Source organism: Thermosporothrix hazakensis, assembly GCF_003253565.1.
GTDB lineage: Bacteria > Chloroflexota > Ktedonobacteria > Ktedonobacterales > Ktedonobacteraceae > Thermosporothrix > Thermosporothrix hazakensis.
This window is the reverse complement of sequence record NZ_QKUF01000015.1, coordinates 115,344-156,928: the sequence shown is the minus strand read 5'-3', so window position 1 is coordinate 156,928 and position 41,585 is coordinate 115,344. Positions and strand designations below refer to the sequence as shown.

35 protein-coding genes and 1 rRNA gene (1 of these 36 only partly in view) are annotated in these 41,585 nt (G+C 53.2%); 28 read left to right on the top strand and 8 right to left on the bottom strand.

The genetic code is table 11. The features are described from left to right. Window positions 1-253: ribosomal RNA gene (locus EI42_RS19645) — 23S ribosomal RNA — on the top strand; the annotation flags it as partial. 242 nt (window positions 254-495) lie between these two features. Here the strand turns inward: EI42_RS19645 and queG are convergent. The 4 genes from queG to hutU all read right to left on the bottom strand — a co-directional run bounded on the left by queG (window position 496) and on the right by hutU (window position 5,849). Further along, the gene (gene queG, locus EI42_RS33370; RefSeq protein WP_111324336.1) at window positions 496-1,728 is read right to left on the bottom strand and encodes a tRNA epoxyqueuosine(34) reductase QueG; all 1,233 of its coding nucleotides are present in this window, start codon (window positions 1,726-1,728) and stop codon (window positions 496-498) included. A gap of 4 nt (window positions 1,729-1,732) precedes the next feature. Further along, the gene (locus EI42_RS19635; protein ID WP_111324335.1) at window positions 1,733-2,785 is read right to left on the bottom strand and encodes an ABC transporter permease; all 1,053 of its coding nucleotides are present in this window, start codon (window positions 2,783-2,785) and stop codon (window positions 1,733-1,735) included. Further along, complete coding sequence (locus EI42_RS19630) at window positions 2,782-3,822, bottom strand: ABC transporter ATP-binding protein (protein ID WP_249033469.1); 1,041 nt, start codon at window positions 3,820-3,822, stop codon at window positions 2,782-2,784. The genes EI42_RS19635 and EI42_RS19630 overlap by 4 nt, the downstream gene beginning before the upstream one ends. A 329-nt stretch (window positions 3,823-4,151) precedes the next feature. After that, window positions 4,152-5,849, bottom strand: a complete 1,698-nt coding sequence (gene hutU / locus EI42_RS19625; protein ID WP_111324333.1) for a urocanate hydratase — start codon at window positions 5,847-5,849, stop codon at window positions 4,152-4,154. A gap of 420 nt (window positions 5,850-6,269) precedes the next feature. Between hutU and EI42_RS19620 the strand changes: the two genes are divergently transcribed. Then, window positions 6,270-8,075, top strand: coding sequence for an FAD-dependent oxidoreductase (locus EI42_RS19620; protein ID WP_111324332.1), 1,806 nt, complete (start codon window positions 6,270-6,272; stop codon window positions 8,073-8,075). Window positions 8,076-8,147: 72 nt separating this feature from the next. After that, window positions 8,148-8,714 carry an RNA 2'-phosphotransferase gene (locus EI42_RS19615; RefSeq protein WP_111324331.1) on the top strand — a complete coding sequence of 189 codons (567 nt, stop codon included), beginning with the start codon at window positions 8,148-8,150 and terminating at the stop codon, window positions 8,712-8,714. Between the two features lie 6 nt (window positions 8,715-8,720). Here EI42_RS19615 and EI42_RS19610 read toward each other — a convergent pair whose 3' ends face one another. Next, window positions 8,721-9,584, bottom strand: a complete 864-nt coding sequence (locus EI42_RS19610) for a DUF1028 domain-containing protein (RefSeq protein WP_111324330.1) — start codon at window positions 9,582-9,584, stop codon at window positions 8,721-8,723. Window positions 9,585-10,045: 461 nt separating this feature from the next. On the opposite strand from EI42_RS19610, the gene EI42_RS19605 reads away from it, so the two are divergent. The 6 genes from EI42_RS19605 to EI42_RS19580 all read left to right on the top strand — a co-directional run bounded on the left by EI42_RS19605 (window position 10,046) and on the right by EI42_RS19580 (window position 16,683). Continuing rightward, window positions 10,046-10,708, top strand: a complete 663-nt coding sequence (locus tag EI42_RS19605; RefSeq protein WP_170142760.1) for a sigma-70 family RNA polymerase sigma factor — start codon at window positions 10,046-10,048, stop codon at window positions 10,706-10,708. Next, window positions 10,689-11,867 (top strand): hypothetical protein, encoded by a 1,179-nt coding sequence (locus EI42_RS19600; RefSeq protein WP_137686185.1) that lies wholly within the window; start codon window positions 10,689-10,691, stop codon window positions 11,865-11,867. The genes EI42_RS19605 and EI42_RS19600 overlap by 20 nt, the downstream gene beginning before the upstream one ends. A gap of 116 nt (window positions 11,868-11,983) precedes the next feature. After that, window positions 11,984-13,675 carry a peptide ABC transporter substrate-binding protein gene (locus EI42_RS19595; RefSeq protein ID WP_170142759.1) on the top strand — a complete coding sequence of 564 codons (1,692 nt, stop codon included), beginning with the start codon at window positions 11,984-11,986 and terminating at the stop codon, window positions 13,673-13,675. 488 nt (window positions 13,676-14,163) lie between these two features. Continuing rightward, window positions 14,164-14,400, top strand: coding sequence for a helix-turn-helix domain-containing protein (locus EI42_RS19590; RefSeq protein ID WP_111324326.1), 237 nt, complete (start codon window positions 14,164-14,166; stop codon window positions 14,398-14,400). Between the two features lie 357 nt (window positions 14,401-14,757). Next, window positions 14,758-15,366: a TetR/AcrR family transcriptional regulator gene (locus EI42_RS19585; protein ID WP_111324325.1), complete on the top strand. Its 609-nt coding sequence runs from the start codon at window positions 14,758-14,760 to the stop codon at window positions 15,364-15,366. Between the two features lie 69 nt (window positions 15,367-15,435). Next, window positions 15,436-16,683, top strand: coding sequence for an FAD-dependent oxidoreductase (locus EI42_RS19580; RefSeq protein WP_111324324.1), 1,248 nt, complete (start codon window positions 15,436-15,438; stop codon window positions 16,681-16,683). 40 nt (window positions 16,684-16,723) lie between these two features. On the opposite strand, the gene EI42_RS19575 is transcribed toward EI42_RS19580, so the two are convergent. Both EI42_RS19575 and EI42_RS19570 read right to left on the bottom strand, forming a co-directional pair. Beyond that, on the bottom strand, window positions 16,724-17,167 hold the full coding sequence (locus EI42_RS19575) for an SRPBCC family protein (RefSeq protein ID WP_111324323.1): 444 nt from the start codon (window positions 17,165-17,167) through the stop codon (window positions 16,724-16,726). Between the two features lie 223 nt (window positions 17,168-17,390). Continuing rightward, window positions 17,391-18,158, bottom strand: coding sequence for a Yip1 family protein (locus tag EI42_RS19570; RefSeq protein ID WP_111324322.1), 768 nt, complete (start codon window positions 18,156-18,158; stop codon window positions 17,391-17,393). A 533-nt stretch (window positions 18,159-18,691) separates the two neighbouring features. Between EI42_RS19570 and hppD the strand changes: the two genes are divergently transcribed. The 17 genes from hppD to EI42_RS19485 all read left to right on the top strand — a co-directional run bounded on the left by hppD (window position 18,692) and on the right by EI42_RS19485 (window position 37,616). Further along, window positions 18,692-19,795, top strand: a complete 1,104-nt coding sequence (gene hppD / locus EI42_RS19565) for a 4-hydroxyphenylpyruvate dioxygenase (RefSeq protein WP_111324321.1) — start codon at window positions 18,692-18,694, stop codon at window positions 19,793-19,795. Beyond that, window positions 19,795-20,691 carry a fumarylacetoacetate hydrolase family protein gene (locus EI42_RS19560; protein WP_111324320.1) on the top strand — a complete coding sequence of 299 codons (897 nt, stop codon included), beginning with the start codon at window positions 19,795-19,797 and terminating at the stop codon, window positions 20,689-20,691. The genes hppD and EI42_RS19560 overlap by 1 nt, the downstream gene beginning before the upstream one ends. Window positions 20,692-20,772: 81 nt before the next feature. Further along, window positions 20,773-21,936 carry a homogentisate 1,2-dioxygenase gene (locus tag EI42_RS19555; protein WP_111324319.1) on the top strand — a complete coding sequence of 388 codons (1,164 nt, stop codon included), beginning with the start codon at window positions 20,773-20,775 and terminating at the stop codon, window positions 21,934-21,936. A 307-nt stretch (window positions 21,937-22,243) separates the two neighbouring features. Beyond that, window positions 22,244-23,458 (top strand): 2-isopropylmalate synthase, encoded by a 1,215-nt coding sequence (locus EI42_RS19550; protein WP_111324318.1) that lies wholly within the window; start codon window positions 22,244-22,246, stop codon window positions 23,456-23,458. Between the two features lie 222 nt (window positions 23,459-23,680). Continuing rightward, complete coding sequence (leuC, locus tag EI42_RS19545; RefSeq protein WP_111324317.1) at window positions 23,681-25,120, top strand: 3-isopropylmalate dehydratase large subunit; 1,440 nt, start codon at window positions 23,681-23,683, stop codon at window positions 25,118-25,120. Window positions 25,121-25,138: 18 nt separating this feature from the next. Then, complete coding sequence (gene leuD, locus EI42_RS19540) at window positions 25,139-25,768, top strand: 3-isopropylmalate dehydratase small subunit (RefSeq protein ID WP_111324316.1); 630 nt, start codon at window positions 25,139-25,141, stop codon at window positions 25,766-25,768. A gap of 114 nt (window positions 25,769-25,882) precedes the next feature. Continuing rightward, window positions 25,883-26,953, top strand: a complete 1,071-nt coding sequence (gene pdhA, locus EI42_RS19535) for a pyruvate dehydrogenase (acetyl-transferring) E1 component subunit alpha (protein ID WP_170142758.1) — start codon at window positions 25,883-25,885, stop codon at window positions 26,951-26,953. A 6-nt stretch (window positions 26,954-26,959) separates the two neighbouring features. Then, window positions 26,960-27,937, top strand: a complete 978-nt coding sequence (locus tag EI42_RS19530) for an alpha-ketoacid dehydrogenase subunit beta (RefSeq protein WP_174843913.1) — start codon at window positions 26,960-26,962, stop codon at window positions 27,935-27,937. Window positions 27,938-27,990: 53 nt separating this feature from the next. After that, window positions 27,991-29,190 carry a dihydrolipoamide acetyltransferase family protein gene (locus EI42_RS19525; protein ID WP_111324314.1) on the top strand — a complete coding sequence of 400 codons (1,200 nt, stop codon included), beginning with the start codon at window positions 27,991-27,993 and terminating at the stop codon, window positions 29,188-29,190. A 17-nt stretch (window positions 29,191-29,207) separates the two neighbouring features. Further along, on the top strand, window positions 29,208-30,554 hold the full coding sequence (locus EI42_RS19520; protein ID WP_111324313.1) for a dihydrolipoyl dehydrogenase family protein: 1,347 nt from the start codon (window positions 29,208-29,210) through the stop codon (window positions 30,552-30,554). Between the two features lie 213 nt (window positions 30,555-30,767). Further along, entirely contained in the window at window positions 30,768-31,586 is an 819-nt protein-coding gene (locus EI42_RS19515) for a hypothetical protein (protein WP_111324312.1), read from the top strand. Window positions 31,587-31,653: 67 nt separating this feature from the next. Further along, complete coding sequence (locus EI42_RS19510) at window positions 31,654-33,111, top strand: HAMP domain-containing sensor histidine kinase (protein ID WP_111324311.1); 1,458 nt, start codon at window positions 31,654-31,656, stop codon at window positions 33,109-33,111. Window positions 33,112-33,261: 150 nt separating this feature from the next. Further along, window positions 33,262-33,981, top strand: coding sequence for an ABC transporter ATP-binding protein (locus tag EI42_RS19505; protein ID WP_111324310.1), 720 nt, complete (start codon window positions 33,262-33,264; stop codon window positions 33,979-33,981). Window positions 33,982-33,992: 11 nt separating this feature from the next. After that, complete coding sequence (locus tag EI42_RS19500) at window positions 33,993-34,904, top strand: DUF2705 family protein (protein WP_111324309.1); 912 nt, start codon at window positions 33,993-33,995, stop codon at window positions 34,902-34,904. Window positions 34,905-34,950: 46 nt separating this feature from the next. Next, complete coding sequence (locus EI42_RS19495; protein WP_111324308.1) at window positions 34,951-35,610, top strand: response regulator; 660 nt, start codon at window positions 34,951-34,953, stop codon at window positions 35,608-35,610. 129 nt (window positions 35,611-35,739) lie between these two features. Continuing rightward, entirely contained in the window at window positions 35,740-36,855 is a 1,116-nt protein-coding gene (locus EI42_RS19490) for a Gfo/Idh/MocA family protein (protein WP_111324307.1), read from the top strand. Continuing rightward, window positions 36,855-37,616 carry an SDR family oxidoreductase gene (locus EI42_RS19485; RefSeq protein ID WP_111324306.1) on the top strand — a complete coding sequence of 254 codons (762 nt, stop codon included), beginning with the start codon at window positions 36,855-36,857 and terminating at the stop codon, window positions 37,614-37,616. The genes EI42_RS19490 and EI42_RS19485 overlap by 1 nt, the downstream gene beginning before the upstream one ends. A gap of 50 nt (window positions 37,617-37,666) precedes the next feature. Here the strand turns inward: EI42_RS19485 and EI42_RS19480 are convergent, their stop codons facing one another. Beyond that, window positions 37,667-38,791 (bottom strand): MFS transporter, encoded by a 1,125-nt coding sequence (locus EI42_RS19480; protein ID WP_111324305.1) that lies wholly within the window; start codon window positions 38,789-38,791, stop codon window positions 37,667-37,669. 275 nt (window positions 38,792-39,066) lie between these two features. On the opposite strand from EI42_RS19480, the gene EI42_RS19475 reads away from it, so the two are divergent. Both EI42_RS19475 and EI42_RS19470 read left to right on the top strand, forming a co-directional pair. After that, window positions 39,067-40,455: a metalloregulator ArsR/SmtB family transcription factor gene (locus EI42_RS19475; RefSeq protein ID WP_111324304.1), complete on the top strand. Its 1,389-nt coding sequence runs from the start codon at window positions 39,067-39,069 to the stop codon at window positions 40,453-40,455. Window positions 40,456-40,724: 269 nt separating this feature from the next. Beyond that, window positions 40,725-41,585: the 5' portion of an amino acid permease gene (locus tag EI42_RS19470; protein ID WP_111324303.1), read on the top strand. 651 nt of this gene lie beyond the right edge of the window; 861 of the gene's 1,512 nt are visible here — the first part of the coding sequence; the start codon lies at window positions 40,725-40,727; its stop codon lies beyond the right edge, outside the window.

Here is a 41,585-nt window from a genome sequence, read left to right as displayed (position 1 = left end):
GTACGAGAGGACCGAGATGGCTTGACCGCTGGTGCGTCAGTTGGCCTGCCTGGGCCAGAGCTGAGTAGCTACGTCAAGAAAGGAGAAGCGCTGAAAGCATCTAAGCGCGAAGCCGACCCCAAGAAGAGTCTTCCCGCTCTCTCCGAGAGGAGGGAGCCAAGACCCCAGAAAGAAGATCTGGTAGATAGACCGTGCGTGGACGTCTGGTAACAGGCGAAGCGGAACGGGACTAATGGTCGAACGGCTTGTTGAATCGGAGCCTCGCAGGTGAGGGGAAGTGGTGCAGAGGAAGGTGTCCGAGCGGGTGCAGCATCGATGACAGTTCGGCAAAATTGAGGTAACTACTTTTTCAGGTGTAGTAAACATATCTAAAAACGATGAACCATATGTCATCGCCTTTAGATACTGCGCATGTGATAACTGACAATTGCCACCCTACAAAAACGTAGCGGTGGTTTTTTGTTGTGTACAAAGAACAAAGGCGCTTCCTCCTTATTAAGAGGAAGCTACCAGTTCCGTGAGAGCACAACGGATCTCTTTTTGCACCTCACTATCTTCCTCTGTCTGCATGCGTTCCTGCAAGGCATTGGTTGCCTGCTCGCCTCCGATTTGGCCAAGTGCCCAGGCGGCGTGACCTCTGATTAACGGATCATCATCATGCAACGCCTTGATCAGCGCCGGGACTGCCTGTGGATCTCTGATATTGCCTAGCGCTACACAAACGTTGCGCAATAAGCCGCGGCGCTTGGTTCGTCTAATAGGGCTTCGACGAAAACGCTCACGAAACTCTTCCTCACTCAGCTCAAGCAGTGGGAGGAGTTCAGGCGTACTGCCGACTGCCGGACGTACGCGATACTCCTGATGTGGCTGGAATGGACCGCTCTTTCTGCGCGTGATGCTATCAACTGCGATCATCTGTTTCTGCCCTTCCTGACGAACACCTAGTCGTCGCTCTGCTACTTTATTAACCGGGCAGACTTCCTGGCAGATATCACAGCCAAAGATCCATGTCCCCATAAGCGGACGCAGTTCTAAGGGAATGCTGCCCCGTAGCTCAATTGTCAGAAACGAGATACAGCGGGTGTTATCCAGTTCATAGGGATTGGGAAGCGCCCCGGTCGGGCAGGCATGCAAACAGATCTCACAGTTTCCGCAGTTCGCCTTGAGCGGCTCGTCTGGGGTCAGAGGCAAATTCGTGACGATCTCAGCGAGAAAGAGCCATGAGCCCCAACCGTGGGTAAGGATGTTGGTGTTTTTGCCATACCAGCCAAGCCCGGCCCGTTGGGCCACCGCACGATCAACCATGCGTCCAGTATCGACAAAGAGGCGCGTTTCAAAATCCTCCTGCGAGACCTCTGAACGAGCGTATTCGCGCAGCCATTCGGCAAACTGCTTGAGTTTGGGCTTTATGATATCGTGATAGTCATCTCCCCAGGCATAGCGAGCGATTCGTCCTCGGGGTGTGCCTTCATGTGCATTTTCGGGCATCTCCGTCAGGTAGACCATGCCCAGAGAGATAATAGATTGCGCTGTAGGCAAAAGCGCTTCGGGATGACAGGAGACATCTGCCCTCTCGGCTGTGAACCAGGAGAGACCATCCATCAGGCCGCGTCCGATACGCTCTTTGATGACCTTTTTAGCCTCTGGAAAGGGCTGTGCAGTTGTCACCCTTGCTATATCGAAACCAAGCGCGTATGCTTGTTCTTTGATAGTCTGTGTATCTAACATAGTGTTAATTCGTAATATCTCGTCGCCTGATGGCCCACCACGCTGGAAGAAGGAAGAGTGCCAGATAGAAGGCAACCACCAGGAGCGCGTGCAGGTCCGGAAGCGGCGACGGCTGATTCCCGAAAAGGTACGATGAGCGATTCTGGATCAGTGCTGAGAGATTATTTGCCATAAAATAGCCCGGGAGCACTTCTAGAACTGCTCCTATGATACCATGAAAATTCGGGAGATTCAGGATGATACTCTGTATGGCGCTTTCCACGACCCACCAGACGAGCGCGCCTGCGACGCCTGCTGTGGTGGCTCTTCCCAGGGTTCCCAGACAGAGCGCAAGCATGCAGTAGGTAAAGGTATAGAGGATCGTGGCAAGAATATAGAGGAAGCAATTGAACAACCACGGCCCGGAGAGAAATGCAAGGCTCTGGGGAATGTTTGCCAGCACCGAAAGCACCACGCTTGAGAGAATACCAACCACAAAGAGAATGCCGACTCCCACTATGGCATAGATCAGGATTGCGCCAACTTTCGCGAGGAAGAATTGTGTGCGTGTTGGCCCTCTGGTGAGCATCAGGCGCACAGTGCCGACGCTGTATTCGCCCCCGACAATTGTTCCAGCCAGAATAATAAAAAGGATAAGTTCAACAAGCTGGATGGTTTGAGTGACTCCTTCGATTGAGCCTGGCAGGCTGAGCAGGCTGGCATATTCCTGCAATCGGCGCTGTCTCTCCGCCTCTGCCAGATTCAGTTCTTCTCGGGTGGGTTCATGGTTCAAACAATCAATGGTTGTTTCGACGCTTGAACAGTCGGGCGGCAGCAGGTTTCGAGTTGGCGTATGAGCCAGAAAAATCGCCGGTCCCCCTTTAAAGGCAAAGCTGATGATCATAGAGAGAATACCGATAAGCAGCAGCACCTTTGACATGGGACGCCGTCGAAATTTATACAGTTCAACTCCGATTAAACGCAGCACCGTACTGAGATAATCTGCGCGTCCCATCACAACAGTATCCCGGCGAATGAGGGCTGGAGGATTGGTGCGAGCTGGTGGTTGTGTTGTCATACTTCTTCTTTCTTCCCTTCCCCTGATTTCTTTGAAGGAACGACGCGCTTGATAGGACCGCTCGCCAGGGCCTCCATGCCAGTATGGCCTGTGCCAGCTGTAGGGGTTGTCAGTTCCAGATAGAGATCTTCCAGACTGCCGATTCGCGGTTGTAGTTCGGCTGCGAAAAGCTGATGCCTTGCCAGATACGCATTGATTGAGGATGAATGACTTGCTGGCGCTTTCAGTATGAGCATGGTATCCTTTTCGGGCACTTGCTGGACGGAAGAAATCCAGTTCAAATCTTCTTGCCGGGCCTTTTCAAGGAGCTGAAGCGCTTGCTGGCACTCTTCTGCTGTATCCAGGCGAAGCTCTATCTCTTCATTGCCCTGAAGCAGTTCATTGACATTTCCCTGCATAATCAGGTTTCCTTTTCGTAAAATGGCAACCCGATTACAGACCTGCTGCACCTCGTTCAGGATGTGGCTCGAAAGGAAGATGGTCTTTCCCAATGCCGCAAGGCGCTGAATCAGCCGCCGGATCTCAACCATACCCGCCGGGTCGAGTCCGTTTGTTGGCTCATCCAGTAGCACCAGTTCTGGGTCATGTAACAGAGCCGCAGCAATGCCGAGACGCTGTTTCATGCCTAACGAGTATTTGCGCAGCGGGAGCTTCTGATAAGCGCTCAGGTCAACGATGTCGAGCACTTCGGCAAGGCGGCGATCGTTTGACTTTCCCGACATCATCCCGGAGGCAGCCGCGGTCACACGCAGATTGTCGAGCGCGGAAAGGTAGGGATAAAAGACGGGCGTTTCAATAATCGCGCCGACCCGCTGCAAAATATCCGAGAGCTGAAGGGCGGTATCCATGCCAAAGAGGATGGCCCGGCCCGCTGTCGGGCGAATCAGGCCAAGTAGCATACGGATCGTCGTTGTTTTGCCGGAGCCATTTGGCCCGAGGAAACCGAAGACATCGCCTCGCATAACCTGCAAATGCAGATCGTTCACGGCAACGAGCTTCCCGAATGCTTTGGTTAATCTATCTGTCCGAATAATCACATCTCTATCGTAAAGGGATGACATAAGCTCTCTTTATAGCTCCTTGTCCCTGGAAAGCAGTACACACAATGTGTTGTGTGCTGACACTTTCTGACTAGCGGTTCGTTACGGTGTATGTGCCTAGTATGCATGGTTTCTTTGTTCCTGGCAAGTCATTCTTATGTCAAAAGGGCACAGAATGTAGAAGAATAAAAAGGAAAAGAAGGCGTGTGGTGTTATATGGTTCTTGTATATATCATCAGGAAAGAGATAGAATGCAGTTCACCGAGAAATAAGTATAAAAGGAGGGAGAACAAGAACTGTCCTCCCTGCTGCTATAAAGTGGGTTTTTAGTCGAGCATAGGAATCTGTACACCAAGCTCCCTGGCGCAGTCAATTGCTTCATCATAACCGGCATCGACATGACGCATCACGCCGGTTCCGGGATCGTTGGTCAGCACACGTTTCAGGCGTGCGGCGGCCTCCGGTGTTCCATCAGCGACAATGACCTGTCCAGCATGAATGGAGTAGCCAATACCGACACCTCCGCCATGATGGAGGGAGACCCAGGTTGCGCCTGAAGCGGTGTTCAGCATCGCGTTGAGCAACGGCCAGTCCGCAATGGCATCGCTGCCGTCTTTCATCGCCTCCGTCTCACGATAGGGCGAAGCAACCGAACCACTATCAAGATGATCACGTCCGATAACAATAGGAGCCTTGACGATCCCTTTTGCGACCAGCTCATTGAATTTGAGCCCCGCCTTATCGCGTTCGCCATAACCAAGCCAGCAAATACGGGCGGGAAGGCCCTGGAAGTGAATCTTTTTCTGGGCCATCTTGAGCCAGCGATGCAGAGACTCATTTTCCGGGAAGAGCTCCATCAGCGCCTCATCGGTGCGGTAGATGTCCTCAGGATCGCCAGAGAGGGCGACCCAGCGGAATGGTCCCTTGCCGCGGCAGAAGAGAGGGCGAATATACGCAGGAACGAAGCCCGGAAAGTCCATTGCATGGTTCTCTCCGGCCTCCAATGCCTGACCACGCAGATTGTTGCCATAGTCAAAGACAACAGCGCCGCGCTTTTGCATTTCCAGCATGGCCTGTACGTGAGTGACCATAGAGGCGCGAGACAGCTTGATATACTCCTGTGGATCGCGTTCGCGCAGCTTATTTGCCTCTTCGAGCGTGTAGCCAGCGGGAATATAGCCATTGAGTGCGTCGTGAGCCGACGTTTGGTCAGTTACCATATCCGGGATGATCCCCCGACGAACCAGTTCAGGATAAATTTCAGCGGCATTCCCAATCAGGCCGATAGAGAGTGGCTGCCCCTGGCCGCAGGCTTCGCGAACCTGGTTCAGCGCCTCATCGAGTGTGCTTGCAATCTCGTCACAATAGCCTGTTTCGAGACGACGGCGGATACGGCTTTCGTCGACCTCTACGGCCAGACAGACGCCCCCATTCATTGTGCAGGCAAGTGGCTGAGCGCCACCCATACCGCCGAGGCCTGCGGTGAGGACAAACTTCCCTTTAAGCGATCCTCCAAAATGGCGGCGTGCGGCTTCAGCAAAGGTCTCATAGGTACCCTGCACAATGCCCTGAGAGCCAATATAGATCCATGATCCCGCAGTCATCTGACCGTACATTGTCAGGCCAAGCGCCTCAAGACGGCGGAACTCATCCCAGTTGGCCCAATGGGGGACGAGGTTTGAGTTAGCAATCAGCACACGGGGCGCATCGGGGTGAGTGCGAAAAATACCAACCGGTTTCCCGGATTGAACGAGGAGAGTTTCATCATTCTCAAGTTGCTGGAGGGAACGTACTATAGCATCGAAGGCCGCCCAGGAACGAGCGGCGCGTCCCGCTCCTCCGTAGACCACGAGATCATCAGGGCGCTCCGCGACCTCCGGGTCCAGGTTATTCATGAGCATGCGCATGGCAGCTTCCTGCTGCCAGCCTTTACAGCTCAGAGTGGTGCCGCGAGGCGCGTGTACCGTACGTGGTCCTGACGTCTTCGGCGTCTTTGCTGAAGATGCCTGTCCATTATTGGGCATAGCTTTCTGTTCCTTTCTTCTGGATGGATTGTAAAATGCGAAGTCTGTAATGAGTATACCGTATCCGGGCGCGATGGGCCATGCCGAAGAAGGAATCTCCGTCAGAGGTAAGCCAGGGCTATTGTTGTTCTCGCATTGGTCTCTCGGAATACCTTTTTGCTGCCTGCTTCTACCTTGTTTGGTCTTAACGCCGTATGCTATAATCTGACGAGGAAAAGTAGCTCTGCATGTGCTTATAACGTACCGAAAATAGAAGCAATTATTGATTCTGTGCAGTGCCTGTTACACTGCGAAATCTATTTAGCAATAAACAAAGGGGCCGCCCGCGAGGGGTAGGCCTTCATGTCTCCCCTGTTGCACGTGCTCAGACCGTAGCTAAGAGGGTAGAAGCGCAGGTTGCTCAGGAAAGGACTTAGCTCTATGATTGATCCCGATAGCGAATTGGAACCCAGGTATCAATCTGTAATTACAACGCCAGATTGGTATCAAACAAATATACCGTGTCAGGTTGGCTGTCCGGCACATACGGACGTCGCCACCTATATCGGCCTGATCTCTCAGGCCCGCTTTGACGAAGCCTATCTTTTGAACCGCAGAGCGAACGTCGTACCCGGTGTCCTCGGTCGTACCTGTGCGCGTCCCTGTGAGCCGGTGTGTCGTCGTAACAAGGTTGATGGAAAACCGATCGCGATCTGCTGGCTGAAGCGTGCAGCAGCCGACCATCGCGAATATCGCCATCATGCCGATCCTCCTCCTATTACGAAAGATAAAAAGGTTGCGATTGTTGGCGCCGGCTCGGCTGGTCTGGCCTGTGCCCGTGATCTGCGTGAAATGGGCTATCCAGTCACCATTTATGAGCAGTATCCGGTCGCTGGCGGCGTGATGATCAACGGTATTCCTGTATGGCGCTTGCCGCGTGAGATCACTCGCGAAGAGTGTGACGAGTACATGGAGGATCTGGGTGTTGAGGTGAAATACAATACCCGGGTTGGCCGTGACGTTCAGTTGACTGATCTGCTGAAAGAATATGATGCGGTCTTTATCGGCGCTGGCTGTTACATCCCGAACCCGATGACCGGCCCTGATGGGAAAGTGGTGAAGGGCGCAGACCTCTTCGGCGTCGAAGACGGCATTAAGCTGCTGGATAAGACGAACTTCGGTGAGCCTGCCTTTATCGGCAAGCGAGTGGCCATTATCGGCGCTGGCTTTACGGCTATGGACTGCTGCCGTACCGCGATTCGCTTTGGTGCGGAGAAGGTCTACGTTATGTATCGCCGCTCCGAAGAAGAGCAGCCCGCCGATGAGTACGAGGTTGATGAGGCGAAGCTGGAAGGCGTTGAGTTCCAGTACCTCGTTTCGCAGACCGAAGTCACCTCAAAGGATGGTGTCCATGTCAGTGGCATTCGCTTTATCCGTAACAAGCTTGGTGACCCCGATGCCAGCGGTCGCCGCCGCCCGGTTCCAATCCCTGGAACCGAGTTTGAGATTGAGGTTGATACGGTGGTGCCCTGCTTCGGTCAGTATAGCGACACCTCCTGGCTTCAGGCCGAGGAACTCGGGCTTGAGGTGAACAAATGGGGCGTGCCGTTGATCGATTATGAGACCTGGATGACAAGCTACCCTGGCCTCTTCGCCGGCGGTGACTACACTCAGGGCGCTCGTAACCTGATTTCCGCGATCGGTGACGGACGCGATGCTGCTGGTGCGATTAACCGCTATCTTGGTGGTGAGGATATCCCGGCTGAACCTCCAGTCGAGATTGAACTACCCGACTATCGCCGTGGTATGGTCGACAACTATGAGTCCATTCCACATCAGTTAATTCCTTCGCTGCCGTTGAAGGATCGCTACAGCCATACACGCGAAACCGAAATCGGTTACTCCCCAGAGGAGGCTGTGGTACAGGCGAGACGCTGTTTGCAGTGTCAGTTGAATATTATGATCGACCCCTCGATCTGTATTCTCTGTTCTGGCTGTGTCGATATCTGCCCCTATGACTGTATCAGCATGGAAGGCCTCTCACGCGTGGTGAAGGGTGACCCGATGCATCAGGGAACCGAGACCTGGCGCGGTGGTGCCGATATGATCATCGATGAAGAGAAGTGTATCCGGTGTGGCCTCTGTGTTGTGCGCTGCCCGACAGATGCAATCTCTATGATCCAGTTCGAGGTCTCCAGCCCGAACAAGCGTTGGAGTGTCTCCAAGATCCCGGTACTCAATGTCTAAAAGAAGAATGCGCGGGAAAGGGTGCTTCTCTCTTGAGAAGTGCCCTTTCTTTGTCTGAAATGAGGGGGCGTAATGGATCTGAAACGTCTGAGTAAAACAATCTCATACGCTTTGCGACACCATCCCGATGAGTTTGGCTTACAGCTTGATGTGCAAGGGTGGGTCTCGCTGGATGCTTTGCTTGCGGCGCTGCGAAAGAGACGTGCGGAATGGCGCCATATCGGAGAAGATACCATACATATGGTGATGGAGAACGCGGATAAGCAGCGCTTCGAGCTTCGAGATGGCAGGATCAGAGCGTATTATGGCCATTCCCTCCCCACGAAAATACAGCGTGAAGCGGCCCTTCCGCCCACACTGCTCTATCACGGGACAACTCCCGAAGCGGCTCGTATCATTCAGGTACAGGGCTTGCGTCCAATGAGAAGGCAGTATGTTCACCTCTCCGAGGAGCGTGAGACTGCTCGCATGGTGGCGCTCCGCCGTACCTCTACCCCGGTGCTGCTTGTGGTGCGCTCACGAGCGGCCTATGAAGATGGAATCTTCTTTGCACCTGGCAATGACGCTATCTGGCTCTCCGATCCGATCCCGGCACGTTATCTTGAATTTCCTCCTCAAGCCCGGAAACAGAGAGCCTGATGGCGCTTATTTGACGATCTGGATGTGCTCTTTCATATAGTTAAGCACGACTCGATCAATGCGCTGATCTTTGAACCAGCGTTCCTCAAGATTCTCACGTCCAATATAATGCTCGAATGCTTCCTGTGTCGCCTGATCATAGACGCCAGTAAGCTCACCGTGATAATCGCCAGTGGCCTGTAACATGATTTGAAGCTGATGGGCAATCGTCTGGTCAATGGGAAGGATATCGGCAGGATCAGGAGGGAAAAGATACAGTTTATGCAACTGAAGCAGGCGCTTGAGCTCTTCAATTGGAGTGGGGTGATCGTCAACGCGGAGATCGATAAAGCGATCGTTAAAACCGCCATAGCCGCCTTTTTCTCGCACGACCAGCAAGGCGGCTGATTGTTGGCCGCGGCTGTCTCCTCCGGCAGCCTGACCCGCGGCCAGGGCCGCAAGCAGTCGATCGCAGAGCAGACCTTCAGTTGTTTCAAAGGTATGAGCCATCGCAAGCACGGTCTCTTCGCTGACAAGAATATTACCCTGACAGGCGTAGTGCTCGCCTGTTTTGCCGCCTGCCCAGGAAAAACAATGATCACCGGTGAAGGTCACTGGTGTGCCGGTTGCTCCCACAATGCCAACCTGTCGTTCAGCGGCGTCCGCATCGCGCTGGAGAAGCTGTTCCAGCGTTTCCTGAGGAGAAAGACCGCTTTCCAGCAAGGCCAGTCCCTCCGGTCCATAGCTGGTGTTCGCAAAAGCCTGGGTGGCAATGGCTCCTACTCCTGCTTTTGCCCAGGGAACAACGGAACCAACGGCGAGAAAGCGTGATTGAACAGCTATCCCTAGCTCGCCAGTTTGAGAATCACGGGCAACAATTGAGTATGTCATTTACGAAAACCCCCCATGTACGAAATAAGAATATGGTGCTATTATAGCATGCAAATATAGAAAGAGATACAGGAAGAAGGGAGATCATAGCAGGACGTTTGTTCTTAATACACAGCACCGCCTATATATTCGGGTTCTCTCCGTGTGTCTGGCCCAATTGGGGGGAGTGATGCAGGCGGAAAAAACAGGAAAGTACTCGATTTTTAGAACCGGATGCTCAATTTCGTGGATAGAAACTCTTGACTTTTGTCTATCTTTTACGCAAAATTGAAAAAAGCCTTTTTCCATGAGAGATATACATCTTGATCGACGTATATACATGGAAAGGCGAGTGTACCATTGGATCAGGTATATCTTCGACTTTTCCTCCTCCTCGGCAGGTCTTAAGTAGTCTGGGTGGTTCTTTTCAGGGGCGGACTTGCCCGAAAGTCAAGATGTACACAGGTCTTCGAGGAGCGAAGATGGTGCGACATGATTGGTCAGATGATGACCTTGCCCGACGGTTGTATGAACGTGACCCGGACGCTTTGGAAACTCTCATCTCCCGGTATTCGCGTGAAGTGTTTTATTTTATCCGTATCGTCTTAGACGGTATCGGCGTCGCTCAGGACGCAGAGGAATGTGTCAATGACCTCTTTGTCGCCGTCTGGCAGGAGATTGATACCTTCGATGCCAGCCGCGGCACACTGCGTACCTGGTTGACCATGCGGGCGAAGTATATCGCCCTGGATCGTCGACGTCAACTCTGTCGACGACAGGCCCATAATTTGCAATCGGCTGATGAGAATCGTCAATGGAACTCGTCAGATGGCGGTGGCCGTAAGTCTTCTGGTTGGGGCTATGAACACGAGAGCAGAGTGGCTCTTCCCCCACATCCTGAAGCCAGTATGGAACATCTGCTAGAGCAAAGTGAAAGGCGCGAAGAACTGCGCCTTGCCTTGGCGACGTTGCCTGAGCTGGACCGCTACTTGATCTATCAGCGGTATTTCAGATTCGCCAGTACCGAGGAACTGGCTGCCAAGACCGGACTGACCCGGCATGCAGTAGATACTCGTCTCTGGCGAGCGCGGAAAAGCTTACGTGAGGCGCTCAAGGAGCATGCACATGAGTATGAGCGAATTTGACAGACGATTGCACAACGACGATGACGCCTGGCTTGATTCGTGCCTGCGGGCTCAGGGACTTCCTGAGGACTTTTCAGAAGAAGACCTTGCTTTTGCCCGAGAATTGGGCACGCTCTTTCCTGCTGATCAGGATGAATTGCCTCCCTATTTTGCTCAAACACTGTTGGATGCCGATAATACCAGGTATCAGGAGGCACCCAGGGGGTTAGAGCAAAGAACACAAGCGCGTGTCTTCCGTCGATTAAAGTTGCGACGTCGACTCTTTCGCTCTGCTAAACGAAACAGGTGGCGGCTTCCTTCGTTGCTTCCACCCCTTCATCTCCATCGCTCTCTGGTCGCCTTTGGGATGGCCTGTCTGTTATTTATGCTGGTATCAATGCTTGCTACCGGCAATGCCTTTGCGAATGGCTTACTCTTTCTATTTGTTGGTCCTCACACCGGCGTGGTTCAGTCTCACACTCCTCAAACGGAGGTATCACATCAATCAGAACATAAGACAACTGATGAACCCGAACATCTCAGTCTGCCTGACGTGCAGCGGTTACTCCACTTCCCTTTCTATTATGCTTTTGAATGGCCACCCAATTTCCACACCGAAAGCGTGAGTTTAATTCAGCGACCCGGGCAGGAGTGGACTGATGGTCCGATCCTGAAACTGGTGGCAACGTATAACCGCCCGGGCATCAAGCCACATGGCGTGGGTGAAATTGCCATCTGGCAATTTAAGCCCCGTGTCAAGGTGGTACAAAGTGTCTCGCTTGGCTCGGTTCACGAGCTAAAGGTGGGCCCTGATGGCAAAGCCGCTATTATTGTGAATGGCAAATGGATGCCCTTGCAGGACTCTAATGCTCATAAATGGGTATATAACGGATATTCCGAGCTTATTTTTGAAAAAAATGGAGTCATTTTCTGGATTCAGGGCGACGTTCGTGATGGAGTAACCCAGGATCGATTGGTCTCGATTGCAGAGAACTTAAAGCCGTTCGATGTTGAGGCGGCTTTGCGGTACAACGCTCCCTTCAATCATATCTGGCAGACCTTTGATTATCCATCCTGGATGCAAAACGCACAACTGGTTGATTCGGATAGTTCTGACGGTCCGTATTTGATTGTCCCACCGCCAGACTATCCACCGTACCCTTCTAACAGGGTCCGCTAATATCCTTTCAAGGGAATGCATGCGATCAGGACGCCATGTAGCAATGGCGTCCTTTTTGTATGTATAGTGAGAGCAACGATTGTTGTTGGCTCTTTTCTCATGGAGGAGGTCTTAGCGTGCATTGCTCTCTCTGGCAGAAACTCTTCTCGCTTGGGCTTCTGCTCGGGGTTCTTGTGGGTGTATCCGCCTGCATGGACCCGCCTCCCTATACGCCCTCACCTGTCTCTTCTCCCTTGTTGGGCTCTTATACGGCTACTCCTGCTCCCGCTCGGACCGGAGAAGTGACGGTTGGGACGCTTGATGCTCCCGCAGCGCCGAATCCACTTTTTGCCAGTACTGCTGGTGATTTCACGCTGAATTCCGCTCTCTGGGGACGCCCCGTGGTATTTGATCGGCAGTTTCATGTTCTCCCCGACCAATTGCTTGAAGTGCCGCTGCCAGAAAATGGGGGCGTACAGGATGGCGGTAAAAAGGTCATTCTGCATCTGCGGCGGGACCTGTTCTGGTCAGATGGCGAGCCTATTGTGGCGGGCGATTTTCGTTTCTGGTGGCGCCTGAATCAACAGCGGGAGACGGGTGCCACCATCACTGGTGGTTATGATATGATCGCGGACATCGAGACGCCCGATCGGTATACGGTTGTGTTACACCTGAAGCGCCCGTTCGGCCCCTACCTTTTTTATCTTCCCTATGCCGCCCCTGAACATGTGTGGGGCAAGCTCCCCCCGATCGAGTTACAGAATACCAAAACCGTGATTCAGTATCCGGCAGTGACCAGCGGACCCTATAAGCTGGATCATGTTGAAGGGACGGAACGCTATGTGCTGGTTCCCCATGAGCGATATGCGTCTTCGACCTTTCATGGTCCCTATCTCAGGCGCCTGATCTATCAGGTATACTCTGATGAGGCTGCCATGCAGAGAGCGCTTCAGGCTGGCACGGTGACGGTCATTCAGGGCGCATTGTCGCCGGGCGGCGCACAGATGCAGCAGATGACGATACGGGCAGCCTCGTATGAACACCTTGATTTTAACCTGGAAAAGCCATTGTTGCAGGATCTTCGAGTCCGGAAAGCGCTTCAGGCCGCGCTGGATGTCTGTTCATTGCTTCAGAAGCAGCTCAAACAGAACGATTGTACACGGCGGGTGAACCAGGTTGAGCCGCCCCCCTCTCTCTATGCTGATCCATCATTACCAGGCGTGCCATACAATCAGCAAGGCGCGCTCCATTTACTGGCTGAAAGTGGTTGGAAACAAGGTCCAGACGGCCTGCTCCGGCGGGGAGAGGAAACGCTGTCATTGCGCCTGGTGACGACGTCGCAGCGCAGGCCGCTTGTAGAGACCATCAAGCAGGCTTTTCGGGCGATCGGTATTCAGCTTGAGCCGGTTTATGTCAGTGCGGGGAAGCTATTCGGTGGGTTAACGCGGGGCGGTGTGCTGGCAAGCGGGGCCTTTGATCTGGCGCTCTTTGCCTCTTCTCTCGGGCCAGAACCCGACGATCAGTATGCGGTCTTTCATTCGTCACAGGTTCCCTCAGTACAGCATCCAGAGGCGCTGAATTATGGACGTGTACGCGATGCAGAGCTTGATGCGGCGCTTGAGCAGGGACGCGCCGCGATAACCTTTCAGGCGAGGAAGGCGGCCTATCAGCGCTTTCTCCATCGTGTCGCCGAGCAGGTCTATACGGTTCCGCTCTATAGCGAAGAGAACAGAATGCTTGTGCGCATGGGAACCAGAAACGTAATGCCGCACGCAGATCCTGTTCTCAATTTGTGGAATATTGCAGATTGGTGGGTAGATTCTAACTGAGATTTAACCGGACCCGTGTATAACTACTAACGGACAGCAAACAGGGCCTACGATGTCGCAGCAATAAACAATTTTGTCACATTTTGCTTATTGCTGCGATATCTTTTAGTGGAGAGTGTTGTTGGACAAGCCATCCAAGTTATGGGGGTTGATGTTAAGAAGTGGTGCGGGTCTACAGTGGGGGCTCTGATGGTGGGTATCCTGGATCGCTTTTTTATGGCTGCAACCTTTATCCGGCTTGCGACGTAAAACACTATGAGTAGCTGAAACAAACTGGCGCTATTAGTTGTTGAGGGGACTCCCGGATACCAGCAGGATGGTGTGAGATGCTACACGCTGTTACTGGACAATATCCCTTGTCATCTGGTATGCTATGGGTAGTCATAGGGATACGTCTGAATAATGGATGAATTCATATGTTCTCCATTTCAGACACTTCGTTGGCAATGTTGACGATGAAGTAGATCCCGACCTCAAAGGAGAGGAATATGAAGCAAATGCTTTCCAAGACACGTTCTCGTGGTCTCCCTAACCTCCGTATCCTGCGTCAGCGTAGAGGTTTGAGCCTCGGTCAGTTGGCCGATCTTACTGGCTTACGCCGGGATACTATTACTTCCCTTGAAACCGGTCGCGTACAGGCACAGCCCTATCATCTGCGGATGTTGGCTCGTGTGCTCGAAGTTCCGACCTTTGAGTTAGTCTCTTTGTCTCGTTCTATTTCATGACACCCGATGTTGAACGTCACTTGAAGCGAACGAGTGGGGGGTTCCCCCTATAGAAACAATCAAGTTGAGTACCCGATAAAAGGGCATCCTCTCCTGAGGAGCCCTGAGCAATTATATATATCATTTACATCCTCTTTGTGGTAATCACGGTTTGCTAACAGGCTGCATTGGATGGAAGCGGGGAAGCATAAACGCAGGTGTGGAACCGGGAAGCTGGTGGCGAACAGGTGCGGTTTATGGAATGGGCAGCCCGGGGCAATGCCGCTTCTATTCCCCCTTCCTGCTCACCTTGACGTCTCTCTCTGCCCGGTGGTATACTTTAATTGATCGAACAATTAACAATCTGGAGCGGCGCAAATGGCGAGAACACCAAAAGTTGTTGAAGATAGACGCGAACAAATTATAGATGCTGCAATGAATGTCTTTGCTCACAAGGGCTATAGCCGGGCAACCAACAAGGACATTGCCCTCGAAGCTGGCATTACGCCCGGGCTGATTTATCATTACTTTGAGAGTAAAGAGGCGTTATTGCAGGCGATTATCAATGAGCGTTCTCCCTTGCGCGTTGTTCGGGCGACCTCTCCTACAGAGCTTGAGCAGCCGCCCGAGGTGTTTTTGCGGTCGCTGCTGCTGAATGTGTTGCATATCATTGAGGGCGAGCAGTTTATCAAGATTGTGCGAACGGTGTTACCGGAAATACTCTATAACCCGGCCATGCAGCCGGTTGGCTCTGGCATTATTGATGAGGAGATCACTTTTTTAAGCTCTTATTTTGAGCGGCAAATGAGCATTGGGAAGATCCGCAAAGCAGATCCACGTCTGGCTGCTCAAACGTTGATGGGGTGTGTTATAGGCTCAGTATTGCGGCGCCACATTTTTCACGATCCCCAGGCGCTCCAATATACGCGGGAACAGCTTGTAGATTCTATTCTAGACGTGACGTTACAGGGGTTATTGCCCCGGTAGTCCATTTTTGTGTTAATTATTAATTAACCAGTTAATTAATAATGGCGGGTATGCAAAGGAGCATCCAGGATGAACGCTTCAGAACAGCAGAGTACATCACAACCCACCATCCAAAGTGTGGAACAGACGACGTGCTGCATTGTAGGTGCTGGCCCTGCCGGAATGATTCTGGCCTTATTGTTGGCCCGCAAGGGGATTCGTGTGCTCCTGGTAGAGGCGCATGCTGACTTTGACCGTGAGTTTCGTGGCGATACCGTGCACCCCTCGACGCTCTCTATTCTCGATGAGATCGGGCTGACTGAACCGATGTTGCAGCAATTGCATCATTCGCGTGCCTTTAGCGGGAGCATCCAGGCAGGGGCAATGCGCTTTCCGCTTGTCGACTTTCGACGTCTGCATATGAAATATCCCTTTGTGGCCTTAATTCCGCAGAAGGAGTTTCTCGGGTTTCTGGCTCAAGAAGCGCAGCGTTATCCCACCTTTCGCCTGATAATGAACGCTCAAGTGGATGGTCTGCTTGAGGAACAGGGAGTCATTCGAGGGGTTCGCTATCGGGGCCGTGATGGCTGGCATGAGATCCGCGCTGATCTGACTGTTGGAGCAGATGGGCGCTTTTCTCGTGTGCGTCGTCTGGCTGGCTTTCAGCCAACGAAAAGCTCGGCGCCAATTGATGTCCTCTGGTTCCGTCTCCCACGTCATCCTGAGGAGACCGAACAGGCAATGGGCCGGGTACAGGGGCGGGTCATTTTTGTAATGTTGGCTCGTCACGATCACTGGCAGATAGGCTATGTAATTCCCAAAGGCTCATATCAGCAGCTTCATGCTCAGGGGCTTGAGCACTTTCGGCAGACAATTGTGAAGGTCGCGCCTGAACTGGCTGATCGAGTGCAGGTGTTGCAGGACTGGAAACAGATCTCGGTTCTTTCGGTTGAGGCAAACCGGCTGCGGCGCTGGTATCGGCCCGGGCTCCTGATGATCGGGGATGCCGCTCATGTGATGTCACCGGTTGGAGGGACGGGAATCAACTATGCAGTTCAGGATGCGGTGGTTGCGGCGAATGTTCTGGCCACAAGGCTCAAAACCGGACGGATTCGGGCGGAGGATCTGGCGCGGGTACAGCGCAAGCGAATGCTCCCTACGATCGCGGTCCAGACGCTGCAAAATATGGTGCAAGATGAGGTTCTGGGCCGTATTGTGCGCACAGGAAAGGGAAGCGGGAGCGCGAAGGTGTTGCGACTCTTCACGCGTCTTCCTGTAGTGCGTGCTCTGCCGATGCGCATACTGCTGATCGGTTTGACACAGGTCCATGTCCGATAGCAGGGGCTGGAGAGGGATTGTCCCTCCCCTTCCCACTGCGTTAGCCAATCTGCTTCTCAAGGTTCTTGAAGAAATGCTCAAGGGCGCTCTTGACGGCTGGCTTGACAATCATCTCGGGGATCGCGCCGAGGCTACCTGAGAGCGTGGCCTGTGCATCATAGTTCAACAGAGTTCCGCCTGCATCATTGGTCAGATCAATGGTGCAACGCGCCTTGATGCTGCCAATAGAGCTGGACGGCTCGGCAATATAGACGAGGTGCGAGGGCTGAACTACGTCAGCTGGCTGAACAAGCACTTTATAGGCCCCTTTGAGGCCCGGCAGGTTAGGGGTGACGATCAGCTTGATCTGGCGGCTGTCGCCCTCATCAACATATTCTGCGTGTTCACAACCGGGAATGCTGTTCTTCAGCTTCTCGGGGGAAAGGAGTGCCTGAAATACTGCGTCGGGTGACGCATTCAGCTTACGACTACCTTGAAATTGCATGTCTATTTCTCCTGATGACTTCTTCTACGATCAAGAATGCGCAGAAGTATTTGGTAGAGTGCTATTGCAAATCGTTTCCCGAATAGTGCTGCGTTTGTCTGAATGTTCCTCGAACAAACGCAGCAGTCAGGTCTTTATTATAAGGGGCATATGGAAGCGGTTCAATGTATCGGCTAAATAGTACTGTTGCTGCTTTTCCCGGTAATACAAGCACGCAGCCATCTTAGAAGGCCGCAAACAGGCCAAAGGCCGCGACGAGTGAGCCAAGTATCAGTATCAGCAGGCAGGACAGGATAAAAAGAATACCGACCGGTAGGAACACCGCAGTGCTGGCGCGACCGCCACTGAAACGATGAACCGCCATCAAGGAGAAGATGGTCAGTACGATACCATAAATAAATGATGCGGGCCCTACGATTGCCGAAACAATAGAGCCAACGACCGGAATAAGGGAGATGATATCGGTTAGTAGCCCCAGAGGCACTGTGAAGAGAAGCGACGTATAGCATTGTTGCAGGAATGACCCTTTACCACCCAGAAGCAGCCGGACGCAGCCAAAAACAATACCATTCCAGAGAAAGAACAAAATGGGAACCATCACGCTTTGCATACTGGCTGCCAGTAAATAGAAAAGCTGACGCGCGCCCTGTGGGAGCAATTGCAGGATCGTATTTGTCTGATAGACGCTGTTGACATTTGGCAAGAGCAGACTTGCAAGATAGGCAAGCAGACCACTGATAATACTGTAAAGCAGCAGTTGTATCCAGACAGAATCCCAGGTTGCTTTGCTCTTTTCCTCGGCAAAGCTGTGCGCTCCAGGGCGAAAGAGCACCTTACGCCATTGCGCAGGGAGCTGACGAAGAGACTCCTGCAAAGAGAGTGCGGCTTCTGGTTCCGGTCCCTCAACTACAGGAGGCGTCTGATAGGTAAAATAGGGTTGCTGATACTGCTGATTGGGTCGATTTGGTCCCGACGGGGGATGATACGACATACAAAAAATCTCCTTGCTGAGCCCTTATCACTTTCCTCTTATTGTACCCCTTTTTGGCGTATTCAGGTAGCTATTTCCCACGGCTCAGTATTCCTTAGCCTGTAGGCGGCAAGCTCACCAGGAAGAAGGGTAGCTCAAAAACTGTTGCTTCTTCTCTAATTGAACGAGAACCGTGAAATATATGCAATCATTCCCTGACAAAAGGTCAATACCCCTGTTTAAGAAAGGATCGCCGCTTGCCTGCATTTGCCAGGGGATGAGCTGCTTGCATTTTTGACTCCTGGTTTCGTATAATGACAGAAGAAGCAGGAAACTTTGCTTTCTCACGGAGTTGTGGTGCAACGAAACAAGGGGGTTTCGGGTAAAACGCATAGCAACAGCTTTGCCTGAGGTGCCAGGGTGAAGCAAATTCAGGGCTGTCTCAGTCTGCCCTTTATCCCCGGACGTGCCCCGCTCGAAGTGTTGAGTTGTTTGGTGTTGTCTGTTTCTGGTGCAAGGGCCAGAAGCAGGATGAAAAAAAGGGGATCACATCCATGACAGAACAGGATTTCTTGCCAATTAAGAACTTCGATCACGTCGAATTCTATGTTGGTAACGCCAAACAGGCCGCCTACTATTTTTGCCATGCATGGGGGTTTGTGCCGATAGCGTATGCGGGTCTGGAAACCGGAATACGCGATCATTGTAGTTATGTACTTGAGCAGGGGAACATTCGCTTTGTCGTGACCTCTCCCTATGGGCCCGAGGGCGCGATGGCGGAAGAGATCAAGCTGCATGGTGATGGTGTCAAAGTGATTGCCCTGCGTGTTGATGATGCCACCCAGGCGTATAAGGAAACAACCTCACGAGGGGCGAAGGGTGTTGCCGAGCCGCATACGCTCAAAGATGATAATGGCTCAGTCACGCTCTCCTCGATCGCCATTTACGGCGACACGATTATCACCTTTGTGGGGCGGAACGACTACAATGGCGTCTTTATGCCGGGCTTCCAGCCGCTTCCCTCGGAGCAGCCGCGCCGCGCACGCCCTGCCGGTCTTGCTGCCATCGACCACATGGTTGGTAACGTTGAGCTTGGCAAGATGGATGAATGGGTTGCCTTCTTTGAGAAGGTGATGGGCTTTACGCAGTTGATCCATTTTGATGACAAGACGATCAGCACCGAGTATTCTGCCTTGATGTCAAAGGTCATGCAGAACGGAAGCGGTCGCGTCAAGTTCCCCATCAATGAACCGGCTGTGGGTCGTCGGAAGTCACAGGTTGAAGAGTATCTGGACTTCTATCGTGGTCCTGGCGTGCAGCATATCGCATTGAATACCAGTGACATTGTCTCCACTGTTGCTGAGCTGCGGGCGCGTGGGGTTGAGTTCCTGGCAACGCCGAAGACCTATTACGATACCATTCTTGATCGTGTGGGCAAGATTGATGAGCGCCTCGAAGATCTGGCCGAGCAGGGCATCCTGATTGATCGTGATGATGAGGGATACCTGTTGCAGATCTTTGCGAAACCGATTGGCAACCGGCCCACGGTCTTCTTTGAAGTCATTGAGCGCAAGGGAGCCAAAGGGTTTGGCGACGGCAACTTCAAGGCGCTCTTTGAAGCATTGGAGCGCGAGCAGGCGCTGCGAGGCAATCTCTAATGAAGCTGGTTACCTTTCGTCGTGCTGATGGAACAACGTTTGCCGGAGTGATGCTGAACGAGCAGGCGCTTGCCAGTGTCTCCTATCCCGATCTCCTGGAGCTGTTGCGGGATCCTGCCGGGCTTGAACGGGCTGCTGAGGCCCGAGAGCGCGGCAAAGCAACAGATCAGTTAGATGCGGTCCAGTTACTTGCGCCCGTGCCAGAACCGCCCACTCTGCGTGACTTCTATGCTTTCGAGCAGCATGTGAAGGCGGCTCGGGCAAAGCGTGGTCTGGGCATGATCCCGGAATGGTACGAGATCCCGACGTTCTACTTTTCCAACACGAGCGAGATCTATGGGCCTGAGAGCGTGGTTCCCTATCCGCGTGGATCTCAGGAACTGGATTTTGAGCTCGAAATTGCCTGTGTGATTGGCAAAGAGGGAAAAGATATCCCGGTTGAAGATGCCGCGCAGTATATCGCGGGCTACACGATCATGAATGATTGGAGCGCCCGGGATTTCCAGCGCAAGGATATGAAACTGAATCTAGGCCCTGGCAAGGGTAAGGACTTTGCGACTTCGCTTGGCCCTTTCCTTGTCACTCCTGATGAGTTGGAGACGCGTCGAACCGGCTCCGGTGCGAGTGAACGGTATGATATGCCGATGATTACGCGTATCAATGGCCGTGAGATCTCACGGGGCAATTTCAAAGACATTCACTTCAGTTTTGCTCAAATGATCGCGTATGCTTCCCGGAATACGCGGTTGCGGATTGGTGATGTGCTCGGCTCAGGAACGGTCGGAACCGGCTGCATTCTTGAACTGGGTACTGAGGTGCACCGCTGGCTTCAACCCGGTGATCTTGTAGAGATGGAAATTGAAGGTATAGGAGTGTTACGGAATACGGTCGGGTAAAGGCCCGGTGTTTCGTTTGAGGGCTGCTATGAGGGCGGCCCTCCCTGTTTTCTGGTTGATCGACAACTCAGGAGGTTTCTAATGCCTAGCTATCATCGCCTGGGGCAGATTCCGCCAAAGCGACATACGCAGTTTCGCAGGCCTGATGGTGGTCTGTATGCTGAAGAGGTCTTCGGGACTGAAGGCTTTTCCGGGAACTACTCGATCCTGTATTATCACTATCCGCCAACCGCAGTGAAAAAGGTGGAAAAATATACGCCTCCGACCCGGCACGAACTCTGGGATGAAGGCTATCAGCGGCATCACCATTTCAAAACCGCGCAGTTGCCTCGTGGGGGAGATCCTGTGTTCGGGCGCCAGGCTTTGATGTATAACGATGATGTGGTGATCGGTGTTGCCAAGCCGACGGAGCCGATGAACTATTACTTCCGCGATGCCGAAAACGATCTGATGTACTTTGTCCATGAGGGACATGGCACGCTGGAAACGAACTTCGGGTTGCTTCCCTACCACCAGGGCGACTATATCATTATTCCTCGGGGAACGACGTTCCGCTTCTTGATCGAAGCCGATAGCCCGGAGACGGTCTTCCTCGCTGTCGAGGCGCGGGGCTCGCTGGTTCCACCGAAGCGCTATCTCAACCAGTACGGGCAGATGCTTGAACATGCCCCGTATTGCGAGCGCGATATTCGGCGTCCGGAAGAGCTGATAACGCACCTTGAAGCAGGCGACTTCGAGGTCCGCTTAAAGGTCGGCAATACCTTTACGAGCTACTGGTTTGACCATCATCCCCTGAACGTGGTTGGTTGGGATGGCTACGAGTATCCCTGGATCTTCAATATTCATGATTTTGAGCCTATCACCGGACGCGTGCATCAGCCGCCACCTGTGCATCAGACGTTTGAAGGTCCAAACTTTGTAGTATGCTCGTTTGTGCCGCGCAAGCTGGACTATCATCCGCTGTCGATCCCTGTGCCCTATAATCACAGCAATATCGATAGTGATGAGATGATCTATTATGTCAACGGGAACTTCGGGAGCCGTCGAGGCGTGGAAGTGGCCTCGATTACGCTGCATCCGCGGGGTATTCCTCACGGCCCACAGCCGGGCGCCGTGGAAAAGAGTCTCGGCGCGGAGCGAACTGAGGAGATGGCCGTCATGATAGATACCTTCCATCCCCTGAAGCTTACCACAACGGCACAGTCCGTCGACGATCCAAACTACCCGTATAGCTGGATTTCCTGAAGACCCGGAAGGCGCGAGGAGATTTCCCTTGCGCCTTTCTCTCTGGCGCCTTTCCCCACCTTTCTGCGATTGATGTTCCCTCTTCCAATGAAATTCGCTTTCCCTTCCTCAGTATATGATTTTCTCCATCTGTAACTATACAATGATTTAAGAAAGCATGGTACAATTTTTAAGTGTGTAGTTGTACGATGAGGTATAGTAACCGGGTAACTGAAAAATAGTACGCGCTCTGTCGTAGTATGTCCCGCTACTGGCACCCAAACTCGGTGAGATCAGGTAGTGTTTTTCACAAAGGAGTGGCCTGATTATGACTACGGAACCACGGATTATCAAGTTTTATGAGACGACCCTGCGCGATGGCGAGCAGACACCCGGCGTGAACTATTTCCCCGGCGAAAAGCTCGTGATTGCTCTGGCACTGGAGGAGATGGGGTTTGATACGTTGGATTGTGGTTTTCCGATTTCCTCCCCGGGCGAATTTGAAGCGGTTCACCTGATTGCAACAAAGGTTCAGAAATCAGAGGTGTGCGCAATTGCTCGTGCCAATCTCGACGATATCGACTGTGCCTGGAACGCGGTGAAACGCGCCGCTAAACCGGCCATTCAGCCGTTTATCAGCACCTCTCCGCTTCATCGTGAAATCAAACTGGGAAAATCCCGCAAAGAAGTACTTGAGCTCGCCCGAGTTGCCGTAGCTCATGGGCGCCAGTATACCGAGAATATCGACTTTGCCCTTGAAGATACCACGCGAACCGAACAGGACTTTGTCCTTGAGATCTGTGAGGCGCTGGTGAAAGAAGGGGTGCGCTTTGTGACGCTCTGCGATACTGTCGGCTATGCGCTTCCCTGGGAGTTCGGTCAACTGGTTGCTTCTGTCAAGCGCGAGTTCCCCACACTTCGTATCTCCGCGCACTGCCATGATGATCTGGGAATGGCGGTTGCGAATGCGATGGAGGCGCTGCGCAACGGGGCGGAACGCGTGGATAGTTGTATCAATGGTCTGGGTGAACGCGCGGGCAATGCTGCTTCGGAAGAGGTCATTATGGCGATTCGCACCCGTAGCGCTGATCTGGGAATGGATGTGCATATTGATACGACCAAAATCGCGTCTGTCAGCCGTCTGGTGGCGAAGTATTCAGGTATGCAACCACAATGGACGAAGGCGGTTGTTGGGCGCAACGCGTTCAGTCATGGCGGTGGCATTCATCAGGATGGTGTGCTCAAGGATGCGCGTACCTATGAGATCATGACCCCCGAATCGGTTGGCTTGAGCGCGAACGAACGTCGTATCTCGATGGGGAAGCTCTCGGGCCGGGCTGCGCTTGCTCATCAGTTGCGTGAGCTCGGGTATGAGTTGGAGCAGGCACAGTTGCAACGCGCCTTTGAGATGGCGAAACTGTTGCTTGGTAAGAAAAAGACACTCGAAGAACTGGACATGCGCTATATCGCCGAAACCGCACTGGGCCGTACCGCTGCTTCTGCTACCGTACAATCCTCGCTGAACGTTGAGACTGCGGATTAGCGCTTTGAGCAGGGCAAAAGATTCTTGATCGCGCATTTCTTTTGTCCTGCTCGCGATAAAAGAACCTGCCTGTTTTCTAGCGCTCCGAGAATGATTGGCATATAATAAGTAATAGGCCTGTTTCTAACCGGGAACAGAGACGATCCCACTTTTCTGGTATTGGTTCTGGCCTCACACGCTGTGTCTGGCTTATCATTCTTTGCTCTTACGGAGAAGACCACTATGTCAAAAACCATGTTTGACAAGATCTGGAATGCTCACGTAGTACGCGACGTGCCGGGCGAAACCCCGGTGATCTATATTGATCGTCATCTGGTGCATGAAGCAACATCCCCGCAGGCATTTGCCGGGCTTCGTGCGGCAGGACGACCCGTTCGGCGGCCCGATGCTACCATTGCGGTTCTGGATCATAATGTGCCGACGGTGCAGGGGCGGCGCATGCTCGACGTCATTGATAAGGACAGCGAAGTCTGTATCACCACTCTTGAGCAGAATGCCCGTGATTTTGGTATCACTCTATTTAACATGCAGGATCAGCGTCAGGGAATTGTTCATATTATCGGACCAGAACTGGGAATCACTCTTCCCGGCATGACAGTTGTCTGTGGTGACTCTCATACATCGACGCATGGCGCCTTTGGTGTGTTCGCGATCGGAATTGGCACCAGTGAAGTTGAACATGTTCTGGCAACGCAGTGCCTCTTACAGAAAAAGCCGAAGACAATGAATATTCGTATTGAAGGCACGATCTCTCCCGGCGTCACGGCCAAAGACATTGCCCTGTATGTTATTCAGCAGCTCGGGACCAATGTTGGAACAGGTCATGTCATCGAGTTTAGTGGCTCTGCCGTGCGCAGCCTCTCGATGGAAGGGCGCATGACGCTCTGCAACATGGCGATTGAAGCGGGCGCGCGGGCCGGGATGGTCGCCCCTGATGAGACAACCTTTGCCTATATCAAGGGACGGCCCTACGCGCCTGAAGGCGAGCTGTTTGAGCGAGCCGTTGCTGCCTGGAGGCTGCTTGCCAGTGATCCCGATGCCCAATTCGATGCCGTCTATGAGGTCTCGATTGAGGGATTGGCTCCACAGGTGACATGGGGTACAACGCCCGGTATGGCCGTTGAGGTCACCGGAGCTGTGCCCGATCCAGCAGAGGAACCGGACCCGATCAAACGTCTGGCGATGGAGCGTGCGCTGAAGTATATGGGGCTCCAGCCGGGGCAGAAGATCACCGAGATACGACTGGATACGGTCTTTATCGGCTCCTGTACCAATTCGCGGCTTGAAGACCTGCGCCTTGCCGCTCGTTACGTGAAGGGCAAGCAGGTCGCGCCACATGTGCGTGCAATGGTGGTACCCGGCTCGATGAACGTGCGGCGTATGGCTGAAGAGGAAGGCATTGCTGATATCTTTCGTGAGGCCGGGTTCCAGTGGCGCGAGCCCGGATGCAGTATGTGTATTGCAATGAATGGTGATCGCCTTGAGGCGGGCGAGCGCTGCGCTTCTACCAGCAATCGTAACTTTGAAGGCCGTCAGGGACGTGGTGGGCGTACCCATCTGGTCAGTCCGGCTATGGCCGCTGCTGCCGCGATTGCCGGGCACTTTGTTGATATTCGTGAGTGGCAACCTGCCGAACTTTCCCCTGTCACCGTCCATTCTTAAGCGAGAGGAACAGAAGAGATGGAACCATTTATCACACATACCGGGCTGGTGGCGCCGCTGGATCGCACCGATGTCAATACTGATGAGATCACTCCTGCACGCTTTCTGAAGACTGTCAGACGAACTGGATTTGCTGATGCGCTCTTTGCGAACTTTCGCTACATCGGTGATACGCGTGAACCCGATCCCGATTTTGTGCTGAACAAGCCCCGCTATCAGGGTGCAAGTATTCTCTTGAGCGGCAAGAACTTCGGTTGTGGTTCATCACGTGAGCACGCTCCCTGGGCAATCCGGGAATATGGTTTCCGGGTTATTATCACACCTGGCTTCGCTGACATTTTCTACAATAATTGCTTTAACAATGGAATTCTGCCTGTCGTGTTGCCGGAAGCGACGGTGTTGCAGCTTTTCAGAGAGGTAGAAGCAAACGAGGGCTATCAATTGACGGTTGATCTGGAAGCGCAAACGGTGGTGAAGCCCGATGGCACTGTGCTCCATTTCGATATTGATGCGTTTAAGAAAGATGCTATGCTCAAGGGCCTGGACAATATCGGCTGGACGCTCTCGCATGCGGATGAGATTGCAGCCTATGAGCAGCGCCGCAGGCAGGATGCACCCTGGCTCTTTGATATAACTACCAGTGCCTGAAGCTCTTGAAGAAGGTAGGGGGTACCAGCGTCGGTACCCTTTCCCTCTGGCTTGTGACAATGTTGTAAAGGCCCACCGCGCCGTCTTATCGGCGTCGTAGAAGGAGAAATGTCCATGACTACCCGGCAGATTGATAGTGGCATGGTGGCATACCAGATCCTCAATGAAGAGGGTACCCTTGTTAGCAACATGCCTGATCTTGGACCCGCTCCGCAGGAGATGCTCCTCAAACTCTATCGTGCGATGCAGCTCGGTCGTACGTTCTCGCACAAAATCATTGCGCTTCAGCGTCAGGGGCGAGCCACAACTTTTGGTTCGCTGGTCGGGCAGGAAGCAACGGCGGTCGGTCTCGCCGCACCCTTGCGCCAGGAAGATTGGCTTGCAACCTCCTATCGCGAAATTGCCTCACATATCTGGAAAGGAATTCCTCTTCCCACTCTTATTTATGGCTTCCGTGGCTTTACCGCTGCCTATCCACCCGAGTGTCATACTCTCCCGATTCAAATTGTCATTGGTACCCAGATGTTGCATGCTGTCGGTCTGGCGATGGCGGCGAAGCTCTCCGGCGATCCGGTGGTGGCCGTTGGTGTGTGTGGCGATGGCGCGACCTCTGAAGGAGATTTTAATGAGGCGCTGAACTTTGCCGGAGTGTATCAGGCTCCTGCTGTCTTTGTGGTACAGAATAACGGTTGGGCAATCAGTGTGCCACGCAAGAAGCAATCCGCGGCCCCTTCGCTTGCGCTGCGTGGTCCCGGCTTCGGCATTCCCTCCGTACTTGTTGATGGCAATGATGTACTGGCCGTCTTTGAGGTTATGAAGCAGGCTGTGGAGAAGGCCCGTGCCGGTGATGGCCCCACGCTTATTGAGACGCTGACGTATCGAATCGGGGCGCATACCACTGCCGACGATCCCAGACGCTACCGCGATGAGGCGGAAGTGGAGGCATGGAAGGCAAAAGACCCGATTGCCCGTTTGCGGCGCTTCCTGCTGGCTGAGGGAATGCTGACCGAGGAACAGGATCGCGAGCTTGTGGCCGCCGTTGAGGAAGAGATCAATCAGGCGGCGAATGAGGCGCTGGCTTTGCCTCCCAACGCTCCTGATGCGTTCTTCGATTGGACTGCTGCGACTCTGACGCCCCGTTTGCAGGCGCAGCGCCGCGATGCTCAACAGTATGCACAGGAGTAAACTGCTATGCAGATGACGATGATAGAGGCGTTGAACAATGCGCTGGCGCTGATATTGGAGCGGGATCAGCGGGTTGTCCTGCTTGGCCAGGATATCGGAGCGAATGGCGGTGTCTTTCGTGTGACTGAGCGGCTGCAAGAGCGTTTTGGCGAGCAGCGTGTCTTTGATACACCGCTGGCCGAGTCGGCTATTATTGGGAGTTCGGTTGGCATGGCTGTCTATGGCATGCGCCCGGTCGCGGAAATCCAGTTCGCGGGCTTTCTCTATGTGGGGATGAATCAGTTAGTGACGCAGGCGGCTCGTATGCGCTTTCGCTCTGGTGGCGTATTTACCTGTCCGCTGGTGGTGCGGGCTCCCTATGGCGGAGGTGTGCGCACTCCTGAACTGCATTCGGATAGCCTGGAAGGATTGTTCCTGCAAACACCCGGCCTGAAAGTGGTCATTCCCTCAAATCCCTATGATGCGAAAGGATTGTTGGTGTCTGCTGTGGACGATCCCGACCCGGTGGTGTTTCTGGAAAATATCAAGCTCTATCGCTCGTTTCGGCAGGAGACGCCAGAAGATTACTATACGGTCCCGCTCGGAAAGGCGAACGTTGTGCAGGCAGGGGAGGATGTCAGCCTCTTCGCCTATGGCGCAATGGTTCCGGTTGCGCTGGACGCGGCGCGACAGATCCAGCAGGAAACCGGGGCAACGGTTGAGGTCATCGATTTGCGCACCATCTGGCCGCTGGACGAGGAGGCTATTGTGTCCTCTGTCTCGAAAACAGGACGCGCGGTTGTGGTCCATGAGGCTCCACGAGCAGGCGGCGTCGGCGCGGAGATCGTATCAATTCTGAACGAGCAGTGTCTGTACTCGCTGCTCAAGCCTGTGGAGCGTGTAACCGGCTATGATACGCCGTTCCCTGTTCCCGGCCAGGAGGATTACTATTTGCCGAACGCCCGAAAGGTAAGAGATGCGATTCGACGCGTGCTGGAACCGTAAAGCTGTGTTCCCTCTCAGGAAAGTTGTACAGTGTTTGAACGGAGATCGTCACTATGCAGGAATTTAAGTTACCGGATCTGGGCGAGGGAATGCAGGAAGCTGAAATTCGCCGCTGGTTGGTTCAGCCGGGTGAGCTGGTGAAGCTAGATCAGCCAATGGTTGAGGTCGAAACGGATAAGGCAGTTGTTGAGATTCCGTCTCCTGTTTCCGCTCGGGTTGTGGCCATTCATGTCCCTGAGGGACAGGTGGCGAAGGTTGGGACGCCGCTACTCTCCTTTGAAGGGAATGTCACAAAGACCTCAAACGTCAAGCAGGTGGCCCCGGAAACACCTGCGCCGCCGGTTGCCACGCAGAGTTCTTCTGTTTCGGCAAAGACAGTTCTGGCTGCTCCGGCTGTCCGGAAACGCGCCTTTGAGTTGCATATTGATCTGGCTCAGGTACCGTCCTCGCAACCCAATGGACGCATCACTATGCCAGACCTTGAAGCCTATCTTCAGCGTAAGAGCGCCGAGCCCGCGCTGAATGGTGCGGCACAACTGAAGGAGGAAGCAGAAGAGAAGCGCCTGCCGCTCACCGGACTGCGGCGCCAGATTGCTGAACGCATGGAACGCTCATGGCGCACCATTCCTCATGCAACTGCTTTCGGGGAACTGGATGGCTCCGCGCTGGTCGGGTTGCGCCAGGAACTCAAGCCACTGGCGGAAGAACGTGGTGTTCGACTGACGTATCTGCCGTTGTTGGTCAAGCTTCTGATCCCTGTTTTAAAGGAATTCCCGATTTTCAATGCAACACTGGATGAGGAGCGACGCGAGATTATCTATAAGCGCTCATTTCATATCGGGATAGCGGCCGATACGCAAGAAGGGCTGATGGTTCCTGTTTTGCGCAACGCCGATACGCTTAGTGTGATCCAGATCGCACAGAAGCTTGAGGATCTGGTGGCACGAGCTCAGAAGCGGGCGCTGGCGTTACAAGAGGTGTCGGGCAGTACCTTTACACTGAATAACGTGGGTAGCTTTGGCGGTAGTAACGGCGTCCCGATCATTAATTATCCGGAGGCGGCAATTCTGGCGGTTGGACGTTTGCAGGAACAGCCGGTTGTGTGCAATGGGGCAATCGAGATTCGACCGATGATGCAGTTGGCGCTCTCGTTCGATCACCGCCTGATCGATGGAGCGCTTGCCGGACGTTTCCTTGAGCGCTTCAAGCAGATGGTCGAGAAGCCTCAACAGTTGCTCCTGGATTTGGTGTAGAAAAGAGGTGATGGACTATGGTTGTTGGTGATGTGACAACGGCTGTGGATGTGTTGATTCTCGGTGCTGGGCCTGCTGGATATGCGGCGGCGATTCGGGCCGCGCAACTGGGGCGCAAGGTTACACTGGTTGAGCCGGGACCGGTCGGGGGTACCTGCCTGAATCGTGGGTGTATTCCTCTCAAAGCGCTCCTTGAGGCAAGTGAGCGCTATGCCCGGACGGGGATTGAGGAACTGGCACAGTTTGGCATCTCTGCCGAGACAGTCTCATTTGATTGGAGCAAGATGCAGGCATGGAAGCAGGGCGTCATCGAGCGGCTCTCAAACGGCGTACGTCGTCTCTTAACCGGGAATCAGGTAGAGCTTGTGCAAGGGATTGGCTGGTTTCTCAATGAAAAAGAGGTACGCGTTGAAGGAGAACATGGCTCGCTGCGTTTTGCCTTTGAGCACTGTGTCATCGCCACCGGGGCCGGAGCTCCGCTGTTGCCCACCGATGTTCTGACGCCAGAGCAGGCGTTAAAGCTGGACACATTGCCTGAACAAGTGACGATTGCAGGAAATGACTATATCGCGCTGGAACTGGCTACAGCGCTGGCGCGCCTGGGGGTGACAGTCGAGCTTGCGGTTCCCGGGGAGCGGTTGCTACCTGAGGTTGAGCCAGCGGCGGTACGCCTGCTACAGACCGGCCTGCGCAAGCTCAAGATTCGTGTCAAAACCGGCGTTGTGGTGGAGCAGCTCAAAGCGCGCCCGTTAGTCGTTTGCAAGGAGGTGCGTCCCGCAACAGCAGGACTGCGACTTGATGTGGCCGGGGTACAGGTGGATGAGCAAGGCGGGATCAAGGTTGATTCGATGATGCGTACCAGCAATCCTGCTGTGTATGCGGCGGGTGATTGTCTGGGCTCACATGCGCTGGCGGCGGTCGCGCTGAAGCAAGGGAAGGTCGCGGCGGAAGTCCTATCAGGGATGCGTGTGCAATTCGCGCCGATGGTTGTGCCTCAGGTCGTCCAGGGCTGGCCAGAGCTGGCTGCGGCAGGCCTGACAGCGGAGGCAGCAACCCGGGCGGGCTATCAGGTAAAAACGGGACGCTTCCCACTGGCGGCGAACGGGCGGGCCTTAACGCTCGGGGCTGATCTTGGGGCCGTTTTTGTGGTTGCTGATGCGGAGCATGAGACGGTGCTTGGTGGGACGGTGGTTGGACCTCGTGCCGCTGATCTGCTCGCGTCGCTGACGCTTGCCATTGAAATGGGCGCGACACTCACGGACCTGACAGAGATCCTCTATGCTCATCCTGCGTTGAGTGAGGCTGTGCTTGAGGGTGCGGAGAATGCACTTGCACGTGCAATTCATGTGCTGAATAAGCCATAATGTATAGAGGGACGTGCATCTATAGTCCTATCTGAAACAGGACCGGAGCCGGATGTGTTGGCTGGCCTGTTCGGGTACACTGTTGCTCGGTGGAGCTATTGCTGCTATTCGATATGGAAATGAGGAGCTAGAGAGCGGGGGCCTCCAGTTCTCTCTGCTCCTCTTCCTTCCCTGTATGCAGGAATATGCTGTTCTTGTGAGAAAGCTGGTTTGATGTTCTGGTCTGTACTCTATCGAGAAAATTCCAGACTCTGGAATTTCCCTCTCCTCTGGGGGGGCTTACTCCTCTTTGCCTTTCTTTCTACACTGCTTGCCTCGCTGGCCTGGACCACACCTCTTTTCATCAGTTCAAGTGACTACTTCTGGCCGAATGGGCTTCTGATGGCTTTTGATACGGTCTCGATTCGTCATATTGGGGGCGCTGTCCTGCTGGTACTGGTGGCGGCATACAATGTGCAACGTCTTTCTCGTCGAACAGGAGCCCTCTGGTATCAGAGCAGTGTGACGCGTTCGATCATGCTGGGGGCCCGTTTTGTGGCGCTGTTCGGACTGATGGTCCTGCTGCTTCTGTTCTCCCTGCTCTGGATCGGGGCGCTATCTCTTTTCTACACCTTCCTGATGCATGGCTCTGTTCCGCTTGTGCCGCTGAGCACGGTGCAGGTGGTTCTGAGTTGTGCGCGTACGCTCTATACGCAGCTTCCCTATGTGGCGCTGGCGTTTATGCTGGCTCTTGTAACGCGTTCGTGGCCGCTGGCCTGTGGTCTTCCGCTGGTCATAGTCTTCGTGCTGGAACCATTACTTGTCTGGCTGCTTGGCCTGCCGGGTGTTCCCTGTGGGTGGGTAGTGCAATATCTGCCCTCGCAGTTGTCGGCGGCGCTGCTTCAGTTGAACGCGATATCGTTGCAGTCGGCTGTCCCGGTGCAGCAGAATCTGCTGGCGCCTGCATTGGGACTTGCAGCGTATACAATGAGTTTTCTCCTGGGTGCCTGGATAGTGTTTCAGGTCCGAGGCAGAGCCGGGGAGCAGGGGTAGGGGGTAAACGGACGGGACTGATGGTGCTACAATGGGGAAATCGAAACTGTAACCGGAGTACCATGCTGTGAAACTTTTCCGCCGTTTCCTGAGGCGCTTTCTGAGCCCGTTCTTTCGGCTTCAGGGGAAATTGACGCTTTCCTACACTGTGACAACTGTTCTGGCACAGTTGCTTCTGGCAATCCTGTTCTTTCTGGCTTTATTTGGCATCTTTATGGTGCTTGTGCCAATGCCGGAATTCTATCAGGGGGATGTGGAGGATTCCGCCAGAAAGGCCGCGCCGCTGCTTCTTGGCGAGCCCGATAGACACGGCTTGCAGAGCATGAGCAAGGAGCTGGAGAGTCACTTTGATTTTGACCCGTTTATGGCTGCCAGAAAATACGTGGTGGTTGTTGACTCTGCTGGTCGCGTTTTAGCCTCCTCTGGTGAGGAAGCGCCCGCGATAAATACGCAGATTGGGCTCCGTTTAAGTGGCAGCCCGGCACAACAGTTGCAGGATATCCTGCATGGAAAGTCGAAGACAGCGCTGTATAAGGAAAAGAATTTCTGGCTAGTTATGGCTCCCATTGAGGGGAGGCAGCAGGTACTTGGGGCGTTAGTCCTGCATATCTCGGATCTACACTGGAAGTTTGCCAGTATCTTCTGGTCTTTCCTTCTGTTGCTGCTGATTCTGGGTGTGTTGCTCTTTCTGTTTGCTGGTACTGTGGGGATGATCTTTGGCTTTGCGGTCTCGCGTGGCCTGACGCGCCGCTTTAACCATCTCAACGCAATTGTGGATCGGTGGAGCCGGGGAGACTTCTCGCTCTTTGCAAAAGATACGTCGCGGGATGAGGTTGGGTATCTGGCGCGTCAGTTAAATCGAATGGCTGAGCAGCTTCGGGGGCAACTTCAAATGCGACAGAAGCTGGCAACGCTGGAAGAGCGGAACCGTCTGGCGCGAGATCTTCATGATAGTGTCAAGCAGCAGGTGTTTGCGGTTTCAATGCAACTCAGTACTGTCAAGGGGCTGATGTCACGCGATCAGGAGGCCGCACAGAAGCATCTCTATGAGGCCGAACATCTGGTACGACAGGTGCAGCAGGAGTTAACTGCGCTGATCCGTGAACTGCGCCCGGTTGGTCTGGAGGGAAAGGGGCTGGCGCTGGCACTTCAGGAATATGCACTGCACTGGCAGCAGCAGACCTGCATTCCGGCAGTAGTACGGATACAGGGAGAACATCCATTGGGACTTGAGGTGGAAGAGGCCTTATATCGGGTGATGCAGGAAGCGTTATCCAATATTGCTCGACATAGCAAAGCTACAAGCGTTGAGCTCCAATTGCGCTACGAGGAAGATGCGGTCTTCCTGGAAATTAGCGATAATGGGATTGGCTTTCAGGTGGAGGCGGCACGTGGAAAAGGGGTAGGGCTCCTCTCGATAGAAGAACGTATTGAGGCGATCAACGGATCAGTGACGATTGAGAGCGAGAGAGATATGGGTACAACCCTCTGTATTCACTGTCCGCTCACACAGAAGGACCTGTAATCATTACTCAACAGGCCGCATATGTCAGTTCTCAGGTCTTATGGTATGCGCTTCTTCAGGTGGTTGCCTGTGTCATGCTCATCCTCTAAAGTTCAGTGTATGGGCTATTGGTTGATCTGAGAGTAACATGTGATGGCGTAAAGAGGCGCAATGAAGGACAATACACAAAGAGACTCTATTGTGGAGGCAATCGGCTTATCCAGACGGTTTGGAAAGTGCTATGCGGTGAAGGAAGCTTCTTTTGTGGTCCATGCCGGGGAAGTATTTGGCTTCCTCGGAGAGCAGGGAGCCGGGAAGACGACTCTACTCGGGCTGCTACTCGGGCTGCTCTGGCCAACGGCTGGTATGGTGCGTATCTTCGGGGAAGCGGTCACCCCCGGGCATACCGCTCCTTTGCGCCATGTTGGCTCGACAATCGGGATGCCATCGCTGCTCTCTCCTTTTTCTGTGCGCGACCATTTTCTGCTGCTGGCACATCTTTATCCGGATATTGCTCAGACGCGGATCGATGAACTGCTTGAGCTGGTAGGATTGCAACAGGATGCACACCAGAAAGTTCGGTATTTATCGGCGGCACAAAAGCAACGGTTGCTATTTGGATTGGCGCTCTTCCACAGCCCGAAGCTGCTCATTCTCGATGAACCGACTTTATATTTAGAGTCTGCCGGGAAACAGGAATTCCGCCAGTTGTTGCAGCGCCTGGCCCGACAGGGCATCACGATTATACTGGGTGGTCATCTTCCTCAAGAGATGGCTCGCCTGTGTGATCGGATCGCCATGTTGCAAAAGGGGCATATTGTTGCCCAGGGGACAATCTCCGAGTTGCAGCAAAAAGGGCTTCTGCCTATATCTGATTTTGAGGAGGGATAGAAAAGCGCAAGATGTTCTGGAAGATCCTGTATGTAGAGTGCAAGAAAGTCTGTGCTCTTCCTCATCTCTGGATAGGGCAGGCCCTGGTTCTTTTCAGTAACCTGTTACTGGAAACCTGTCTGCTTCTGTTGCGTGTTCTCCCGCTGAATAGCTTAAACCACGCGGCACAGGTATTTCACTGGCCCTTCAATCTGGTGATCGTGGTCTCTCAGCTCTATTTTGTGCATCTTGGTGGTCTTGTCCTGCTGGTGCTATCGGCGCTTCTGGCTGGACAGGAGTTTACATGGGGCTCATTCCATCTCTGGCTGACTCGGGGAGTACCGCGCTGGCTCTTGCTCACGGCGAAAGTCGTGACGCTTTTCCTGACACTGGGACTGACAATCATCCTCTCAATCGTCTCTGTCAGCCTGGTCTCGCTCTTTGATGGGAGCGTTGTGGGTGAGGTTGAATGGTCAGAGGTGGAGAGAATGGCGCTTAGCCTGTGTGAAGCGACGTATGCTTTGCTACCATTGCTTCTACTGAGTTTTGTGCTGGCATTAGGTCTGCGTTCATCCCTTAAAGGGATCGTCTGTATCCTGCTTTTGTCCTTGTGTGTATATCCGCTTTTTGAGGTGCTTGGGCGATACAGTCAGTGGGTGCGGGTGCTGGTGTCCTGCACGCCTTTTGGACTTTCCCGGGCGCTGATGAGTGCCAACCCGCTGTTTGTCGATGCGGAACAGAAAATTGCCTCTTTTGTCGGCCTGACTGAAAACCTGGAGCGGCAGGGAAATCTGCTTCCGTTCTGGGGCATCGTCGGAGGGCTCACGTTCTACTGTATTCTGTTTCTGTTGCTGGCCTTCTTCCTGTTTCTTCGGCAGGATTGCACGCCGTCTTTGCCCTTCAAACGAAGAGTGAGGTGCTGGCGTAAGAATATGATACACTAAACAAGGTTGTGTTCTGCCGAGTTGTGCCTGCGAGGAAACGAATGCTATGAATGAGAAAATAACAGTTTTAATCGTTGATGATCATGCCATTGTGCGGCAGGGTGTACGCGGTTTTCTTGAGATCCAGCCAGATTTGCTTGTGGTTGGCGAGGCCGGGACGGGGGAGGAGTCTGTACATATGGCCGGTGAACTGGCTCCCGACATTGTATTGATGGATCTGGTTATGTCTGGAATAGGTGGTGTTGAGGCAACCCGGAAGGTGAAGCAGGTCAGCCCGCACTCTCAGATTATTGTCTTGACCTCCTACTATGATGATGAATATATTTTCCCTGCTTTGCGTGCAGGAGCGCTTTCCTATGTTCTGAAAGATGTCAGCCCGGAGGAACTGGCTGATACTATTCGCAAAGCGGCCCGTGGTGAATCCGTGCTGCATCCCAGAGTCGCAGCACGGGTTGTGCAGGAGATTCGGGGCGTGCGTCGGGATACACCGAACCTGTTTGTTGAACTCAGCGATCGTGAGCTTGAGGTGTTGCGCCTGATTGCTGATGGTCTCTCGAATGCTGCCATTGCCGAAAAGCTGGTCATCAGTGAGAAGACCGTGAAAGGGCATGTCAGTAATATTCTGGGCAAGCTGCATATGGTTGATCGTACACAGGCTGCCGTCTATGCGTGGCAACAGGGGCTGGTGCGGCGTACCAACGCGTGAGAAAAGGCCTGCTATTTGTAGAAACCCATTGTTTCCTTCTATAATGGGGGAGGAAGTCGTTCGGTAATTATATCGGTATTATGGAGGGAATGAGCGGCACAGGAAGGCCGTTCAGGGTTAGAACAATATATGGAAAAAGAATTGCAGAGGAGCCCGCTTCGCGTGGGCGTGATCGGGCTTGGTTTTGGTGGTGAAAGCGCTCTCCGGGCATACAAGACGTTGCCTGATGTAGAGGTTATTGCGCTTGCCGGGCAGGAAGAAGACCGTCTGGCGCAGCTCGGGAAGAGTTTTGAGATTCCTCATCTCTATCGAGATTATAGCGAATTGCTGGAACATCCTGACCTTGATGCGGTGAGCGTGGCGGTCCCCAACTTCTTACATGCTCCCGTTGCGATTGCCGCACTGGAACGTGGGCTGCACGTGCTCTGTGAGAAGCCATTGGCTCGAAACACAGAGGAAGCAGAAGCGATGGTCAGGGCGGCGACACAGGCCAATCGTGTCTTGCAGGTGGTGTTCAACCATCGTGAACGCGGTGATATTGCCGTATTGAAGCGCTATATTGATGAAGGTAAACTTGGCAAGATCTACTATGCAAAGGCGTTCTGGATGCGGCGCAGAGGTATTCCCGGGGCAGGTTCCTGGTTTGTGAGCAAAGAGAAAGCCGGAGGCGGTCCCCTGATAGATCTGGGGGTGCATGTGCTGGATTTATCGCTCTTCTTGTTAAATGAGCCAGACGTATTGACAGTTAGCGCATCGACGTATAGCGAACTCGGTCATCGCGGGCTAGGGTTTGATGCTCGGGCGTTCAAGTCAGGGGCAGGGCATGCCTATGAGGTTGAGGATCTGGCGAGCGCGTTCTTACGCCTCTCAAATGGGGCAACACTCCTGCTTGAAAGCAGTTGGGCAACCCACAGCAGTGCTGAAGATGACTTTGGCGTGATCCTCTATGGAACTGAAGGTGGCGCGGAGATCCGGGTCCGAAATCATGCATATCAGGATACCTTGCGCATCTATACAGATGTCGCGGGCGTGCCAGCAGAGGTGAAACCTGCGGTGCAGCGTGGTGAGTATCACCTGGCTGTGGTACGGAGCTTTGTGGAAACAATTGCCAGTGGCAACTGGTCTCTCTATAATGGCTCGGAAGGGTTAAAACGCACCCGTATCATAGATGCCTGCTACGCTTCCGCCTTGCAGGGACGTGAAGTTGTGCTTGGCATAGAAACTGAGAAGGGACAAGAGTTGTAATGGATGGTTCACTGCGAAAAGTGGCTTTGATTACCGGTGGTTCGCGCGGAATCGGTGCATCAACTACATTAGCGCTTGCGAAGGCAGGTTATTCTGTCGTGATTATCTACCGAAATAAAGCGGCCCGGGCCGAAGCGGTCGTGCAGGAGGCTCAAAGCTATGGGGTGAGGGCCTGCGCTGTGGGTTGTGATATCACGAACGCGGCTGATCGTGAGCGGCTGTTTGCGACGATCCGCGAGGAATTTGGGGCGCTGCACCTTCTGGTACTGAACGCTTCTGGCGGTCTGGAACGTGATCTTGTAGCAGCAAATCCAGATTATCCGATGGTAATAAATAGAGATGCTCAGGTTGCCTTGCTTGAGCAGGCGCTGCCACTGCTGCCGCAGGGAAGCACCATCGTTTTTGTCACCAGTCACTGGGCGCATCTCTATGGTCGAGTACCTCAGATCCCGGCATATGAACCGGTGGCAGCCTCAAAATATGCCGGTGAACAGGCGCTACTGGCACGTCAGGATGAACTGAATGCTAGCGGAATTCGTCTGCTCATTGTGACAGGCGATTTGATTCAGGATACCATCACGCCGAAGCTGCTGGAACGTTCAGCCCCCGGCCTTGCTATGCAGCGTAAACAGGCTGCTGGTGATCTGCCTACCGCTGAAGAGATGGGGCAGATGATCGCAGAAGCCGCATGCAATGAATCACTACCATCAGGGCATGTGCTGGTAATTGGTGGCTCGCTGGAACAGATGCTTGCTGGTTAAATGAAAAGAGGCTCCGTTCTCCCGAAGGAGAGAGAACGGAGCCTGCTCGATTACCGGTCTTTGTGAGGAGAGGGCACCGCAACATGTTTGGCGGTATCTTCTTCCTGCTCGTCTTTATCAAGCCCAAAGGGCGGGAACTCTTCCTGAGGAGCCTCCTCGTGCGCTGATTCTACTGTTGTGGTGGTCTCAGAGAGTTGCGCTGGTTCAAGGGAAGGGAAAGCCTCTTGAGGAACCATCTCGGCACCTGGTTCTTCTGTTGAGGGCTCAAGGAGCTGTTCTGGTTCAAAAGGAGGGAAAGCCTCTTGAGGAACTACCTCACTTTCAGGCTCGTCGCCTGCTTTGTCCTCAGGAGGCTGATCGAAGAAGGAGAGTGTATCAGTGCTGGTGGGCTCGAACGCCTCCTGCTCTACCTGACTGATGGTTTGAGGAGAGGTAGGAACTACATCTAAGCTGGTATCCTCAAACGCTTCCCGGGGCATCTCTTCGTGCTGCTGTGCGCTGGCACTTCCTGCTTGCTCGCTATCGAGAGAAAATACACCGGAGTCAGCGGACTCAAACGCTTCCCGGGGCATCTCAGAGAGATGCTTTTCTGGCTCTTCTACGCTTGATGGCGGAAGCATTGGCATGTTTTCCGGTTGCATATCAATGTAGGTTTGCATATATGGATATGGTGTAATGCCGTTGAGAGAGGTTTCACGTTCAGAACGGAAGAGGCGATAGATATTATCGGAGCGGGAGGGCACCAGGTGAACGCGCATTGTTGCAATATAAAAGGCGGCAGCTCCGCCAAAGATGAGAGCGCCGATGAAAGCCCCTGCCAGAATGTGCCGTAGCGTTTCCAGAAATGCGGCTTCAACAAACGCTGCCAGACAGAGGACAAGGAGCACGTAGAAGGGCATTCCTCCAATATACGCTGTTCTTCGTTGTTTGAAGGCATCATGAGGATACAGAGGGCGAATAATGTGATGGGCATAAAACTTACTATAAAACCAGCCAAGTATTAGATAGATCGCGACAAGAAGGAGCCAACCGCTGAGCGCCCATTTGGTCGAAAGCTGATAGGTCTGAACAATGGATGCCCAGAACAGGCTGTATCCATAAAACAGCAAACTACAAATGCCAATACAGAGAATTTGTGGTAGAAAAAGGCGGGTATAGTAGATGATTTTCTCCATTTTCAGGGTGTTCCTCAAAATGCTTTCATTTTTTCGGGTGTCTTCGGGTTTTTCAATATAGATAGTATCCTATCATGCCGGGTGATTATTCCAAACGAGAATAGGATATTCGCGCTAATGACGCTAACCAGATTCTCCCTGATCGATTTGTTGTGGGTTTCAGCTTGACAGAAAAACCTCTTTTTCGATATACTTCTAATTAGACTTCAGTCTACATAGTACTTGCCAGGTATCAGAAAGAAACTTTCCACGTATACTATAACGGAGTATTAATCATGCCGCAAGAGGAATTTCAGGCGCTTCTTCAGTTTTTTAAAGCAATGGCAGACGAAACTCGGTTGAAATTACTGGGGATTCTGGCAAATGGAGAACGAAGCGTTGAGGAGCTTGCGGCCTTGCTCCATCTGCGTGCTCCCACTGTCTCACACCATCTGGCACGCTTGAAAGAGCTCGATTTGGTCGGGATGCGGAGCGAAGGGAATATCCATTATTACTGGCTTAATGTGGAGACGCTGCGTCAGACAAACAAGCTTCTGCTGACGCCTGAGCGCATGGCTTCACTGGTGACTGACATTGAGGGCAATGCATGGGAGCGAAAGGTCTTGCGCGATTTTCTGGAAGACTCTCGTATTAAAGAGATTCCCTCGAGCGTCAAGAAACGCATGGTGATCTTGAGATGGCTGACGGAGTTTTTTGAGGAAGGAAGACTCTATACAGAGGCGCAGGTCAATGAAATCTTGAAGGCTCATCATCCTGATACCGCCTATTTGCGGCGTGAGATGATTAGCACGCAGGCCCACTTATTACAGCGTGAACAGGGTTTATACTGGCGTCTTCCTACCGGGAAGCAGTGGAAACAGATCTCACTGCGGGCTCGCGATCGCGTGCTGCTACACGGGTGGGTGGGTGTGCCTGAGGGGAAGGGGCCTTTCCCGACGATTCTGGAGATCCATGAAGGCCCTGAGGTTGCTCTTGAGGATTGGCTTTCTCCGCTGGCCGGGATGTGGCTTGACCACGGCTTCGCCTATTGTGTTATCAATGTGCCATTGGTGCTTGCTCTGCCTCATCAGGTTGCTCCCTATGTGAAAATCCATAGTGCGGCAACGCCGCCTGTGACTGCTCCGCTGACGCTTCAGGAGCGGATTGAAGGACATCCCGGACAGCATGAACTGGCTGATCTGGAGCTCGTGCGCGGTTGGCTGATCGAACAGGGAATCGCGGCTGAGCATGCTGTGGTGCTGACGGGCTGGCGCTATAATGCTTCGCTGGTATTGCTTGCCCTCGGGATGCAGCCCGAGGTTTGGGCTGCGGGCATCGCGGGAGAGGCGGTGACTGATTGGCTGCTCAATTATGAGGAGGATGAGGACCGCACCTTTGTTACAGCTATCTTCGAGGGAACGCCTGCGGAAAAGAGTGCTGCTTATAAACGCTACTCTCCTATCTCTTATGCGGCAGAGGTAATGGCCCCCTTGCTTCTCTTTCAGAGGCGTACTGATCCACGCTACTCTTTAAAGCAGGCTCAACGATATCAAGAGGCACTTCAACAACATGGCAAGGCGCTTGACTTACATCTGCTTGATGCCACACCCGCCACATCTGTACTCCAATTGATGGTTCAGCAAAAAGAAGTTCTGCTCAACTTTGTTCGGGCGCTCTCCTTCTAAACAGCTTTTCTCCAGAATCCTTCCACTTTCCTGCCGAAGAGGCTGTACAATGCCGTGCAGTCTCTGCTTGTTTTCTGATAGTGCACAGGTAAAGTAAGAGATTGTTTTGTCATTTGTTACAGATGTGTTTATATATATTGCTGTATTTATATTTAGTGGTGTTGGGTTATTTACATAGTGATCTCCATAATACTGGAAAAGTTATATCCGTGTAGTGTATTATATTAATACGTATAGATTCTACTGATGGAGGGGAAGCAGGAAAACGTATGAAGATTTTTCGTACAAAATCAATTGAGCAATCCATCAGAGATACAGAGGAGCCTGAACATCAGCTAAGAAAAGCGCTTGGCCCTCTTGATCTCATCGTATTTGGAGTAGGAGTCACAATCGGGACCGGCATTTTTGTGACAACAGGAAAAGCTGCCGCTGATTATGCTGGCCCCGCTATTGTTATCTCCTTCTTGCTGGCTGGCCTTGCCTGTGGTCTGGCAGCCCTCTGTTATGCTGAGTTTGCCAGTTCGGTGCCGGTATCCGGGAGCGCCTATACCTTTTCCTATGCGACCTTAGGAGAATTTATTGCCTGGGTGATTGGTTGGGACCTGATTCTTGAATTCATGGTAGGTGCATCAGTTGTCTCTGTAGGCTGGTCCAGCTATTTCGGAGAGCTGTTGAAAGGTCTGGGGATTCACCTGCCAGCGGTGATAGCAGGCGGACCCGGGGCCGTAATGAATCTTCCAGCCGCCCTGATTGCTCTGCTGCTCACCGCGGTGGTTACTGTGGGCATTCGTACCAGCTCAATTGTGAATCTGGTCATTACCTGTATTAAAGTGGTGGTGGTTCTCTTCTTCATCGGTCTGGGAATCTTTTTTGTCAAGCCTGCAAACTGGGTTCCCTTTATCCCACCCGCGATCCCGGCGGCAATAACAAAGCCGTTCTGGGATACAACTGTGCTGCAAATGCTCGGATCGCGTCCGATGGAATATGGTTGGCCCGGTGTTGTGTCTGGTGCTTCGCTGGTCTTTTTCGCGTACATCGGCTTCGATATCGTTGCAACCACGGCGGAAGAAACGCGTAACCCTCAGAAGAATATGCCTATCGGGATTTTTGGGTCTCTGGCGCTCTGCACC

What these genes read in the sequence shown, in the direction of transcription:
- EI42_RS19580 (WP_111324324.1), top strand. Translation starts at nt 15,436, where the DNA reads ATGAACGCTTCAGAACAGCAGAGTACATCACAACCCACCATCCAAAGT.
- EI42_RS19550 (WP_111324318.1), top strand. Translation starts at nt 22,244, where the DNA reads ATGACTACGGAACCACGGATTATCAAGTTTTATGAGACGACCCTGCGC.
- EI42_RS19615 (WP_111324331.1), top strand. Translation starts at nt 8,148, where the DNA reads ATGGATCTGAAACGTCTGAGTAAAACAATCTCATACGCTTTGCGACAC.
- EI42_RS19575 (WP_111324323.1), bottom strand. Translation starts at nt 17,167, where the DNA reads ATGCAATTTCAAGGTAGTCGTAAGCTGAATGCGTCACCCGACGCAGTA.
- EI42_RS19525 (WP_111324314.1), top strand. Translation starts at nt 27,991, where the DNA reads ATGCAGGAATTTAAGTTACCGGATCTGGGCGAGGGAATGCAGGAAGCT.
- EI42_RS19605 (WP_170142760.1), top strand. Translation starts at nt 10,046, where the DNA reads ATGGTGCGACATGATTGGTCAGATGATGACCTTGCCCGACGGTTGTAT.
- hppD (WP_111324321.1), top strand. Translation starts at nt 18,692, where the DNA reads ATGACAGAACAGGATTTCTTGCCAATTAAGAACTTCGATCACGTCGAA.
- EI42_RS19620 (WP_111324332.1), top strand. Translation starts at nt 6,270, where the DNA reads ATGATTGATCCCGATAGCGAATTGGAACCCAGGTATCAATCTGTAATT.
- EI42_RS19590 (WP_111324326.1), top strand. Translation starts at nt 14,164, where the DNA reads ATGAAGCAAATGCTTTCCAAGACACGTTCTCGTGGTCTCCCTAACCTC.
- EI42_RS19585 (WP_111324325.1), top strand. Translation starts at nt 14,758, where the DNA reads ATGGCGAGAACACCAAAAGTTGTTGAAGATAGACGCGAACAAATTATA.
- EI42_RS19560 (WP_111324320.1), top strand. Translation starts at nt 19,795, where the DNA reads ATGAAGCTGGTTACCTTTCGTCGTGCTGATGGAACAACGTTTGCCGGA.
- EI42_RS19475 (WP_111324304.1), top strand. Translation starts at nt 39,067, where the DNA reads ATGCCGCAAGAGGAATTTCAGGCGCTTCTTCAGTTTTTTAAAGCAATG.
- leuC (WP_111324317.1), top strand. Translation starts at nt 23,681, where the DNA reads ATGTCAAAAACCATGTTTGACAAGATCTGGAATGCTCACGTAGTACGC.
- EI42_RS19485 (WP_111324306.1), top strand. Translation starts at nt 36,855, where the DNA reads ATGGATGGTTCACTGCGAAAAGTGGCTTTGATTACCGGTGGTTCGCGC.
- EI42_RS19520 (WP_111324313.1), top strand. Translation starts at nt 29,208, where the DNA reads ATGGTTGTTGGTGATGTGACAACGGCTGTGGATGTGTTGATTCTCGGT.
- EI42_RS19495 (WP_111324308.1), top strand. Translation starts at nt 34,951, where the DNA reads ATGAATGAGAAAATAACAGTTTTAATCGTTGATGATCATGCCATTGTG.
- pdhA (WP_170142758.1), top strand. Translation starts at nt 25,883, where the DNA reads ATGACTACCCGGCAGATTGATAGTGGCATGGTGGCATACCAGATCCTC.
- leuD (WP_111324316.1), top strand. Translation starts at nt 25,139, where the DNA reads ATGGAACCATTTATCACACATACCGGGCTGGTGGCGCCGCTGGATCGC.
- EI42_RS19555 (WP_111324319.1), top strand. Translation starts at nt 20,773, where the DNA reads ATGCCTAGCTATCATCGCCTGGGGCAGATTCCGCCAAAGCGACATACG.
- EI42_RS19635 (WP_111324335.1), bottom strand. Translation starts at nt 2,785, where the DNA reads ATGACAACACAACCACCAGCTCGCACCAATCCTCCAGCCCTCATTCGC.
- EI42_RS19600 (WP_137686185.1), top strand. Translation starts at nt 10,689, where the DNA reads ATGAGTATGAGCGAATTTGACAGACGATTGCACAACGACGATGACGCC.
- hutU (WP_111324333.1), bottom strand. Translation starts at nt 5,849, where the DNA reads ATGCCCAATAATGGACAGGCATCTTCAGCAAAGACGCCGAAGACGTCA.
- EI42_RS19570 (WP_111324322.1), bottom strand. Translation starts at nt 18,158, where the DNA reads ATGTCGTATCATCCCCCGTCGGGACCAAATCGACCCAATCAGCAGTAT.
- EI42_RS19500 (WP_111324309.1), top strand. Translation starts at nt 33,993, where the DNA reads ATGTTCTGGAAGATCCTGTATGTAGAGTGCAAGAAAGTCTGTGCTCTT.
- queG (WP_111324336.1), bottom strand. Translation starts at nt 1,728, where the DNA reads ATGTTAGATACACAGACTATCAAAGAACAAGCATACGCGCTTGGTTTC.
- EI42_RS19480 (WP_111324305.1), bottom strand. Translation starts at nt 38,791, where the DNA reads ATGGAGAAAATCATCTACTATACCCGCCTTTTTCTACCACAAATTCTC.
- EI42_RS19515 (WP_111324312.1), top strand. Translation starts at nt 30,768, where the DNA reads ATGTTCTGGTCTGTACTCTATCGAGAAAATTCCAGACTCTGGAATTTC.
- EI42_RS19490 (WP_111324307.1), top strand. Translation starts at nt 35,740, where the DNA reads ATGGAAAAAGAATTGCAGAGGAGCCCGCTTCGCGTGGGCGTGATCGGG.
- EI42_RS19505 (WP_111324310.1), top strand. Translation starts at nt 33,262, where the DNA reads ATGAAGGACAATACACAAAGAGACTCTATTGTGGAGGCAATCGGCTTA.
- EI42_RS19610 (WP_111324330.1), bottom strand. Translation starts at nt 9,584, where the DNA reads ATGACATACTCAATTGTTGCCCGTGATTCTCAAACTGGCGAGCTAGGG.
- EI42_RS19530 (WP_174843913.1), top strand. Translation starts at nt 26,960, where the DNA reads ATGCAGATGACGATGATAGAGGCGTTGAACAATGCGCTGGCGCTGATA.